At 68.8% G+C, this 54,731-nt stretch carries 55 protein-coding genes and 1 riboswitch (2 of these 56 running past the window's edge); of the genes, 23 read left to right on the forward strand and 32 right to left on the reverse strand.

Annotated features, from left to right (window positions below):
* Positions 1-341, reverse strand: the 5' end (the start) of a protein-coding gene (mutS, locus tag ACW18C_RS16330) for a DNA mismatch repair protein MutS (RefSeq protein WP_492072023.1). It extends 2,362 nt beyond the left edge of the window; only the first 341 of its 2,703 coding nucleotides appear in the window; its start codon is at positions 339-341; its stop codon lies off the left edge, out of view.
* A 64-nt stretch (positions 342-405) separates the two neighbouring features.
* A riboswitch (cobalamin riboswitch) is annotated at positions 406-599 on the forward strand.
* 151 nt (positions 600-750) lie between these two features.
* On the opposite strand from mutS, the gene ACW18C_RS16335 reads away from it, so the two are divergent.
* Entirely contained in the window at positions 751-2,577 is a 1,827-nt protein-coding gene (locus ACW18C_RS16335) for a TonB-dependent receptor plug domain-containing protein (RefSeq protein WP_492072025.1), read from the forward strand.
* On the opposite strand, the gene ACW18C_RS16340 is transcribed toward ACW18C_RS16335, so the two are convergent.
* The 3 genes from ACW18C_RS16340 to ACW18C_RS16350 form a co-directional block, all read right to left on the reverse strand.
* Positions 2,561-3,481, reverse strand: a complete 921-nt coding sequence (locus tag ACW18C_RS16340; RefSeq protein ID WP_035308685.1) for an aldo/keto reductase — start codon at positions 3,479-3,481, stop codon at positions 2,561-2,563. The genes ACW18C_RS16335 and ACW18C_RS16340 overlap by 17 nt on opposite strands.
* An 84-nt stretch (positions 3,482-3,565) precedes the next feature.
* Positions 3,566-4,201, reverse strand: a complete 636-nt coding sequence (gene maiA / locus ACW18C_RS16345; protein WP_492072027.1) for a maleylacetoacetate isomerase — start codon at positions 4,199-4,201, stop codon at positions 3,566-3,568.
* Positions 4,201-4,854, reverse strand: a complete 654-nt coding sequence (locus tag ACW18C_RS16350) for a fumarylacetoacetate hydrolase family protein (protein ID WP_447941268.1) — start codon at positions 4,852-4,854, stop codon at positions 4,201-4,203. The genes maiA and ACW18C_RS16350 overlap by 1 nt, the downstream gene beginning before the upstream one ends.
* A 137-nt stretch (positions 4,855-4,991) precedes the next feature.
* Between ACW18C_RS16350 and ACW18C_RS16355 the strand changes: the two genes are divergently transcribed.
* The 3 genes from ACW18C_RS16355 (at position 4,992) to ACW18C_RS16365 (ending at position 6,039) form a co-directional block, all read left to right on the forward strand.
* Positions 4,992-5,336 carry a glycine zipper domain-containing protein gene (locus ACW18C_RS16355; RefSeq protein WP_008260669.1) on the forward strand — a complete coding sequence of 115 codons (345 nt, stop codon included), beginning with the start codon at positions 4,992-4,994 and terminating at the stop codon, positions 5,334-5,336.
* Positions 5,336-5,749: a hypothetical protein gene (locus ACW18C_RS16360; RefSeq protein WP_008262661.1), complete on the forward strand. Its 414-nt coding sequence runs from the start codon at positions 5,336-5,338 to the stop codon at positions 5,747-5,749. Before ACW18C_RS16355 ends, ACW18C_RS16360 begins: the two co-directional genes overlap by 1 nt.
* Positions 5,750-5,859: 110 nt before the next feature.
* On the forward strand, positions 5,860-6,039 hold the full coding sequence (locus ACW18C_RS16365; protein ID WP_008262305.1) for a DUF1328 domain-containing protein: 180 nt from the start codon (positions 5,860-5,862) through the stop codon (positions 6,037-6,039).
* A 93-nt stretch (positions 6,040-6,132) separates the two neighbouring features.
* On the opposite strand, the gene ACW18C_RS16370 is transcribed toward ACW18C_RS16365, so the two are convergent.
* The 3 genes from ACW18C_RS16370 to ACW18C_RS16380 are packed head-to-tail and all read right to left on the reverse strand — an operon-like array spanning position 6,133 to position 8,342.
* Positions 6,133-6,984, reverse strand: a complete 852-nt coding sequence (locus tag ACW18C_RS16370; RefSeq protein WP_292150606.1) for a metallophosphoesterase family protein — start codon at positions 6,982-6,984, stop codon at positions 6,133-6,135.
* Entirely contained in the window at positions 6,984-7,946 is a 963-nt protein-coding gene (locus ACW18C_RS16375) for a diacylglycerol/lipid kinase family protein (RefSeq protein WP_492072030.1), read from the reverse strand. The genes ACW18C_RS16370 and ACW18C_RS16375 overlap by 1 nt, the downstream gene beginning before the upstream one ends.
* Before the next feature lie 45 nt (positions 7,947-7,991).
* Positions 7,992-8,342 (reverse strand): hypothetical protein, encoded by a 351-nt coding sequence (locus ACW18C_RS16380; protein ID WP_492072032.1) that lies wholly within the window; start codon positions 8,340-8,342, stop codon positions 7,992-7,994.
* A 139-nt stretch (positions 8,343-8,481) separates the two neighbouring features.
* Between ACW18C_RS16380 and ACW18C_RS16385 the strand changes: the two genes are divergently transcribed.
* The 3 genes from ACW18C_RS16385 to ACW18C_RS16395 all read left to right on the forward strand — a co-directional run bounded on the left by ACW18C_RS16385 (position 8,482) and on the right by ACW18C_RS16395 (position 11,660).
* Positions 8,482-8,823: a YMGG-like glycine zipper-containing protein gene (locus tag ACW18C_RS16385; protein WP_008263428.1), complete on the forward strand. Its 342-nt coding sequence runs from the start codon at positions 8,482-8,484 to the stop codon at positions 8,821-8,823.
* A gap of 124 nt (positions 8,824-8,947) precedes the next feature.
* Complete coding sequence (locus tag ACW18C_RS16390) at positions 8,948-9,394, forward strand: OmpA family protein (RefSeq protein ID WP_492072034.1); 447 nt, start codon at positions 8,948-8,950, stop codon at positions 9,392-9,394.
* 55 nt (positions 9,395-9,449) lie between these two features.
* On the forward strand, positions 9,450-11,660 hold the full coding sequence (locus ACW18C_RS16395; protein WP_492072035.1) for a protein-disulfide reductase DsbD family protein: 2,211 nt from the start codon (positions 9,450-9,452) through the stop codon (positions 11,658-11,660).
* 26 nt (positions 11,661-11,686) lie between these two features.
* On the opposite strand, the gene ACW18C_RS16400 is transcribed toward ACW18C_RS16395, so the two are convergent.
* Positions 11,687-12,163, reverse strand: coding sequence for a hypothetical protein (locus ACW18C_RS16400; protein ID WP_492072036.1), 477 nt, complete (start codon positions 12,161-12,163; stop codon positions 11,687-11,689).
* Between the two features lie 101 nt (positions 12,164-12,264).
* Between ACW18C_RS16400 and pgi the strand changes: the two genes are divergently transcribed.
* Positions 12,265-13,872: a glucose-6-phosphate isomerase gene (gene pgi / locus ACW18C_RS16405; protein ID WP_492072037.1), complete on the forward strand. Its 1,608-nt coding sequence runs from the start codon at positions 12,265-12,267 to the stop codon at positions 13,870-13,872.
* 3 nt (positions 13,873-13,875) lie between these two features.
* Here pgi and ACW18C_RS16410 read toward each other — a convergent pair whose 3' ends face one another.
* Entirely contained in the window at positions 13,876-14,445 is a 570-nt protein-coding gene (locus ACW18C_RS16410) for a DUF1826 domain-containing protein (RefSeq protein ID WP_492072038.1), read from the reverse strand.
* A gap of 96 nt (positions 14,446-14,541) precedes the next feature.
* Between ACW18C_RS16410 and zigA the strand changes: the two genes are divergently transcribed.
* A complete protein-coding gene (gene zigA / locus ACW18C_RS16415) occupies positions 14,542-15,762 on the forward strand; it encodes a zinc metallochaperone GTPase ZigA (RefSeq protein WP_492072039.1) in 1,221 nt (406 codons plus the stop codon).
* Between the two features lie 48 nt (positions 15,763-15,810).
* Here the strand turns inward: zigA and ACW18C_RS16420 are convergent, their stop codons facing one another.
* The gene (locus ACW18C_RS16420) at positions 15,811-16,245 is read right to left on the reverse strand and encodes a hypothetical protein (RefSeq protein WP_008261117.1); all 435 of its coding nucleotides are present in this window, start codon (positions 16,243-16,245) and stop codon (positions 15,811-15,813) included.
* A gap of 304 nt (positions 16,246-16,549) precedes the next feature.
* Here ACW18C_RS16420 and groES point away from each other — a divergent pair, with 304 nt between their 5' ends.
* Together groES and groL are read left to right on the forward strand one after the other, a co-directional pair.
* Positions 16,550-16,837: a co-chaperone GroES gene (groES, locus tag ACW18C_RS16425; RefSeq protein WP_008259448.1), complete on the forward strand. Its 288-nt coding sequence runs from the start codon at positions 16,550-16,552 to the stop codon at positions 16,835-16,837.
* Between the two features lie 134 nt (positions 16,838-16,971).
* Positions 16,972-18,615: a chaperonin GroEL gene (gene groL, locus ACW18C_RS16430; protein WP_492072041.1), complete on the forward strand. Its 1,644-nt coding sequence runs from the start codon at positions 16,972-16,974 to the stop codon at positions 18,613-18,615.
* 508 nt (positions 18,616-19,123) lie between these two features.
* Here the strand turns inward: groL and ACW18C_RS16435 are convergent.
* Complete coding sequence (locus ACW18C_RS16435; RefSeq protein WP_492072042.1) at positions 19,124-19,861, reverse strand: glycosyltransferase family 2 protein; 738 nt, start codon at positions 19,859-19,861, stop codon at positions 19,124-19,126.
* Between the two features lie 76 nt (positions 19,862-19,937).
* Here ACW18C_RS16435 and ACW18C_RS16440 point away from each other — a divergent pair, with 76 nt between their 5' ends.
* From ACW18C_RS16440 to ACW18C_RS16450, 3 genes are all read left to right on the forward strand, one after another.
* Positions 19,938-21,626: an ArnT family glycosyltransferase gene (locus tag ACW18C_RS16440; RefSeq protein WP_492072043.1), complete on the forward strand. Its 1,689-nt coding sequence runs from the start codon at positions 19,938-19,940 to the stop codon at positions 21,624-21,626.
* On the forward strand, positions 21,623-22,537 hold the full coding sequence (locus ACW18C_RS16445; protein WP_492072045.1) for a hydroxymethylglutaryl-CoA lyase: 915 nt from the start codon (positions 21,623-21,625) through the stop codon (positions 22,535-22,537). Before ACW18C_RS16440 ends, ACW18C_RS16445 begins: the two co-directional genes overlap by 4 nt.
* Before the next feature lie 90 nt (positions 22,538-22,627).
* The gene (locus tag ACW18C_RS16450) at positions 22,628-23,050 is read left to right on the forward strand and encodes a hypothetical protein (RefSeq protein WP_008259054.1); all 423 of its coding nucleotides are present in this window, start codon (positions 22,628-22,630) and stop codon (positions 23,048-23,050) included.
* A 224-nt stretch (positions 23,051-23,274) separates the two neighbouring features.
* On the opposite strand, the gene ACW18C_RS16455 is transcribed toward ACW18C_RS16450, so the two are convergent.
* The 3 genes from ACW18C_RS16455 to trhA form a co-directional block, all read right to left on the reverse strand.
* Positions 23,275-23,634, reverse strand: a complete 360-nt coding sequence (locus ACW18C_RS16455; protein ID WP_292147637.1) for a hypothetical protein — start codon at positions 23,632-23,634, stop codon at positions 23,275-23,277.
* On the reverse strand, positions 23,631-24,266 hold the full coding sequence (gene phaR / locus ACW18C_RS16460; RefSeq protein ID WP_492072047.1) for a polyhydroxyalkanoate synthesis repressor PhaR: 636 nt from the start codon (positions 24,264-24,266) through the stop codon (positions 23,631-23,633). The genes ACW18C_RS16455 and phaR overlap by 4 nt, the downstream gene beginning before the upstream one ends.
* A gap of 103 nt (positions 24,267-24,369) precedes the next feature.
* The gene (trhA, locus tag ACW18C_RS16465) at positions 24,370-25,083 is read right to left on the reverse strand and encodes a PAQR family membrane homeostasis protein TrhA (protein WP_492072049.1); all 714 of its coding nucleotides are present in this window, start codon (positions 25,081-25,083) and stop codon (positions 24,370-24,372) included.
* 157 nt (positions 25,084-25,240) lie between these two features.
* On the opposite strand from trhA, the gene ACW18C_RS16470 reads away from it, so the two are divergent.
* Complete coding sequence (locus tag ACW18C_RS16470) at positions 25,241-26,416, forward strand: acetyl-CoA C-acetyltransferase (RefSeq protein ID WP_492072050.1); 1,176 nt, start codon at positions 25,241-25,243, stop codon at positions 26,414-26,416.
* 51 nt (positions 26,417-26,467) lie between these two features.
* Here the strand turns inward: ACW18C_RS16470 and ACW18C_RS16475 are convergent, their stop codons facing one another.
* Both ACW18C_RS16475 and htpX read right to left on the reverse strand, forming a co-directional pair.
* On the reverse strand, positions 26,468-28,072 hold the full coding sequence (locus ACW18C_RS16475) for a M20/M25/M40 family metallo-hydrolase (RefSeq protein ID WP_492072051.1): 1,605 nt from the start codon (positions 28,070-28,072) through the stop codon (positions 26,468-26,470).
* 83 nt (positions 28,073-28,155) lie between these two features.
* A complete protein-coding gene (gene htpX, locus ACW18C_RS16480; RefSeq protein ID WP_366559047.1) occupies positions 28,156-29,127 on the reverse strand; it encodes a zinc metalloprotease HtpX in 972 nt (323 codons plus the stop codon).
* A gap of 94 nt (positions 29,128-29,221) precedes the next feature.
* Between htpX and ACW18C_RS16485 the strand changes: the two genes are divergently transcribed.
* On the forward strand, positions 29,222-29,479 hold the full coding sequence (locus tag ACW18C_RS16485; protein ID WP_008263466.1) for a DUF1674 domain-containing protein: 258 nt from the start codon (positions 29,222-29,224) through the stop codon (positions 29,477-29,479).
* Positions 29,480-29,543: 64 nt separating this feature from the next.
* On the forward strand, positions 29,544-30,455 hold the full coding sequence (locus ACW18C_RS16490; RefSeq protein ID WP_492072052.1) for a hypothetical protein: 912 nt from the start codon (positions 29,544-29,546) through the stop codon (positions 30,453-30,455).
* Here ACW18C_RS16490 and pyrF read toward each other — a convergent pair whose 3' ends face one another.
* Positions 30,456-31,187 carry an orotidine-5'-phosphate decarboxylase gene (pyrF, locus tag ACW18C_RS16495; RefSeq protein WP_050771580.1) on the reverse strand — a complete coding sequence of 244 codons (732 nt, stop codon included), beginning with the start codon at positions 31,185-31,187 and terminating at the stop codon, positions 30,456-30,458.
* An 88-nt stretch (positions 31,188-31,275) separates the two neighbouring features.
* Here pyrF and ACW18C_RS16500 point away from each other — a divergent pair, with 88 nt between their 5' ends.
* Positions 31,276-31,971: a MarC family protein gene (locus ACW18C_RS16500; RefSeq protein WP_035310495.1), complete on the forward strand. Its 696-nt coding sequence runs from the start codon at positions 31,276-31,278 to the stop codon at positions 31,969-31,971.
* Positions 31,972-31,975: 4 nt separating this feature from the next.
* On the opposite strand, the gene ACW18C_RS16505 is transcribed toward ACW18C_RS16500, so the two are convergent.
* A complete protein-coding gene (locus ACW18C_RS16505) occupies positions 31,976-32,386 on the reverse strand; it encodes a metallopeptidase family protein (RefSeq protein WP_008263498.1) in 411 nt (136 codons plus the stop codon).
* A 127-nt stretch (positions 32,387-32,513) separates the two neighbouring features.
* Here ACW18C_RS16505 and ACW18C_RS16510 point away from each other — a divergent pair, with 127 nt between their 5' ends.
* Positions 32,514-34,862 carry a sensor histidine kinase gene (locus tag ACW18C_RS16510; RefSeq protein WP_154726226.1) on the forward strand — a complete coding sequence of 783 codons (2,349 nt, stop codon included), beginning with the start codon at positions 32,514-32,516 and terminating at the stop codon, positions 34,860-34,862.
* Here ACW18C_RS16510 and ACW18C_RS16515 read toward each other — a convergent pair.
* Together ACW18C_RS16515 and ACW18C_RS16520 are read right to left on the reverse strand one after the other, a co-directional pair.
* The gene (locus tag ACW18C_RS16515; protein ID WP_492072055.1) at positions 34,859-36,508 is read right to left on the reverse strand and encodes a M28 family metallopeptidase; all 1,650 of its coding nucleotides are present in this window, start codon (positions 36,506-36,508) and stop codon (positions 34,859-34,861) included. The two genes, ACW18C_RS16510 and ACW18C_RS16515, sit on opposite strands and share 4 nt — an antisense overlap.
* Before the next feature lie 38 nt (positions 36,509-36,546).
* On the reverse strand, positions 36,547-37,761 hold the full coding sequence (locus tag ACW18C_RS16520; RefSeq protein ID WP_492072057.1) for a BaiN/RdsA family NAD(P)/FAD-dependent oxidoreductase: 1,215 nt from the start codon (positions 37,759-37,761) through the stop codon (positions 36,547-36,549).
* A 63-nt stretch (positions 37,762-37,824) separates the two neighbouring features.
* Here ACW18C_RS16520 and greA point away from each other — a divergent pair, with 63 nt between their 5' ends.
* Positions 37,825-38,304 (forward strand): transcription elongation factor GreA, encoded by a 480-nt coding sequence (greA, locus tag ACW18C_RS16525; RefSeq protein WP_492072058.1) that lies wholly within the window; start codon positions 37,825-37,827, stop codon positions 38,302-38,304.
* A 6-nt stretch (positions 38,305-38,310) separates the two neighbouring features.
* Here greA and ACW18C_RS16530 read toward each other — a convergent pair whose 3' ends face one another.
* From ACW18C_RS16530 to ACW18C_RS16585, 12 genes are all read right to left on the reverse strand, one after another.
* Complete coding sequence (locus ACW18C_RS16530) at positions 38,311-38,724, reverse strand: helix-turn-helix domain-containing protein (protein ID WP_035310355.1); 414 nt, start codon at positions 38,722-38,724, stop codon at positions 38,311-38,313.
* A gap of 20 nt (positions 38,725-38,744) precedes the next feature.
* Entirely contained in the window at positions 38,745-40,376 is a 1,632-nt protein-coding gene (gene lnt, locus ACW18C_RS16535; protein ID WP_492072060.1) for an apolipoprotein N-acyltransferase, read from the reverse strand.
* Between the two features lie 2 nt (positions 40,377-40,378).
* On the reverse strand, positions 40,379-40,843 hold the full coding sequence (gene ybeY / locus ACW18C_RS16540; protein WP_492072062.1) for an rRNA maturation RNase YbeY: 465 nt from the start codon (positions 40,841-40,843) through the stop codon (positions 40,379-40,381).
* Positions 40,840-41,826, reverse strand: coding sequence for a PhoH family protein (locus ACW18C_RS16545; protein ID WP_008264329.1), 987 nt, complete (start codon positions 41,824-41,826; stop codon positions 40,840-40,842). Before ACW18C_RS16545 ends, ybeY begins: the two co-directional genes overlap by 4 nt.
* A complete protein-coding gene (gene miaB, locus ACW18C_RS16550) occupies positions 41,826-43,211 on the reverse strand; it encodes a tRNA (N6-isopentenyl adenosine(37)-C2)-methylthiotransferase MiaB (RefSeq protein WP_492074050.1) in 1,386 nt (461 codons plus the stop codon). Before miaB ends, ACW18C_RS16545 begins: the two co-directional genes overlap by 1 nt.
* Before the next feature lie 77 nt (positions 43,212-43,288).
* On the reverse strand, positions 43,289-43,786 hold the full coding sequence (locus tag ACW18C_RS16555) for a Fur family transcriptional regulator (protein WP_008259871.1): 498 nt from the start codon (positions 43,784-43,786) through the stop codon (positions 43,289-43,291).
* A 27-nt stretch (positions 43,787-43,813) separates the two neighbouring features.
* On the reverse strand, positions 43,814-44,257 hold the full coding sequence (locus tag ACW18C_RS16560) for a GNAT family N-acetyltransferase (RefSeq protein ID WP_492072063.1): 444 nt from the start codon (positions 44,255-44,257) through the stop codon (positions 43,814-43,816).
* A complete protein-coding gene (gene tsaB, locus ACW18C_RS16565) occupies positions 44,254-44,934 on the reverse strand; it encodes a tRNA (adenosine(37)-N6)-threonylcarbamoyltransferase complex dimerization subunit type 1 TsaB (protein ID WP_492072065.1) in 681 nt (226 codons plus the stop codon). The genes ACW18C_RS16560 and tsaB overlap by 4 nt, the downstream gene beginning before the upstream one ends.
* Before the next feature lie 10 nt (positions 44,935-44,944).
* Entirely contained in the window at positions 44,945-45,352 is a 408-nt protein-coding gene (locus ACW18C_RS16570; protein ID WP_426025743.1) for a helix-turn-helix domain-containing protein, read from the reverse strand.
* Positions 45,353-45,397: 45 nt separating this feature from the next.
* Positions 45,398-45,982, reverse strand: a complete 585-nt coding sequence (locus tag ACW18C_RS16575; RefSeq protein ID WP_492072066.1) for a helix-turn-helix domain-containing protein — start codon at positions 45,980-45,982, stop codon at positions 45,398-45,400.
* 56 nt (positions 45,983-46,038) lie between these two features.
* Positions 46,039-46,596, reverse strand: a complete 558-nt coding sequence (locus tag ACW18C_RS16580) for a NifU family protein (RefSeq protein ID WP_008263738.1) — start codon at positions 46,594-46,596, stop codon at positions 46,039-46,041.
* A gap of 38 nt (positions 46,597-46,634) precedes the next feature.
* Positions 46,635-48,173, reverse strand: a complete 1,539-nt coding sequence (locus ACW18C_RS16585) for a helicase HerA-like domain-containing protein (RefSeq protein WP_492072068.1) — start codon at positions 48,171-48,173, stop codon at positions 46,635-46,637.
* Positions 48,174-48,281: 108 nt separating this feature from the next.
* Here ACW18C_RS16585 and ACW18C_RS16590 point away from each other — a divergent pair, with 108 nt between their 5' ends.
* The 3 genes from ACW18C_RS16590 to ACW18C_RS16600 form a co-directional block, all read left to right on the forward strand.
* Entirely contained in the window at positions 48,282-49,412 is a 1,131-nt protein-coding gene (locus tag ACW18C_RS16590; RefSeq protein WP_492072070.1) for an AI-2E family transporter, read from the forward strand.
* 347 nt (positions 49,413-49,759) lie between these two features.
* Entirely contained in the window at positions 49,760-54,631 is a 4,872-nt protein-coding gene (locus ACW18C_RS16595; protein ID WP_492072072.1) for an NAD-glutamate dehydrogenase, read from the forward strand.
* A 44-nt stretch (positions 54,632-54,675) separates the two neighbouring features.
* Positions 54,676-54,731: the start of a universal stress protein gene (locus tag ACW18C_RS16600; protein ID WP_008263601.1), read on the forward strand. The gene runs 412 nt beyond the window's last position; 56 of the gene's 468 nt are visible here — the first part of the coding sequence; the start codon lies at positions 54,676-54,678; the stop codon falls past the right edge of the window.

The following is a 54,731-nucleotide window of genomic DNA, read 5'->3' on the forward strand; positions in this document are numbered from 1 at the left end:
GCCTCGGCGGGATCTTCCAGCTGTTCGCAGATGGCGACCTTGTGGCCCAGGCGGATCAGTCGGGCCAGATAGCCCTCCATGGCGTGAACCGGCACCCCGGCCATGGGGATGTCCTCGCCCTGGTGCTTGCCCCGCTTGGTCAGGGTGATGCCCAGGGCGGCGGCCGCCACCTCGGCGTCCTTGAAGAACAGCTCGTAGAAATCCCCCATGCGGAAGAAGAGTATGGCGTCCGGCTGGCCGGCCTTGGCCGTCAGATACTGCGCCATGAAGGGCGTCGCCCCTTCCAGCGAGGCGGCGACTTCAGGCGAATGTTCGGGGGAGGGAAAAGCGGGCGCGTTCATGTGCCGTCAGGGTGACGGATCGCGACCGACCGCTCAAGCCCGTTAACGGCTCTTGCACAGGCTTGTCACCCCTGCGATAGGCCGTGTCAGGCGGTTAAGGGAACACGGTGAGACACCGTGGCTGTGCCCGCAACTGTAGGCGGCGAGAGCGTCGTCCGTCCGGGGTCTCGACCCCGGCGCCACTGGGTGACTGGGAAGGCGAGGACGGCGGTTTATGACCCGCAAGCCAGGAGACCTGGCCGCCTAACGTCGCTCGTCCGCTGTCCGGGACCAGACAGAGGCGCGGGGACTATTCTCGTCGCAGCGACCCGATCTTGCGCCGTCCGGACCTTTCAGGCCCGGCGGATCGGCTCGCTCATACCGGTTCCTCGCGCGCACTCGCGGAGCCGACATCGGGGATTCTCGCTCAATGAAGCGCTCCATTCTTCTCTCCACGGCGGCCCTGTCCGCCGCCTTCGCCGCGCCCGCCTTCGCCTTTGACGAGGCGACCCAGCTGGACGACGTCGTCATCACCGCCACCCGCATCCCGGCCATCGTCGCCGACACGCCCGGCGCCCGCGTCATCGACGGCAAGACCATCGAACAGCGCGGCGCGATCTTCGCCGCCGACATCCTGTCGGACGTCCCCGGCCTGTCGGTGACCCGTTCCGGCGCCTTCGGCGGCGTGGCTCAGGTCCGGATGCGTGGCGCGACGCCCGGCAAGACCCTGGTCCTGGTCGACGGCGCGCCCGTCAACGACGCGGCCGAGCCCAACGGCGCTTATGATTTCTCCAGCTTCGAGCTGGCCGACATCGAGCGCATCGAAGTGCTCAGCGGCCCGCAGTCGTCGCTGTGGGGATCGGACGCCATCGGCGGCGTGATCGCCTTCACCACCAAGGAGATCGAGGGCCTGCGCGCCGAGGCTGAGGCCGGCAGTTTCGACACCGTGCGCGGCCGCCTGGCCGCCGGCGTCGCCAATGAGACCTATGCCGTCAGCGCCTATGTCTCGCGCTTCGACACCGACGGCATTTCCGCCGCCGACGAGGCCGACGGCAATTCCGAGGCCGACGGTTTCCGCAGCACGACCCTGGGCGCCAAGGGCCGCTACGCCTTCTCGGACCTGGTCAAGGTCGACGGCTCGGTGCGCTGGAACAAGTCAAAGGCCGACCTGGACGGTTTCCCGGCGCCGAACTACGCGCTGGCCGACACCGACGATACGCAGGAAAGCGAGCAATGGTCGGGGTTTGGCCGGGTGGCCGCCAAGGCGTTCGGCCTGAACCATCAGTTCAGCGTCTCGGCGTCGGATCTGGATCGCAGCTCGGTCAGCGACGGCTTCGGCTCGACCTTCACCGGCGACCGCCAAGCCTATCGTTGGCAGGCCAATGGCGCGACACAGGATATCGACTATGCGTTCGGCGTCGAACGCAACGAGGCGTCGGCGGCCCTGTCGTCGGGCCTGTCGCGCGACCTGTCGATCACCTCGGTGTTCGGCGTGGCCCAGTATGACGTCGGCGCACTGAACCTGACCGGGGGCCTGCGTTACGACGACACCGACGATTTCGGATCCAAGACGACGGGTCGGGTTTCGGCGGCCTATGATCTGGCCGGCGGCTTCATCCTGTCGGGCGCCTATGGCACGGGCTTCAAGTCGCCGACGGTCAGCCAGGCGGTCTGCGACTTCTGCTACGCGCCCCTGCCCTGGCCGGAGCTGAAGCCGGAAACCGCCGACAGCGTCGAGATCGCCCTGGGCTGGGCCTCGGGCGATGGTCGTTTCGACGGTCGCGCGACCCTGTATCGCCTGAACGTCGAGGACCAGATCACCTATACGGCCGGTCGCTACATCAATGTGGCCAAGACCCGTTCGGACGGGTTCGAGCTGGAAGGCCGTGCGCTGTTGGGCGCCGGCTTCGACCTGACGCTGGCCTATGCCTGGACCGACGCCGAGGACCGCACGACGGGCGCCCGCCTGTTGCGTGTGCCCGAGCACGCCGGTTCGGCGACCCTGGGCTGGACGGGCGACCGGGTCTCGGGCGCGCTGACGGTGCGGGCGGAAGGCGACCAGGACGATTCCGGCGGCTTCTCGACCGTGGCCCGCGAGGGCTTCGTCACGGCCAATCTGAACGCCGCCTACGAATTGACGGACAAGGTCACGTTGACGGCCCGGATCGAGAACCTGGCCGACGAACACTATCAGCAGGTGTTCGGTTACGGAGAGCCGGGACGGTCCGGCTATGTCGGGGTCAGGCTGCGCTACTGATCCGCGCGCGGGCGTCGGCGGTGAAGGCCGCCGGCGCCTCGAGCGCCAGTTCCGGCCAGCTCAGGTCAGGGCCGGGCGCGTGGGCGGCGGCCAGGATGGCGCGCAGTTCGGCCGCCGAGGCCACGCTGGCGACCACCCGGTCCACCGCCTTCAGCGAAAAGGCGTAGGCCAGGGCCGCCTGCATCGGATCGCAGCGCCGTTCGGCCAGACGCCGGCGCGTCCGCGACAGGGCCTGGGCGTAGTTGGCCAGATGGGGCGGCAATTCATCGCCGACCGCGAACAGAAGCCCGCCGGCGAAGACCGAGGCCAGGTGCACCTCGGCGCCGCCGGCCTTGATCTCGTCCAGCACGCCCTCGGCGGCGGCCCGCTGGTCCAGCAGATTGCAGGAAATCTGAACCACGTCGGCCTCCAGCCGGCGCGCCAGCAGGGCCGGGCCGTCCTCGACCGTGGCGCAGAAGCCGATGCTGCGGAACAGGCCGCGGGTCTTCAGGGATTGCAGCCGGTCCCACAGGGCGCGGCCCTCGGCCCCGGCCAGGTCGGCGGCGTTGTTGACCAGCAGGGCCTCGCCGCGCGGCAGGCCCATGCGTTCCAGCGACCGGCGCGCCCGCGCCTCGACCCGATCCAGGCCTTCGCTCAGGGCCACGGTTTGAACCGTCACGCGGAAGGGCGAGGGGAAGGGCCAGGCCTGGCCCAGCAGCCGTTCGCCGTCGCCGCCCGGTTTGGTCGCGATCATCTTGACACCGGCGTCCGCCCCCGTCTGCAACAGGAAGCGCATGGCGTCCTCGCGCGCGCCCGACGGCGCGGCCATGAACGGATTCAGGGCGCGTCCCGGCTCTGTCACCACGGCGAGAGCTAGGCGATCTATGGGCGAAGGCGCCGAAGGGGTGGCGGGGGAATGCGTCACATTCCCATCTTGCACCTCCAAAGCTTAAAGGAGGTTGAGCGAGACGTTACGCGAGTCTTACCTGGAGATCGTCGGTATGGCGGATCAGGCGTCGGCGTCGGGCTGACGATCCGGGTGCGCCGCCCCGAAGGCGGGGTGGTCCAGCGCCCGCGTCTCCACCGCCAGAAGCCCCGGCCAGGCTTCCAGCGCCATGTTGAACCGCCGCGCGGAATAGAGCTGCGGCATCAGATAGCAGTCGACCAGGCCCGGCCGGTCGCCGAAACTCCACCCCTGGCCGTGGCGGCCCACCAGGATCTCCAGGGCGTCGAAGCCCGGCGCGATCCAGCGCGCGGCCCAGGCGTCCACGGCGGCCTGGTCCGCCGCGAAATCCTCGCGCAACGACCTGAGGACGCGCAGATTGTTCAGCGGATGAATGTCGCAGCCGATCAGGGCGGCCATGGCCCGGACACGGGCCCGGTCGGCCGATCCCTTCGGCAACAGGGCCGGCTCGGGATGAACCTCCTCCAGCCATTCCAGAATGGCCGGGCTCTGGGTGACGACCTGATCCCCGTCCTGCAGGGCCGGCACCATGCCCTGAGGGTTCAGCGCCAGATAATCGACCGCCTTCTGCTCGCCCTTGCGCAGGTCATGCGCCGCCGTCTCATAGGCCAGGCCCTTGAGGCCCAGGGCGATGCGGACCCGGTAGCTGGCGCCCGAGCGCCAATAGCCGTGCAGGATCATCAGACGATCTTGAAGCTCAGAGGCGCCAGGCCGTCGATGGTCACGACCACCGCGTCGCCGCGCGCCAGGGGTCCGACGCCCGACGGGGTGCCGGTGAAGATCAGGTCGCCCGCCTGGAGCGACCACAGTTTCCCGGCCGCCTCGACGATCTGATCGGGGTTCAGGATCATGTCGTCCAGGGTGCTGGACTGTTTCGTCTCGCCGTTGACGCTCAGGGCGATCACCCCCGCCGGGGCCGGAAGCGGCCCCAGAGTCAGGGCGCCGCAGGGGGCCGACTGGTCGAACCCCTTGGCTGCATCCCACGGCCGCCCGGCCGCCTTCGCCTCGGCCTGAAGATCGCGACGGGTCAGGTCGCAGCCGACCGCCCAGCCCACGATCCGCCCGTCCTCGCCGATGGCCGCGACCAGTTCGGCCTCGAAATGCAGATTGTCCGTCGCCGACGGATAGGCCGGGTCGGCCCCGTCCGACACCAGGGCGTCGCCGGGCTTGGAGAAGAAGAAGGGGGACTGCTTGTCCGGGTCCGACCCCATTTCGCGCGCATGGGCGGCGTAGTTCTGGCCGACGCACAGGATGCGGCGAACCGGGAACCGCCGGGCGTCGCCGGTGATCGGCAGGGTGGGGGCGGGGCGGGGGGCGAACAGCAGGTCGGTCATTTCCCCTATCTAGAACGACGAAACGCGCCTGACGAGGCCGTGGATCACGGGTGGGCGAAGGGAACCTCGCGCCGGGTGTAGCGTTCCGAAACGGGGTCCCCTATTCTATTGCCAAGCTTGAAACCGGAGCGCGCACCATGGCCACCACCAAGGCTAGAGAAGACATCAAGGCCGACCTGAAGACCCTCAAGGAGGATCTGAAGATCGGCGCCCGCGAAGAAACCCAGCGTCTGCGCGAAAAGGCCGAGGAGGCCGAGGCCAAGCTGCGGGCCAAGAGCGAGGAAGTGCGCGACCAGGCGCGCGGCTATTACGACACCGCCCGGGTGCGCGGCCGCGAATATTACGACGACGCCGCCGAACGCCTGGACGAGGCCCAGCGCTATATCGTCGAGCGGGTGCAGGAACGTCCGGTCCAGTCGACCGCCATCGCCCTCGGCGTCGGCGTGGTGCTCGGCCTGCTTCTGGCCGGCCGTCGCCGCTGATGTTCAAGGGCATCGTCAAACGCATCGTGGCGACCAGCGTGGCCGCCGCGAGCGTCTTTCTGGCCGTGGTGTTTCTCGGCGTCGCCATCTTCCACGCCATCAGCCTGGTCACGACGCCCCTGGGCGCCTCGGCCATCACCTTCGCACTGTTCGCCCTGGTCGCCCTGGTCGTCGCGCTCGTCTTCCTGAAGGGCGAAAGTCACGACGAGGAGGACGAGGAGGATGCGCCGGACGGTCTGATCGGCAAGCTGATCCACATCGTTCGCGAACGCCCGATCATCGGCGCGGTCGGCGGACTGGGCGCGGCCTTCCTGTTGCTGCGCAATCCGGCCCTGGCCGCGATCGTCGCCAGCATGGTGGCCGAGCGGAAGATGGATCAGGGCGGCTACGCCAAAAGGCGCCGTCGGCGCTGAGGATTCTGCGAAGGCCACGGAACACCCTGCGTCCGTGACCGTTGATCTTCCGACGGGACGAACGGCTGCAAGGCCGCCGTCGGAAACATCAACTCAGGAGAGCTAAACCCATGATTCGCTGGGCAATTATCTTCCTGGTCGTGGCCTTGATCGCAGCCGTTCTCGGCTTCGGCGGCATCGCGAACTTCTCGTTCGAGATCGCCAAATTCATCGCCGTGATCGCCATCATCCTGTTCGTCATCGCCCTCGTGGCCGGCGGACTCCGCGGACGCGGCGCCCCTCGATTATAGGGCTGCCGCTCCGGCGAAATGCAGAAGGGCCGGAACGCGAGTTCCGGCCCTTTTTCTATTTGCGGCGTCACCCGGGAATAGAGACGCGACGGCTCAGACCGCCGCCTTCTCCAGTTCGCCCGGCCTGTTCGGGCTGGGCGCCGTCGCGGCCTTGCGGGTGTCCTGACGACGCGGCAGCCGCCAGACCTGATGCGGGCTGTAGTCCCGCCCGTCCCAGGCCAGGGCCGTGACCGTGATGGTCCTGGCGTCCCAGTCGACCTGGTTGAAGCCCGGCGGCGAGCCCCGCTCGCGGTGCGACAGGGTCCCGCACCCCACGGCGTAGGAGCAGCGGTCCGCCAGATCGATGGGCAGGGCGAAGGGCACATGGACATGGCCCGTCATGATCAGATCCACCCCGGCCTCGGCGAATATCAGGGCCGCCTCGTCGCCGCGCTTGACGTCGCCGGTCATCGGCGTGCCGATCATCTCGACCAGGGGATGATGACAGGCCAGGATGCGCAGCGCCCCGATGGGCGCCTGACGCAGGGCCTCGGCCGCGCGCCGGGTCTGGTCCAGGTCGATGACCCCCTTGGACCAGTTGGGCCGCGCCTGCCAGCCGCGCGCCGTGACGACGCCCCGCACCATCACCGTGTCGTTGCAGAACTGTCCGTCGTGAGCCGGAAAACCCGTCGCCGTCTCGAAGGCGCGCCACGGATGGAACAGGCGGGCGACCGGGCTCCAGTAGGGGACGTCGTGATTGCCGACGATGACGAAGCGCGGCTCCGGCATGGCCCGCATCCATTCCCCCGCCGCCCGGAACTCGACCGGATAGCCCTTCTGGGTGATGTCGCCGGTGATCAGAACCAGATCATTGGGCGTGGCGTGGGCGTACTCCAGCGCCGCCGCCACCGCCCCCTTGTGCTCGCATCCGAAATGAACGTCCGAAAACTGGAGAACCCGCCCCATCAAAGACTGTCCTCGGCCGCGGGGGGCCGGGGCGCAAGGGCGCGGAACGCCTTGGGAATGAATCGCACGGTGGCCTCGGATTTCAACAGGACGGGCTCTCCGTCTATCACGGCGGGAATCTTGGAGCGCGCCCGGACGTCGATCCGCTTGGCCGGGCGGGTCGAGACGGCGGGATCATGGCGCCAGTCGCTGAACAGGGCGTTGGCGGCCAGGCGGAAGGCCTGGCTGGCGTCGGACGGGTCCATCGCCGCGGCTTCCAGCCCGTCCGGCTCTTCCATGGCCTTGGAGATCATCGGGCTGATCAGCACTAGGGCCTCGGCCCGACGCCGGGGGCCGCCGTCCAGACTGAACCTCAACCGACCGGTGAAGGCCCGCTTCAACGCCCGCCGCGCATAGGCCCAGGCCAGTCTCACCTTGCCGGTCCGCATCGCCTCGCGCGCCGGCGCCCACAGGGCCGGCGAGCCCAGGATGGCGGCGCAGTAGAAATATTCCCCCGACACCTCGCCGCCGGACACCGATTGGGGCTCGCCCTCCTCCAGGGTGCGGCGCAGGGCCAGCTTCCAGTCGGCCGTGCCGTACAGGGCCCGCGGCAGCATGTTCATCGTGCCGCCCGGCAGGGGGGCGATCATCGGACCATTCGGCCTGGCCTTCGCCGCCACCGACCGCGCCGTGCCGTCGCCGGCCAGGACGAAGATCACGTCCGGCGCGGCGGCGAAGGCGTCGGCGATGGCCTGATCGAAATTGCCGGCTTCCAGCACCACGACCTGGGTTTGCAGGTCATAGTCCGCCAGGATCGCCTCGGCCTCGGCCTCGGCGCGCGGGCCGACGCTGCCGGACAAGGGATTGACCAGCATCACCGCCCGGCCCAGCGACGCATGGGGCGTGAGACGACGCGCGGCCTCGTCGCGCGGCTCGCCGGCGTCGGCGTCGGCGTCGGGTTCTGAACTCAGGGTGTCGGTCATGGCCGCCGAACGTTCAGGCGGCCCGCCCGTTCCCGACAAGCGTGACTATTGCTTCAGTTCGTCGCGGGCGGTCGAGGCGCCGGCCTTCAGGGCGTCGCCGGTCCTTTCGGTCGCCTGCCCCGCCTTGTCGGCCGCGACCCCCGCCGCTTCCGGGGCGCGTCCCGCCAGTCTCTGCGCCCCGGTCCAGCCGGTCATGATCCAGCCGTCCATCATCCGGCCCGCCGCCTGGACCGATCCTTCCTTGATGGACAAGACCAGGGTCAGGGCGCCGATCAGGGCCAGCAGGGTCACCAGCAGATTGACCAGCGGCGCGGCCGAGGCCTTGCGCTTCTTGCTGCGCGCCCAGATCGGGCCTTCAGCGCCGGCCGTGGCGCGCGTCACATCAGAAAACCGCATCATTTCCCCCAAGGACTGCGCAGGCTGACCCACGCCGGTTAAGCATAGTCGTTTCGGTAGAACGACGATAGACAGGGGAACCGGAGCCGTACTCCAGCGTTATCGCCTTCGGGGCGAACCCAGGATAGAGGATTTCATCATGAACAAGGCCATCATCGCGATCGCCGGCGCCGGTCTTTTGGCTTCGGCCTGCGCGAGCGACCCTTACGGCAACTCGAACCAGACCGTGCGCCAGGGCGCCATCGGCGCCGGCCTCGGCGCGGTCGCCGGCGCCGTCATCGGCAACAATGTCGGCGGCGGCAACGCAGCCACCGGCGCCCTGATCGGCGGCGCCCTGGGCGGCGCAGCCGGCGCGATCCGCGGTTCGAGCCAAGACCGCAACAACCAGCAGCGCTACCGCGACAGCCAAGGCCGCACCTACTACTGCTACGACAACCGCCAGGACGAGTGCTACTGGGATAACGGCCAACGCCGTTATTGAGCCGTGACCTTCGAACCGGACCCAGGTCTGGTTCGAGACCGGTTTGAGTTTCGGGAAGGGCGGTTCGTCGTGGACGGGCCGCCTTTTTCGTGTGCAGGATGATGGTGGGACACAGGGGATAGTCATGAAAAATATAACAATTCTGGCCTTGGCCGGCGGGATGCTGGCGCTGGGGGCCTGTGCGACGCCGATGCGGCGGGATCAGATCGTGACCAGCGGTTCCCTGTGCATGCCGGTGCGGTTCGACATCTATTTCCGCGAGAACGAGGCGCGGCTGACCGATGCGGCCGATCAGGCCATCAATGCGGCGGCGGGCGTACTGCGGACCTGCGACGTGCGCAGCATCCAGGTGGTGGGTCTGGCGGACGCGACCGGAGCGAGCGAGGCCAATCTGAGCCTGTCGCAGCGCCGCGCGCGGACCGTGGCCCAGGCCCTGAACGCGGCGGGCCTGCCGTCGCCGGTGTTTGACGTGGGCGCCGCAGGGGACGCGGGCGCGACCACGGCGGGCGGGGCGGCCGAGCCCCTGCGTCGCCGCACCGAAGTGGTCGTGGACGCCCACCCGCGCCGCTGAAACTCGGCTGATCGGACACGCTGACAGAGCGGTTCGCAGGGCCTAGAAGCAGGTCATGCGCCCGACCGCCTTCCTGTACGCCCTGCTGTTTTGCCTCGGCCTGTCCGTCCTGCCGGGCGTTCCGTCCGTCGCTGAAGCCCAGCCGGTCAGCCGTCCGGCCGAGGCGGCGGCGGTCGTGCCGCCCGGTCCGCGACGGGCCGACAATATCGAGGCGGAACTGGTTCCCCTGTCGCGCTGGGCCGCGCCGGGGTCGACCGTCGTGGTGGCGGTGCATCAGACCATCGCGCCCGGCTGGCACACCTATTGGCGCAATCCCGGCGATTCCGGAGGGCCGACCACCCTGGACTGGCGTCTGCCGGCCGGGGTCGAGGCCGGCGAGATCGTCTGGCCCCTGCCCACACGCCAGCGGCTGATGAGCCTGGTCAACTACGGCTATTCCGGCGAGGTCTATCTGCCCGTCCCGATCGAGGTTCCGGCCTCGGCCCGGCCGGGAACCACCCTGCCCCTGACCGTCGACGCCCTGTTCCTGGTGTGCAGCGACCAGATGTGCGTGCCGGTGCAGATGAGTCTGCGTCTGGACCTGCCGATCCGCGAGGGCGCCCCGCCGCTGGATCCCGACCATGGCGCCGCCATCCAGGCCGTGCTGGAGGCCGCGCCGCGACCGGCGGGTCTGGACGCCCGCGCCACCCTGCAGAACGGCGTCCTGACCCTGTCGGCGACGGCCCCCCCCCTAGCGGACCTGACGGCCGGCGCGGGCCTGAGCCAGGCCTATTTCTATCCGTTCGAGGGCGGGATCATCGACCACGCCGCCGCCCAGTCGGGCCACAGCGGCCCGAACGGGCTGAGCCTGACCCTGACCCCCGGCGGCGACCTGACGGCCAAGGGTCTGACCGGTCCGATCTCGGGCGTCCTGGCCACCGACGCCGGCGCCTGGGAGATCACGGCCCAGCCCGGCGCGGTCCTGGCCGGAACCACCGGCGGCAAGGCCCTGTCCGGCGAGGTCGAGACCCCCAGCGCCGGAACCCGGCTCAACCTGGGCCTGATCCTGCAATCGGCCCTGTTCGCCCTGATCGGCGGCCTGATCCTGAACCTGATGCCCTGCGTCTTTCCCATTCTGGCCATGAAGGCCGCCGCCCTGGCCGCCTCGGCCCATCAGCCGCGCGAGGCGCGGCGCGACGGCCTGTTGTTCCTGGCCGGGGTTCTGGCGACCTTCCTGGTCCTGGCCGGCGTCCTGCTGGCCCTGCGCGCCGGGGGCGAGGCCGTCGGCTGGGGCTTCCAGCTTCAGTCGCCGGCGGTGATCGCAAGCCTGGCCCTGCTGATGCTGGCGGTGGGGCTGAACCTGTCGGGCGTCTTCCATGTCGGCGCAGGGCTCCAGGGCGCGGGCGCCGGTCCCCTGTCGCGCCTGCCGGGCGGCGCGGGCGCCTTCTTCACCGGGGTTCTGGCCGTGGTCGTCGCCGCCCCCTGCACCGCCCCCTTCATGGCGGCGGCCCTGGGCGCGGCCCTTCTCATGCCCTGGCCGGCGGCGTTGCTGATCTTCCTGATGCTGGGTCTGGGCCTGGGCCTGCCCTATCTGGCCGTCAGCCTGTCGCCCGGCCTGCTGCGGCGCCTGCCCCGGCCCGGCCCGTGGATGGATCGGCTGAAGGGCCTGCTGGCCTTCCCGATGTACGGCGCGGCCCTGTGGCTGGTCTGGGTCTTCTCGCGTCAGACCGGCGCCGAGGGCCTGGCCCTACTGATGGCCGCCGCCCTGACCACCGCCTTCGCCCTGTGGCTGTTCGGCCTGACCCAGGCCCAGCGCGCCCTGGGCCGATCCGCCCGCCTGTCCGGCGCATCCAGCCTGATCGCGCTCGGGGCCGCCCTGGTCCTGGCCGTGATCGCCGGTCGCGCGCCGGTTCTGGGGGCGGCCTCGGTCGCCGAGTCCGGCCCCCTGGCCTCCGCGCCCTGGTCGGCCGAATCCGTCCGCGCCGCCCAGGCCGAAGGCCGTCCGGTCCTGGTCAATTTCACGGCTGACTGGTGCGTGACCTGCAAGATCAACGAGCGCGCCGCCCTGTCCTCGCCCCGCGTCGCCGAGGCCCTGAAGGCGACGAACGCCGTCTATCTGGTCGGCGACTGGACCCGCCGTGACGACGCCATCACCCGCGAACTGGAGCGTCACGGCCGTTCGGGCGTGCCGCTGTATCTGCTCTATCCGGCGAACGGCGGCGAGCCCCGCATCCTGCCGCAACTGTTGACCGAAGGCGTGGTCATCGAGGCTCTGAAGGGGGCGTGACGGCCTTCGCCGGGTGACGAGGAAGCCTAGACCTCCGGCTGCGGCGGGGCGGTGATGACCTCGACATTGTCGTTCAGCAGATAGGACAGTTCCGACAGGGCGACGGCGCGGTCGGCGGGCGTGCCCGCCGCCTGAACCGCCTGGACCTTTTTCGGCATGTCCTCGGAAATGCCGCGCAGGATGCATTTCAGATCGCCGTCCGTGCCGCGTTCCTTCAGGATCAGGTGGCCCTGCATGTCGAGCGCGGCCAGTTGTTCGGCCTGGGCCTTGAAGCCGGTGAAGGCCTGGCTGGTGAAGAAGTCCGCCTGATCCGCCGCCTTGGCCGCCGCCCAGCCGTCGACCAGAGCCTTCAGCGCGCCGGACCGGGCGACGATGTCGGCGAACAGGGGCTCGGTCGCCACCGACACCGGCGCCCCGACCGCCGCAGGGGGCTGTTCGGCCGCCAGGGCCACGGCGGGATTGGACAGGGCCAGGGCGATCGTGAGAGCAAGGCCGCAGGACATGAGGGTGACTTCCTGTTTCAGCGTCGGCTAGGACGTTGAACCGACATACGCCCGACCCGTAAACGAGTGTTTACCTTCTTCTCTCTCCCAGAGGACGACCGATGACCCGTGACGACGCCTGGACGACCTTCGACCGCACGGCCGCCGAGGCCGGCGCGACCCGTATCGACCAGCAGTTCGCCGCCGATCCCGACCGGCTGGCGCGGATGTCGGTCGAGGCGGCGGGGCTCTATCTGGACCTGTCGAAACAGAGCTGGACCAAGGCCGGCTTCGAGGCCTGTCTGGATCTGGCCCGCGCCAGCGACGTCGAGGGCCGTCGCGCCGCCCTGTTCGCCGGCGAGGCCGTCAATCTGACCGAGGGCCGGGCCGTGCTGCACCCGGCCCTGCGCGCCCCGGCCGGCGCCGACTTCAAGGCCCTGGGCGAGCCGGTCTCGGCCGAGGTGGACGCCGTGCGCGCCGACATGAAGACCTATGCCGACGCCGTGCGCTCGGGCGCTGAGGCGGGGGCTACAGGCAAAAAGTTCGAGGCCATCGTCCACGTCGGCATCGGCGGCTCGGACCTGGGGCCCCGCGTGGTCTGGGACGCCCTGCGGCCGCTGGACCCGGCCATCGACCTGCGCTTCGTCGCCAATATCGACCCGCGCGACATGGCCGAGGCCCTGACCGGCCTGGATCCCGAGACCACCCTGGTCGTGGTCGTGTCCAAGACCTTCACCACCCAGGAAACCCTGGCCAACGCCGAGGCCGCCAAGGCCTGGCTGGCCGCGTCCCTGCCGGCCGAGGGCATGACCAAACATTTCATCGGCGTGACGGCGGCGCCGGACAAGGCGGCGGCCTTCGGTTGCGGCCGCACCTTCGCCTTCCGGGACTGGGTCGGCGGTCGCTATTCGCTGTGGTCGGCGGTCAGCCTGTCGTGCGGCATCGCCCTGGGCTGGGATGTGTTCGAGGCCATGCTGGCCGGGGCCGCGGCCATGGACGATCATTTCGTCTCGGCCCCGCTGGAGCAGAATGCGCCGATCCTGCTGGCCCTGGCCCAGGTGTTCAACGTCGACGGTCTGAACCGGCCAGCCCGCACCGTCGCCCCTTACGCCCACGCCCTGCGCCGCCTGCCGTCCTTCCTGCAACAGCTGGAGATGGAGTCGAACGGCAAGCGGGTGCATCGCGACGGAACCCCCGTCACGCGCCAGACCTGCCCGGTGGTGTTCGGCGAGCCCGGCACCAACGGCCAGCACGCCTTCTTCCAGCAGATCCACCAGGGGCCGCAAATCGTCCCGGCCGAGTTCGTGATCGTCGCCAAAACCCATGCCGACGCGCCGGAATCGCCGCTCTGGTCCAACGCCCTGGCCCAGGGGCAGGCCCTGATGCTGGGCAAGACGACCGAGGCGGCCAAGGCCGAAGGCCTGGCCCAGGGCCTGTCGGAGGACGAGGCGGCCCGTCTGGCGCCCCACCGCACCTTCACCGGCAACCGCCCCTCGACCGCCATTCTGATGAACCGTCTGACGCCCGAGACCCTGGGCGCCCTGCTGGCCCTCTATGAGCACAAGACCTTCGTCGAGGGCGTGATCTGGGACATCAACAGCTTCGACCAGTGGGGCGTCGAACTGGGCAAGGTCCTGGCCAGGGCGATCCTGAAGGACGTGGACGCCGGCGGCCCTTCCGCCGATCTAGATCCGTCGACCGCCGGTCTGATGACGCGGCTGATGGGCTGAGGCTCACATCGGCGCGGCGTCGATCGTCAAGACGCGCCGGGGGGCTCGTCGCCCGGCCGGCGGCGAGCGGTGCAGAACCATCGGAAATTCCGGCCAGGCCTCCCAGCCCGGCGCCGTGCCCTTGATGATGGCGATGTCGCCGGGATGAAGGGTGCGGATCCGACGGCGCGTGCCGATGTAGCGCCCGTCCAGATCTTCGCCGATCTCGCCGGCGAAGGCCCATTCCGGCCCCGGCCCCTCATAGGCGACGATCAGGCGCAACGGGACGGCGTCCTGATGGAAGCGCGGGCAGGTGCGCCGGGTCACGGTCTCGCACCGCGCGCGCCAGGTCTCGCATCCGCTGATCGCCGCCACGATCTCCCCCAGTCCCTGAATATCCTGCAGCAACCACTCGGGCGCTGGACCCGATGGGGCGATCCAGCGCCCGTCGCATTCGGCGGTGAAGTCGGCCGGGGGCGGGGCGTCGGGCGGCATGGGGCTGGGCCGCGACCAGATCGCCATCCGCACCTGCGGCTCGAACAGGGTGGTGAAGACCGTGGGCGCCTGCCCCTGGACGACTGCGCCGACCGCCATGGAAAACCTTGCTGACTACGTGTGTTATACTATAACGTAACTCTCATAGTCGCCCGGCTGTGGTCAAGCTCGGCGTAGCAGCCGTGGAGCGCCTTCGTGTCCGAGTTCAAGAAATTGCCCGTCACCGTCCTGTCCGGCTTCCTGGGGGCCGGCAAGACGACCCTGCTCAACCACATCCTGTCGAACCGCGACGGGCTGCGGGTCGCGGTGATCGTCAATGACATGAGCGAGGTGAACATCGACGCCGCCCTGGTGCGCGACGGCGGCGGCGCGGACCTGTCGCGGACCGAGGAGCGGCTGGTGGAGATGTCCAACGGCTGTATCTGCTGCACCCTGCGCGAGGATCTGCTGATCGAGGTCGGCAAGCTGGCGCGCGAGGGGCGGTTCGACTGTCTGCTGATCGAATCCACCGGGATTTCCGAACCCATGCCGGTCGCCGCCACCTTCGACTTTCGCGACGAGGACGGTTTCAGCCTGTCGGACCTGGCCCGGATCGACACCATGGTCACGGTGGTGGACGCCTTCAACTTCCACCGCGACTATCCCTCCACCGACAGCCTGAAGGCGCGCGGTGAACACCTGGGCGAGGATGACGAACGCACGGTCGCCAATCTGCTGATCGACCAGATCGAGTTCGCCGACGTCATCGTGCTGAACAAGTGCGACCTGCTGGAGGCGACCCAGTTGGGAACGCTGAGGGCGATGATGACCCAGTTCAATCCCCGCGCCCGGATCCTCGAGGCGGTGCGCGGCGTCGTGCCTCTGGATCAGGTCATCGGCACGGGCCTGTTCGACATGGAGCGGGCGGAACAGGCCGCCGGCTGGTCCCAGGCCCTGCGCGGCGAGGTGACGCCCGAGACCGAGGAATACGGCGTCTCCACCTTCGTCTACAAGGCGCGGAGACCCTTCCACCCCCGACGCTTCTACGACCTGCTCAACCGCGAATGGCCCGGCGTCTGGCGCTCCAAGGGCTTCTTCTGGCTGGCCAGCCGGATGGACTATGTCGGATCCTGGAGCCAGGCCGGGGCGGTGACGGAACACGAATGGGGCGGGCTGTGGTGGGCCTCGGCCCCGCGCGAGCGCTGGCCCGACGACAATCCCGAATGGCTGAAGGCGATCGAGGCGGTCTGGCGCCAGCCCTACGGCGACCGCCGTCAGGAAATCGTCCTGATCGGCAAGGACATGAACCGCGACCTGCTGACCTCGATGTTCGACGCCGCCCTGCTGACCCGGTTCGAGATGGAGCGAGGGGCCAAGGGCTGGACCAGGCTGGAGGATCCCTTCCCGCACTGGGGCGCGCGGCAGGACGCGGCTTAACAAAAAAGGGCGCCCCTCAGGACGCCCCTTCTTCATCCCATCCGTCGCCTACCAGCGGCGGTCGTAGCGGTAGTCGCGACGGTCATCCCGGCGGTCATAACGCTGGTCCCGACGATAGTCGCGATAGTCGCGGCGCTGCTCCCAGCGCGGATCCCGGCTGTTGATGCCGTGTTCCCGCTCCCAGTGGCCCTGGTTCCGGTAGCACTGGCCGCCGCGATAATATTCGCAGCCCGAACCCCGGTTCGAGGAGGAGGCCACGGCGCCGATGGCCGCGCCGCCCAAGGCGCCGCCGGCGATATAACGACCGTCGCCGTTGCCGTAGATGGCGCCGGCCAGGCCCCCGACGGCCGCACCGATCAGGGCGTTGCGGGCGGTGTCGTCGCGGTCGCGATCACGGGATTGCGCCGAGGCCGGGGCGGCCATCAGGCCCATGGCGACGACAGGAGCGGCGACGGCGGCGGTGATCTTCAACATCTTGGACATGGTCGTCTCCTTTTATTTTCGGGCCGGGTCCGCGTTTCCGAGGAAGGAAATGCATCCAGCGTCGAGACGGTTCTGCCAGCCCCCGCTTGAACGTCCTCGGAGCCCGCCATTCATTTTCGGTTCACTTGTCGCGGAAGTTTCGCAGACCGCCCCCGGCCGCCCCGCTTGACGCTGGCCCCTGCTCTGACTAACTCCCGATCGCGTTAGCACTCTCACCGGTCGGCTGCCAAAACAGCGATCGAAAGGGAGGCTGGCCCACCGTTTTCAAGTCGCCCCCGTCCGGGGGAACACAAGGAGAGAACCGATGGCGTTTCGTCCGCTCGGCGACCGCGTGCTGGTCAAGCGCGTTGAAGAAGAATCCAAGACCAAGGGCGGGATCATCATCCCCGACACCGCCAAGGAAAAGCCGCAGGAAGGCGAAGTCGTCTCCGTCGGCCCCGGCGTTCGTGACGAATCCGGCAAGGTCAACGCCTTGGAGCTGAAGGCCGGCGACCGCATCCTGTTCGGCAAGTGGTCGGGCACGGAAGTGAAGATCGACGGCGACGACCTGATCATCATGAAAGAGTCGGACGTCCTCGGCGTCCTGAGCTGACGCTCAGAACGCCAGTGGCGAGTGACGAGTGGCGAGTGACGAGAGGAGCCGATACCGGCTCATTGTCCCGCGACTCTGCACTTCACTCGCCACTCGCCACTCGTCACTAACCACTCATTCAAGGAGCTGCCCGCATGGCCGCTAAAATCGTACAGTTCAACACCGACGCGCGCGACAAGATGCTGCGCGGCGTCAACGTGCTCGCCAACGCCGTCAAGGTGACGCTCGGTCCCAAGGGCCGCAACGTCGTGATCCAGAAGTCCTTCGGCGCCCCGCGCTCGACCAAGGACGGCGTGTCGGTCGCCAAAGAGATCGAGCTGGAAGACGCCTTCGAGAACATGGGCGCCCAGATGATCCGCGAAGTCGCTTCGAAGACGAACGACAAGGCGGGCGACGGCACCACCACTGCAACCGTCCTGGCGCAATCGATCGTGCAGGAAGGCCTCAAGGCCGTCGCCGCCGGCATGAACCCGATGGATCTGAAGCGCGGCATCGACAAGGCCGTCACCGCCGTCCTCGCCGACATCAAGGCCTCGGCCAAGAAGGTCGAGAACAACTCCGAGATCGCCCAGGTCGGCACCATCTCGGCCAACGGCGACGCTGAAGTCGGCGAAATGATCGCCAAGGCCATGGCCAAGGTCGGCAACGAAGGCGTCATCACGGTTGAAGAGGCCAAGACCGCCGAGACCGAGCTGGACGTCGTCGAAGGCATGCAGTTCGACCGCGGCTACCTGAGCCCTTACTTCATCACCAACGCCGACAAGATGGAGGTTCAACTCGAAGAGCCCCTGATCCTGCTGTTCGAGAAGAAGCTGTCGTCGCTGCAGGCCATGCTGCCGATCCTGGAAGCCGTCGTGCAATCGGGCCGTCCGCTGGTGATCATCGCCGAGGACATCGAAGGCGAGGCCCTGGCCACCCTGGTGGTCAACAAGCTGCGGGGCGGCCTGCGCGTCGCCGCCGTCAAGGCTCCGGGCTTCGGTGATCGCCGCAAGGCCATGCTGGAAGACATCGCCATCCTGACGGGCGGCCAGGTCATCTCGGAAGACCTGGGCATCAAGCTTGAGAACGTCACGATCGACATGCTCGGCAAGGCCAAGAAAGTCACGATCACCAAGGACGACACCACCATCGTGGACGGCGTTGGCGGCAAGGAAGAGATCGAGGCCCGCATCGGCCAGATCAAGCGCCAGATCGAGGACACCACCTCGGACTACGACAAGGAAAAGCTGCAGGAACGTCTGGCCAAGCTGGCCGGCGGCGTCGCCGTCATCCGCGTCGGCGGCTCGACCGAAGTCGAAGTGAAGGAAAAGAAGGACCGCGTCGACGACGCCCTGAACGCCACGCGTGCAGCCGTTGAAGAAGGCATCGTCCCCGGCGGCGGCATCGCCCTGCTGAAGGCGACCAAGGCGCTGGAAGGCCTGACCGGCGACAACGCCGACCAGACCGCCGGCATCGCCATCATCCGTCGCGCCATCCAGGCCCCGATCCGCCAGATCGTGGAAAACGCCGGCGTCGAAGGCTCGATCGTCGTGGGCAAGGTGCTGGAAAACAGCTCCGCCACCTACGGCTTCAACGCCCAGACGGAAGAATACGGCGACCTGGTCGCCATGGGCGTGATCGACCCGGCCAAGGTGGTTCGCACCGCCCTGACCGACGCCGCCTCGGTGGCCTCGATCCTGATCACGACCGAAGCGGCCGTCGCCGACGCCCCCAAGAAGGGCGGCTCCTCGGCCCCCGACATGGGTGGAATGGGCGGCATGGGCGGCATGGACTTCTAAGTCCAAGCCAACCCGGCTGAGAATGCAGAAGGGCGGGACCGCAGGGTCCCGCCCTTTTTGTTTGACGTCGGCGAGCGGTGACGCGCCCCGACTTCCCCGCCAGGGTTTCCCCACCCCCTATAATCCGCCTCGGTCTCGTCGCTTGGAGGGCTCGTAAGGCCTGCGACCTTGCGGCGGCGGGAGCGGATGGAACGGGAGCGGGAGTGCAACTCCTCCGCGCCGACGGCGACACATGGTGCGCCGTCGGAGGGTCGAGGGGGATACTCGGCCGCACTCGGGACGGTTCTTCGCAGGGACCGCCGACCCGTCGCAGGCTTATGGGGTTAGGCGATAAGACCGCCACCGCTCGGCGCCCCGAGCTTGCAGGCCAACCATTCGCGCGGGGCGTCAAACCTTCGTCGAAACGGTATTTCTAGATCAAACTCCGGGCGAAGGCCCGGCGCCCCGCCCAGCCCTCCGATTCCAAAGGGCCTCCAACTCCGCCGAAGGGACGGAGCGTTTCGCCGTGTCAGAATTCCGAGATCGCGCCCGGACGGCGCGAGCGGGTCTTCAGCCACATGACGCCCAGCAGGTCCGAGAAGGACGCCCGCAGCCGGCCCCAGTTGGTGTATTTCGACTGTCCCGTCTCGCGGTGGCGGTGGTCGACGTCGAGATACTGGTTGCGGAACCCCTCGCGGATCATCAGGGCCGGCAGATAGCGATGGATGTGATCGAAATAGGGAAGGCGCAGGAAGACGTCGCGGCGGAAGGCCTTCAGGCCGCAGCCGGTGTCGTCGGCGTCGTCGCCCAGCAGGCGGCGGCGGATGCGGTTGGCCCAGATCGAGGCCTGGCGCTTGGCCTGGCTGTCCTGGCGCTTGGCGCGACGGCCGCCGACCAGGCCCACATCGGCCGGCGCGGCCAGCAGGGCGTCGACCAGGCGCGGGGCGTCGGCCGGGGGGTTCTGGCCGTCGCCGTCCATGGTGACGACCACGGGGGCGCGGGCCGCCAGCACCCCGGTGCGGACCGCCCGGCTCTGGCCCGCATTGGTCCAGTGGGCCAGGACCCGCAGGGCCGGCAGTTCGGCCATGGCGGCCCTCAGCTCCGACAGGGTCGCGTCCCTGGAGGCGTCGTCGACGAAGATCATCTCATAGGATCGCCCGGCGAAGGCCGCCGCGATCTCGCGGGCCAGGGGGACGGCGGCGCCCGCCTCGTCATGGACGGGCACGACGACGGAGATCAGAGGCGCAGGATTGTGTTCGGCGGTCATGGCCGCTCCATAGACGAGATCGACGGCTTAGGGGAGACGGCTGACGACGGGCCGGTCGCCGTGTAAGGAGTCTCTCATGAAGACTTTCGATCTGGATCGCCGCATCGCCGGCTGGAAGGGTCCGCTCCTAGCGGCCCTGCTGACGCTGATCGCCGGCCTGCCCGGCCTGCTGCTGCTGCCGCCGCTGGACCGGGACGAGAGCCGCTTCGCCCAGGCCACGGCCCAGATGCTGGAGAGCGGCGACTATGTCGACATCCGCTTCCAGGACGAACCGCGCTGGAAGAAGCCGGTCGGCATCTACTGGATGCAGGCCGCCGCCGTCGCCCTGACCTCGGACGTCGAGGATCGCGACATCGCCCCTTATCGAATCCCGTCGCTGCTGGGGGCCATGCTGGCCGCCTGGGCCGTGGCCTGGGCCGGGTCGGCCCTGTTGGGCGCCCGCGTCGGCTTCTTCGGCGGCGCGATCATGGGGGCCACCTTCCTGCTGTCGACCGAGGCGGGCATCGCCAAGACCGACGCCATGCTGTGCGGCGCCACCACCCTGGCCATGGCGGCCCTGGCGCGGATCTATATGGCGACACGGGCCGGAGAACGGCCGATCCGGCCGCACAAGCTGCTGTTCTGGATCGGGGTCGGCCTGTCGATCCTGATCAAGGGACCGATCGGGCTTCTGGTCATCGCCCTGGCCGTCATCGCCCTGTCGATCTGGGACCGGAACATCAAATGGCTGGCGCGCCTCGGCTGGGGCTGGGGCCTGCCCCTGGTCGCCCTGATGGTCGGGCCCTGGGCCATCGCCATCACCATCGCCACCGACGGCGGCTTCTGGCGCGAAGCCATCGGCGGCGACCTGGCGCCCAAGATCGCCGGCGCCCACGAAAGCCATTCGGGCTTCCCCGGCCTGTATCTGCTGCTGGCCCCCCTGCTCTTCTTCCCCTCGACCCTGCTGCTGCCGGCGGCCGTCTCGACCGGCTGGAGCCGGCGGGCCGAGCCGACGATCCGGTTCCTGGTCTGCTGGCTGGTTCCCGGCTGGCTGATGTTCGAACTGGCCCCGACCAAGCTGTGGCACTACACCCTGCCGACCTTCGGGGCCCTGGCCCTGCTGGCCGCCGCCGCCCTGGCGCGGCCCATCGGCAAGGTGTCGCGCATCACCGGCGCCGCCCTGGCCCTGTTCGCCGCCCTGCTGATCATCGGCGTCACCGTCTATGGGCTGACGGTCTACGGCACCTCGACGGCCCAGACCTGGGCCGCCCTGACCGTGGTCACCACCCTGGCCGCAGCCGCCGTGGGCGCCTTCCTGCTGCTGAACCGGGCCCCGGTCGCGGCCCTGGTCGCGTCCCTGGCCTTCGGCATCGTGGCCCATGGCGCCCTGGCCGGGACCATCCGCCAGCTGCGGCCCCTGGCCATCGCCCCCCAGCTGGAGAAGACGCTTGAGGCCGCCGACCTGCATCCGCGCCAGGGCCGCACGCCCGGCCCCGTCGCCATCACCACCTATCATGAGCCCAGCTTCGTCTTCCTGACCGGCCGGGATACGGACCTGACCGACGCCGAGGGCGCCGCCCGCGCCCTGGCCGAAGGGCGGCCGGCCATCGTCGAGGCGCGCGACGCCGACGCCTTCCGCGACGCCGCCGGCCGATTGGGCGTTTCGGGCCGCGCCGTCGGGGTGGTGCGGGGCTACAACTATTCGGGCGGGGACGAGATGACCCTGACCGTCTATGCGCCGCCGCCCCGGCCCGGAACAGGCGATGACGCAGGCGAAGCCCCATGAGCCGGTTCATCCAGATCGTCGAAGTGGGGCCCCGCGACGGGCTGCAGAACGAGAAAATCGTGCTGGACCCCGCCGTCCGCGTCGATCTGGTGCGGCGGCTGGAGGCGGCCGGCGCGCGCCGGATCGAGGCCGTCTCCTTCGTCCATCCCAAATATGTGCCGCAGATGGCCGGCGCCGAAGCCGTCATGGCCGCCCTGCCGCACGCGACGGGCCGCAGCCGCATCGGCCTGGTCCTGAACGGCAAGGGCTATGACCGGGCGCTGGCGACGGGGGTCGACGAGGTCAATGTCTCGGTCGCGGCCACCGACGGCTTCGGCCTGAAGAACCAGGGCCTGTCGGTCAAGGACCAGCTGGCCATGCTGGGCGAGATCGTCGCCCGCCGACACAATGCGGCGGCGTCGGACGGCGCCCCGTCCCTGTCGGCCATGATCTCGTGCGTCTGGGGCTGTCCGTTCGAGGGCGAGGTCTCGGTGGATCAGGTGACGGACATGGTCGGGGCCCTGGCGGACCTGGGCGTCGCAGAGATCGGCCTGGCCGACACCATCGGCGCCGGCGATCCCTGGGCCGTGACGCGCAAGGTCGAGGCCGCCCGCAAGGCCGCGCCCGACGCTGTGCTGCGCCTGCATTTCCACGACACCCGCAACACCGGCCTGGCCAACGCCTACGCCGGGGTCGCGGCCGGGATCGATATTCTGGACGCCTCGGTCGGCGGTATCGGCGGCTGTCCCTTCGCCCCGGGCGCCACCGGCAATATCGCCACCGAGGACCTGGTCTATATGCTGGCGCGCGGCGGATTCGAGACCGGCTACGATCTGGACGCCCTGATCGCCACGGCCCGCTGGATCGGCGAGGCCCTCGGCCGCCCGGCCCCGTCCGCCCTCGGCCGCGCAGGCGGCTTTCCCCGACCCTGAGGGCGCCGTCACACCTCCGGCGTGGCGAAACCGGTCAAATAGAGTTAATCAAGCTTAACAAGCGCAGCCGTTGCGCCGGGGAGGACCGCCATGCTGATCGCCATACCCCTGCTGCTGATCCCGGTGATCCTGTACAATATCGTCGTGCTGTTCGGCGCGCCGGGCGACATGGGCATGGCCCAGGCCGACGCCATTCTGCGCGATCCGATGTTCTCGATCCCGATGGCGTCCGGCGCCCAGTGGAATATCGGCTCGGGCGACCTGATCCTGTTCCTGGGCCTGATCCTGCTGTTCTTCGAGCTGATCAAGTCGACCTCCAGCCAGAAGGTCGCCATCGTCAATCACGCCCTGTCCATGGTCCTGTTCATCGTCGTTCTGGTCGAATTCCTGCTGATCCGCGGCTTCGCCACCTCGACCTTCTTCCTGATCGTGGTGATGATCCTGCTGGACGTCCTGGCCGGCTTCATCGTCACCATCATCTCGTCCCGCAAGGACTTCGATCTCGGGAACTGACGGCTTGATCAGGCCTCAGGCCGCCCGACAGAGGGATGGACCCCGTGCGGCCTCAAGCAGCCCAACAGGGCGATAGGCCCCTAGGAAAAAGCCGTGAAGATCAGGGCGACGACGGCGACGTCGAAAACCTTGGCGGCGAGATGAAGGGCGGGCATGGGCTGGTCCGAAAAGAGGCGTTCTGGCCCCGCCCCAGCAAACCCCGTGCCGCTCAGCCCCGGCGGCGTTCAGATGTCGGTCTTGGCCGCCCGGCCCAAGGGAGGACGCCGCTCCGCCTCGCCTGAATATTCGGCGCCCATATAGGCGGCGCGGGCCGCGCCCAGCACGGGGGGGCCGCCGCGCAGACCGCGCTTCTGGCCGCGCTGCCCCATCTGCTGGGCGACAAAGGCCGCCGCGCCGGGGTCGGCCGCCACATGGACGGCAGGTCTTGCCGGGGCGGTTTCGGGCTTGAACTCGGGTTCGGCGGGTTCGACCGGAACCAGGGCGCGAGACCTCTCCTGATCGGCCCGGCGCTCGCGTTCCCGGCGCTCGCCTTCGCGGCGATCGATCCGCTCAGGCCCGCCGACCGCTCCTATGCGCTCGGTCATTTCGCCTTCGACCCGCCCACCAGACGATCGATCTGGGCGCGCATCTCGTCCATCTGGCGACGCATCTCGTCCAGGGCGTCGGGCGCCGCCGGAGCCCCGTCTCCGGTTTCCGTCGGCGCCGCCTGAGACGCCGTTTGGGACTCGGTCCGGGAATAGCCGAAGGCGGGGAACATCTGCATGGCCCGTTCGAACATGGCCATGTTCGCCTTGGCCGCCTCCTCCATCAGGGTCGCGCCCGATCCCGTGCCGAAGGCCCGGCTCATCTGACTGGCGAACTGTTCCTGCTGGCGGCCGAAATTGGCCAGCGACATCTCCAGGTAGGAGGGCAGAACCCCCTGCATGGAGCCGCCGTAAAATCCGATCAGCTGGCGCAGGAACTGCACCGGCAACAGGGCTTCGCCCCGGCTTTCTTCCTCGAAGATGATCTGGGTCAGGATCTGACGGGTCAGGTCGTCGTTCGTCTTGGCGTCATAGACGACGAACTCGGTCCCTTCGCGCACCATGGCGGCCAGGTCCTCCAGCGTCACATAGGCGCTGGTCCGCGTATTGTAGAGCCTGCGGTTCGCATACTTCTTGATGACGACCTGGGCGCCGTCGCCGTGTTTTCCACCCTTGATCTTTTCGTCAGCCACGCTTGTTCTCGCGATGTTGCAACGCGTCACTATCCTCCGTTGCGACGCGATGCGCCAGAGGGGGGATTCGGCGACCTGAACACGCAGGGATCGGACGGATATCCTAGTGGCTCATCGCGGGGGCCAGGACGACGCCCACCAGAACCGCCGTCCAGTGGACGGTCGCGCCGGTGACGACGAAACCGTGCCAGATGGCCCGGCGGAAACGCACCTTGGGGCTGATGAAGACCAGGACCCCGGCGGTGTAGATCAGACCGCCGATCACCAGCAGAGCCAGGGCGACCGGATGGACCGTCTCGACCATGGGCTTGAGGGCGGCCACGGCCAGCCAGCCGAACACCACATAGACGCCGCTCCAGAACTTGTCGGAAATGCGCGGCGCGAACAGTTTCACCCCGGCGCCCACGAAGGCCAGGGTCCAGATCATGGCGGTGAAGCCGACCGACCACAGTCCTTCGAATCTCTGGGTGGTGAAGGGCGTATAACTGCCGGCGATCATCAGGAAGATGGCGGCCTCGTCGAGCCGTCGCAGCACAGGTCGCGCGGCGCAGGGCTTGGTCCAGTTGTAAATGGTCGAGGCGGTCAGCATGCCGACCAGACACAGGGCGTAGATGGCCGTGGCCATGACCCCGCCGATTCCGGCGTAGACTCCCGCCAGACCGGCCAGGATGACGCCCCCGACCGCCGCCAGCATCAGACCGACGACATGGACCCAGAGGTCCGCCAGTCTTTCGGCGCGCGTCTGGTAGTGCTCGATCATGTCCAGCTCGTCCGGCGTGCAGACGTGGGCGGCGAAGCGTTTCAGCGTGCGGAGCATGGCCAATCAAATCCGGGATCGTCCGTATCGTTCCTCCAGAATGCGCCGACAGGGTGACGAATGACTGAATCTGCGGCGGTCTGTTTCGGCCACAGGTGACGAAGCCGCCGGGATGCGGCAAAACGGCAACTCATTATTCCGCATCGAGTGAAATCCCATGACCGAGGTCGTCATCGTCTCCGCCGCCCGCACGCCCGTCGGGTCCTTCCTGGGGGCCCTGTCCGCGCTGCCGGCGTCGAAACTGGGCGAGGTCGCCATTCGGGCGGCGCTGGAACGGGCGGGCGTGTCGGGCGAAGAGGTCGATGAGGTGATCCTGGGCCATGTGCTGCAAGCCGCCGCCGGCCAGGGCCCGGCCCGTCAGGCCGCCGTCGGCGCCGGGGTGCGCCAGGCGGCGCCGGCCTGGAGCCTGAACCAGATCTGCGGCTCGGGCCTGCGCGCCGTCGCCATCGCCGCCCAGCAGATCGCGCTGGGCGATGCGAAGATCGTCGTCGCCGGCGGCCAGGAGAGCATGAGCCAGGCGCCGCACGCCCAGCAGCTTCGGGCCGGCCACAAGATGGGCGACGTCGCCCTGATCGACACCATGATCAAGGACGGGCTGTGGGACGCCTTCAACGGCTATCACATGGGCCAGACGGCCGAGAACATCGCCGACAAATGGGCCATCACGCGTGAGGCCCAGGACGAATTCGCCCTCGCCAGCCAGAACAAGGCCGAGGCGGCGCAAAACGCAGGTCGGTTCGACGCCGAGATCGTTCCGGTCGTCATTCCCGGCAAGAAGGGCGACGTCGTCGTCGACAAGGACGAATACATCCGCCACGGCGCGACCATCGAGCTGATGCAGAAACTGCGGCCGGCTTTCGCCAAGGCGGGCAGCGTCACCGCCGCCAACGCCTCGGGCCTGAACGACGGCGCCGCCGCCCTGGTGCTGATGAGCGCCGATGAGGCGAAGGCCCGCGGCCTGGAGCCCCTGGCCCGCATCGTCTCGTCCGCCACGGCCGGGGTCGATCCGGCGATCATGGGCACGGGGCCGATCCCCGCCTCGAAGAAGGCGCTGGAAAAGGCGGGCTGGACCGTCGCCGACCTGGACCTGGTGGAATCCAACGAGGCCTTCGCCGCCCAGAGCCTGTGCGTGGTCAAGGAGCTGGGTCTCGACCCGGCCAAGGTCAACGTCAACGGCGGCGCCATCGCCATCGGCCATCCCATCGGCGCCTCGGGCGCCCGCATCCTGACCACCCTGCTGTTCGAGATGAAGCGGTCGGGCGCGAAAAAGGGCCTGGCGACCCTGTGCATCGGCGGCGGCATGGGCGTGGCCATGTGCGTGGAGCGCGCCTGACCCCGTAAAAAAGGGGCGGCGTTCCCGCCGCCCCTTCCTCAGGTGTCGATCTCAGTCCGCCGGATACTCGAACGGATCGCTGGGCGTCGGCTGGGTCGGCAGCGGCATGCGCGGCAGGGGCTCGTCGCGGTTGGCGGCGTTCAGCAGGAAGCTGGCCAGGATGACCGCCGCCTGGCGCATATCCTCGGCCTTCAGGTGATCATAGCTGTCGATGCTGGTGTGGTGGATGCGCGCGGAGTAGTCGAGCGGGTCCTGGATGAACTGGTAGCCCGGAATGCCCACCGTCTGCATATAGACGTGATCGGTGCCGCCGGACGGCCGCAGGGACACCGTCGTGGCGCCCATGCTCGCGAAGGGCGCCAGCCATTCCTGGAAGATCGGAGCGGCGGCGACATTGCCTTCGGCGTTGACGCCCCGGATCTTGCCCGAGCCGTTGTCGATGTTGAAATAGGCGACCAGATCGCCATAGCCGGCGCGCGGCTCGACGGGCCAGCGGTTGCGCCAGGTGCGATTGTTGGGCAGGGCCGCCAGGGCCGGATCCGTGGCGGGAGCCCGGGTCGCCAGGTGACGATCCACATAGGCCAGCGAGCCCAGTATGCCCTGCTCCTCGCCGTTCCACAGGGCGAAGCGGATGGTGCGCTTGGGCCGGACGCCCAGCTGTTTCAGGATGCGGGCCGCCTCCATGACCACGGCGCTGCCCGCCGCATTGTCCTGCGCCCCGTCCGAGGCGACCCAGGAGTCCAGATGGGCGCCGGCCATCACATATTCGCGGCCGCCGCTGCTGCCCGGGATATCGGCCAGGATATTGTAGGCGTTGACGTCTTCGTCGTGGAAGCGAACTTCGCTGGTCAGCTCCAACGTCGGCGGCGCATCGGTCAGGGCCAGGCGCGCCAGACGGCGATAATCCTCGGCCGCCAGCTCCATGCCCGCCAGTTTCGGGGTGGCGCCGACCTGGTAGGTGTAGCCGGTGCCGTGCAGCAGCCCGCCGTCCCTTTGGGACATCCGGATCCAGGCCAGGGCGCCCTGTTCGACCAGGAAGGCGTCCAGCTTGGCCGCGAAATCAGCGGTCTTCAGCTGGCGTTCGATCGCCACTGGGGAATATTGGGGTTGGACGTAGGTGTTGCGGTCGCGGAGTTCGGCATCGGTCCAGCGACGAAACGCCGGTTCCGTCGGTTCCGAGCCGGTATCCGGGCGGCTGAGCATGACGATCCGGCCCGCCAGCTTGCCGCGCCACTTGTCGAAGTCCTCGACCTTGGAGATCGGGGCGACGATCACGCCGCCGCTGATGGTCCCATTGGTCGACGGGGTCCAGGCGACCGGGATAGCGCGCAGATCCAGCGGACGCGGGGCGGTCATACGGGCGCTGGAGCGGACGATCGACCAGCCCCGGCCGAACTCGAAGCCTTCGGCCCGGACATTGGACAGGCCCCAGTCGCGGAACTGTTGCTGCGACCAGCGTTCGGCCTCGCGCATCTGGGGCGAATTGGTCATCCGCCCGCCGATCCGATCGGTCAGATAGGCGGCGGTCTGCATCACCTGGCTGTGGTTCAGTCCCTGGTCGATGATGCCGTTGACCGCGACCCGATCCACAGACTGGGCGGCGACGGGCGTGGCGAGCAGAGCGGCGACGGAAACAAAGGCGAGCAGACGCGACATGGAACCCCCTGATTGGTCAGGCGCCCATCTGAATTGATCCGCACGCCGAGCGCAAACGGCAAAAACGGGGTCAAGGGCGGCGATCAGCCCCAGGGGCCGCGCGGTTCGCCAGGGGTGGCGGGCACGCCGGTGGTCGCGCGACGTGGCGTGACAGGAACCGCCGAGACGGGCGGCGTCGCAGCCGCACGAGGACGCACCCCCATCTTGGCGCCCAGCTCCGCCAGGGCGCGCACCCGGTTGACCGTGGCCGGATGGGTCGAGAATAGGTTGTCGGCGCCGCGTCCGGCCAGGGGATTGATGATGAACATCTGGCCCGAGGCCGGATTGCGTTCGGCGGTCGGATTGTGGATCCGCTTGGCGTAGGCGTCGATCTTCTGCAGGGCCGAGGCCAGGGCCTGGGGGTCGCCGGCGATCTCGGCGCCGATACGGTCGGCCTCGTATTCGCGGCCGCGGCTGATCGCCATCTGCACCAGGCCGGCGGCCATGGGCGCCAGGATCATCAGGGCCAGGGTTCCGATGACGCCGCCCGGTCGCTCGCGGTCCTCGCCGCCGCCGAAAAACAGCGCGAAATTGGCCAGGGCGGCGATCGCGCCGGCGATGGTGGCCGTCACCGTCATGATCAGGGTGTCGCGGTTCTTCACATGGGCCAGTTCGTGCGCCATCACCCCGCGCACCTCCTCGCGCGTCAGCATGTCCAGCAGGCCGGTGGTGGCGCAGACGGCGGCCCGTTCCGGATTGCGGCCGGTGGCGAAGGCGTTGGGCTGGTCGCTGGGGATGATGGCGACCTGGGGCTGGGGCAGACCGGCGTCGCGGGCCATCTGGCGCACGTCGGCGACATAGTTGCGCACCACGGCATTCGGATGTTGCTCGTCGACCGGCTGGGCCCGGTACATCTTCAGCACGATCTTGTCGGCGTTCCAGTAGCTGAACAGGTTCATGCCGCCGGCGAACACCAGGGCCACGGCCATGCCCGTCGCGCCGCCGATCAGATAACCCACACCTCCGAACAGGGCGGTCAAGGCGGCCAGAAGGATGAAGGTCTTCAGATGGTTCATCGTCGTTCCATCCGCGATCATCCGGTTTTTCTGGCGTCGCGGCTTCAATCGACTATTTGAGGCCATGAGACGCCGCCCTCAAGGGAGCCGACCTGTGACCGAACATCCCACCCCCGAGGGGGCCGCCCCCTCGCCCGACAATGAAAACGCGCCTGTTTTCAACGCCGAAATCCCCCATGCGACGCCGGAGAAGCCGCTGAGCGACGTCGCGCGCCGCGCCCTGCTGGAAGCGGCTGATCGTCGCGCGGCCGAACAGGTCGCCCAGACCGACCCGGAACACGGCGGGCCGAGCGGTCCCGAACCCACCCGTTACGGCGATTGGGAGAAGAAGGGCCTGGCCATCGACTTCTGACGCGGTGCAAATCCGCGGGGCGCGGGACTTGCCTGAACGGGGACAATTCAGAGGAGTCTGTCCCGTGACGATACAGTCCACGATCGCGGCCGCGTCGGCGGCCCTTCTGCTTTCCGCCGCTCCCGCCCTCGCCGGTGGGCCGTCTGGCGGCCATGGCGGCGGCTGTGGAAGCTGCGGCGGCGGACACGGGGGCGGGGGTCATTACGGCGGCGGCCACAACAGCAACGTCAATGTGAACGTGAATGCCGGGGCCAACGCCTCGGCCCATGCCGGCGCCGCTTCCTATTCCGCCGTCAACGCCCGCGCCTATTCCCATTCGTCCAGCTTCAGCCGCGGCGGCAGCGGCGGCGTGACCTATGTCGGCGGGGGCGGTTACGCCGACGGCGGATATTTAGGCGGCTATATTCCCGGCCCGCCCGTGAACTTCGTCGGCCCGGCCCCGGTCAGCGCCCCGGTCGGCTATCCCGCCTATGGCTTCGGGCGCGACTATATCGGCTGGCGCCCCTATCAGCCGCAACGCCCGGTCGATTGCGACTGCCGCCCCGCCCCGCGCCCGGCCTATCGCGAAGACCGGTACGAAGGCCGTTATCAGGAGCGGTACGAACACTATGAGCAGCGCGGTTACGAACAAGGCGGCTATTACGAGCAGCAGCGCGCCTATGTGCAGGCTCCGATCCAGGTTCAGGGTCCGCCCGTCTATGTCGCGCCGCAGCGGATCTATGTCGCCCCCTCTCAGGTGAACATCGCGCCGCCCGAGATCGTGACCGGACCGCCGGTCTATATCGAACAGCCGCCCGTCTATGTGCAGGCGCCGCCGGTCGAAATCGCCCCGGCCCAGATCCATGTCGCGCCGCCCGAAGTCCACGCGCCGCCGCCCGTCCAGGACTATTACGGCGACCTCCCGCCCCCCGGCTATGTCGCGCCGCAAGCCCCGCCGCGCCAGCATTACGCCCAGGAGCCGGGCGAGCGCGGCTGATCAGATCAGGGCGATGCTTTCGGCGACCGCCAGGGCGGCGGCCCGGGGATCGGCCGCCGCCGTGATCGGGCGGCCGATCACCAGATGGGTCGCCCCGGCCTGGAGCGCCGCTTCGGGCGTCGCGGCCCGGGCCTGATCGTCCAGGGCCGAGCCTGCGGGCCGGACCCCTGGGGTCACGATCAAAAAGTCCGGACGGCCGGCCTCGACCGCGATCTCGCGCACCCGCGCCGCCTCATGGGGGCTGGAGACGACGCCGTCGATCCCCGCTTCCAGCGCCTGTCGGACCCGGCGCTCGACCAGGTCGGCCGGCGACAGGCTGTGATCGTCGGCGGCCAGATCCTCGGCCGTCAGACTGGTCAGGACCGTGACCCCCAGCACCTTCAAGCCCGACCCCGCCACGCCGCGCGCCGCCGCCGCCATCACCTGGGGCCGGGCGTGAACGGTCAGCAGGTCGCAGCCGGCGTCCGCCAGATTGGCCGCCGCCTTCTCGACCGTGGCGCCGATGTCGTGCAGCTTCCAGTCCAGAAAGACCTTGCGTCCCTCGGTCTTCAGGTCACGCGCCAGGTCCATGCCGCCCGCCGCGAACAGCTGCAGCCCGATCTTGTAAAAGCCCACCGCGTCCTGGACCCGCGCGACCAGGGCGGCCGCCTCGGCGATGGTCGGGACGTCCAGGGCGCAGATGATCCGTTCGTCTGGACCGCGATTGGGGGCCAAGGTTTCGGTCTGGGTCATCGACGGACTCGCGCTGAGCGGCTATGCGGGAACGCAAGGGGTGCGTCGGCGCGGCCGGCGTGTTGAATTTCAAGAGCGAGGCGAGGCGATGAACGCGGTCGATCTGGGTGTCAACCTGTTCGTGACCCTGTTCGCCCTGCTGGATCCCATCGGCAATCTGCCGATCTTCGCCGCCGCCACGGCCGGGGCGACGCTGCGCCAGCGGATTTCGGTCTCGGCCCTGATCTGCACCTTCGCCGCCGTCTTCCTGGCCTTCTTCCTGTTCACCGGCCTGGGCCTGCTGCAGTTCTTCGGCATTTCGCTGGCGGCCTTCCGGATCGCGGGGGGCATATTGCTGCTGCTCCTCGGCCTGGACATGGCGCGCGGCGACTTCCTGGCCCTGTTCGCGGACAAGGACGCCATCGCCGACAGCCAGGATGTGCGCGGCTACGCCCGTCGCCGGTTCCAGCGACTGGTCGTGCCCTTCGCCATACCGTTGATGATCGGCCCCGGCGCCATTTCGGCGGTCATCATCCAGGCGGGCGAGGCGGCCAAGCTGGGTTATGCCGGAACCATGGGGTCGCTGGTCGCCATCGCGGCCGCCTGCGCCGTCTCCTTCGTCTGTTTCGCCATGACCGGATCGCTCAGCCGCCTGTTGGGCGAGGTGGGCATGGCCATCATCGTGCGCGTCCTGGGCCTGATCCTGTGCGCCCTGGCGATCCAGTTCATCCTGCTGGGTCTGGGCGAGGCCATCCCCGGCATGATCTCGGGGGCGGTGACGACCCCCTACCCGGCCACAAAATAAGGCTTCAGTCGGCGTCGTCCTCGATGGCGTGGATGTCGTCGTCGGACAGGCCGAAATGGTGGCCGATCTCGTGGATCAGGACGTGGGCGATCAGTTCGGCCAGGCCGACGTCGCCGCGCTCGCACCATTCGTCCAGGATCGGACGGCGGTACAGGAAGACCCGCGACGGCTCCGCCGCCGGTCCCAGGCTGTCGCGTCGGCCGATGTCCACGCCATGATACAGGCCGGTCAGTTCGAACGGATCCTCGATCTCCAGATCCGCCAGGGTCTGTTCGTCGGCGAAATCGTCGATGCGGAACACCACCTCGCCCGCCGCCGCCCGGAACTCGGCCGGCAGGGCGTCGAACGCCTCGCGCGCCAGTCGGGCGAAATCGTCGAGAGAGGGGGCGAAGAGATCGGCGGTCGCGTCGGTCATGCCTCCGCTATCGCCGTCTGGGGCCCGCCATGCAACGGGGCGCGATGACGCGACGAAGACTGACTTTTTCTGGCCGGGTTTGCGGTATGGTGAACGCCGAATCAGGTCGCGGGACCCAGGGACAAGAATGGCCGAGGCCGACATCGCCTATGTCGCCACTGCGGGCGCAGCCGGGCTAGCCCTGGCGGTCAGCGCCTGGGCTCTGCGTCTGCGCGCCAGGCTGAACGCCGCCACGACCCTGGCTGAGGGCGAGCGGGCGGCGGCCGTCGCCGATCTCAGCCGCCACGACAGCATGTTGCGCGCCTTCGACGACGTCAGCCTGGCCCTGACCCCCGAAGGCGAAGCCAGCGGCGCCCCCATCGGCCCGCCCGAACTGATCGATCGCCTGACCGAGGCCAGCGGCGATACGGCGGGACACGCCCTGCTGACCCGGCTGAAGACCTCCTATGTGGTGCTGATCGACGGTCTGGTGACGGCCGGCAAGGCGTTCGAAGGTCTGATCGAACTGGGCGACGTCGAACCCTGGCGGATCGAGGGACGGGTGGCCGGCGGCGGCGCCTGGCTGAGACTGTCACCAGCGTCGCGCGTCATGCTGACCGGCGCCGACGCGACCGAGAGCGGCCTGGCCCTGCTGGGCGACGCCTCGCCGATCCCGACCTGGGTGGTGGACGGCGCCGGCAAACTGGCCTGGGCCAACCGGGTCTGGCTGCACGAGATCGGCGCCGACAGCGTCGAGACGGCGCGGAACAAGGGCCTGTCGTTCGACCGGGGCGCCGACGCCCTGGTCGCAGAAGCCGGGCGGCTGGGCGTGCGCCAGGAGGGCTTCCGCTGGACCACCGGCGGCGGCCATCGCCGCGCCTGGCGCATCATCGCCGAACCGGCCGGCGGCGGCGCCGTCACCGCCTTCGCCATCGAGGTGACCGAGGCGGAGGAGACACGCGACACCCTGCGTCGCCACGTCGACGCCCATGACGAGACGCTGAACCATCTAGCTGACGCCGTGGCCATCTTCGGCCCGTCCAAGCGGCTGGCCTTCCATAACACCGCCTTCCAGACCCTGTTCGACATCGACCCCGCCTGGCTGGATGAACGCCCGACCCACGCCGAACTGCTGGACCGGCTGCGTCAGCGCCGCCGCCTGCCCGAGGTCATGGACTATGCGGGCTGGAAGGCGCGCGAACTGGAATTCTATGGCGCGTCCCAGGCCTCGCCCGACGACAGCTGGTCGCTTCCGGACGGCCGCACCCTGCGGGTCGTGCGCCAGCCCCATCCGCTGGGCGGCATATTGCTGATCTTCTCGGACATCACCGACGAACTGAACCTGAGAAGCCGGTTCAACGCCCAGATTCAGGTCCAGACGGCGACCCTGGACAAGCTGAACGACGCCGTCGCGGTGTTCGGTTCGGACGGACGGCTGCGGTTGCACAACGAGGCGTTCGAGACCTTCTGGAAACTGTCGGCGGAACAGATCGCCGGCTCGACCGACTTCGACGCCCTGGCCGAACTGTGCAAGGCCGTCCTGCCCGATCCTGCCCTGTGGCTGGGGTTGAAGGCCCGCGTCGCCGATCCCGATCCCGAAAGCCGGGTCGCCATATCGGGCGAAGGCCGCACCATCGACGGCCGGATCGCGGCCTGGCAGACGCGCCCCCTCCCCGACGGCGCCACCCTGGTCGCCTTCTCGGACATCACGGCCCGGCGCGGTCTGGAACAGGCCCTGGTTCAGCGGGAACAGGCTCTGGCCGAGAGCCAGGCGTTGAAACGCGAGTTCGTCGGCAGCGTCTCCTATGAGCTGCGCACCCCGCTGACGACCATCGTCGGCTATTCCGAGCTGCTGGAGACCATGGGCGACCTGCCGGAACGCGGCCGCCAGCACGCCGGCGCCATCCGCGTCGCCGCCAGCCAGTTGGCCCGATCCATCGACGACGTCCTGGACATGGCCCAGATCGACGCCGGCGAGATGGAGCTGTCGCTGGGCGACGTGCGCGTTCAGGATCTGCTGGAGCAGGCCGCCGAACGGGTGCGCGCCAAGGTCGAGGGCCGGGGCGCGACCCTGACCGTGACCTGCCCGCCTGGTCTGAAGCCGATCCGCGCGGACGACCACCGTATCGGCCAGGCCCTGAACCACCTGCTGGAGAACGCCGCCCGCGCCGTGTCCGAAGGCGGCGCCGTGACCCTGTCGGCCGAGATGGGCCCGTCGGAAATGCGGGTGACCGTGTCGGATTCGGGACGCGGCATCCCCTATCACCTGCAGGCCCACGTCTTCGACCGGTTCGTGCGGCGCGAACGCGGCGGCCCCGGCGTCGGCCTGGCCCTGGTCAAGGCCCTGGTCGAGCTGCACGGCGGCTGGGCCGAGGTCGAGAGCGAGCCGGGCAAGGGCGCCGCCTTCATCCTGCACCTGCCGCTGGGCGCCGCGACCAGCGCCGCCGCGCCCGAGCTGCAGCTCGTCGTGCCCTCCTTCCAGACGGCGGCCTCTTAGGGCCGCAGAGCCCTGGATTGATCCCGCGCAGGGCCGAACTCGGCGCCGGGGTTCCATTCGGGCCAGACGTCGGACTCGGCCAGGTCGCGGCCGACGGCGTAGATCAGGGCCACGTCCGCAGCGGCGGCGTCCATGCGCCAGGTCGCATCCCATGCGTCCGACGGCTGGTGATAGCGGTTCTGGACATAGTCGCGGCTGGCGGCGCTGGCGCCGGTGAAACCGGCGGCCGGGAACAGGGCCGGCACGCCCTTCAGGGCCAGGGGGAAGTGGTCCGAGCGATAGAAGGCGCCGGCCTGGGGCGCGGGATCGGCGATCAGCGTGCGGCCGGTCGCGGTCGCATGGCGGGCCAGAACCTCGTCCAGCTGGTTCTTGCCCTTGCCGATGACGACGACATTGGGGTCGATCTCGGTTCCCGGCAGCAGACTGTCGACATTGATGTTGGCCACGGTCGTCTCCAGCGGCCAGACCGGATTGGCGGCGTAATAGGTCGAACCCAGCAAGCCCGCCTCCTCGCCCGACCAGGCGGCGAAGACCACCGAACGTTTCGGACGCGGCGCGTCCGCGAAGGCGTGGGCCAGCTCCAGCAGGGCCGCCACCCCGGTCGCATTGTCCACGGCCGCATTATAGATCGTGTCGCCCGAGGCGTCGGGCGTGCCCACGCCGTAACCGTCCCAGTGGGCGCCGTACATGACGGTCTCGTTGGGTCGTTCGGAGCCGGGTATGCGGGCGATGACGTTCCTGGTCTCCACCCGGTCGGCGATCTGTCCGAAATCGACGCTCATCGTCATCCCCGGCAGGACGACAGGTTTGAAGTCCGCGCTGCGGGCGCCCGCCTTCAAGGCTTCGAAGTCCAGGCCCGCGGCGGTGAACAATTCCTCGGCCCTGGCCCGCTGGATCCAGCCCTGGAAGGGGGCGCGCTCGGCGTTCGGGTCGGCGCGGACGATGTCGAACTTGGGCGCGGCCGATGAATTCTGCAGCACCGACCAGCCATAGCCGGCGCCGGCCGTCTCATGCACCACCAGCACGCCCGCCGCGCCGCGACGGCCGGCCTCGAGGAATTTATAGGTCCAGCGGCCGTAGAAGGTCATGGCCTTGTCGTCGAACTTGCCGGCCACCGGATCCCCCGCCGGGGCTTCGAAATCCGGATCATTGACCAGGACGATGATGACCTTGCCGCGCACGTCCACGTCCTTGAAATCATCCCACTGGCGCTCGGGCGCAGTGGCGCCATAGCCGACGAAGACGACGGGGGCGTCGGTCACGGCGATATGGTCGGTGGGACGGTCGCTGGAGACCAGGACGTCCGGCCCCCGCTCCAGTGCGATCGTGCGGCCGCCGACCTGGGCGGCGATAGTCGCGGGGCCGTCCTGGCGCGTGCGCGACAGATGGGCGACCTGGACGAAGGACCCGTCCGGACCGCCGCCCTCGGCGCCAGCGGCGCGGAATTGTTCGACCAGCCAGGCGACGGTCTTCTCCTCACCCGGCGACGCGGGGGCGCGACCTTCGAATTCGTCCGAGGCCAGCACCCGCACCGCCTCGTTCATCCGGGCGGCGTCGATGTCGGGCGCGGCGGCGTCACCGGCCTGGGCCGAAGAACAGGCCATCATCAGGGCGAGGGCGGAAACGGCGGGCAGGGCGTGGCGCATCGGGAACTCCTAACGGCGAGCCCTCGACCCTGCCCCTCTCAGCCCCGCCTGTCGAGCCAGGCCATAAGGCCGCGCGCCGCCTGGACGCCCGAGGCGAAGCTGGCCTGGAGCAGATAGCCGCCGGTCGGGGCCTCCCAGTCCAGCATCTCGCCGGCGACGAAAACGCCCGGCCGGGCGGTCAGCATCAGCCGTTCGTCCACCCCGTCCAGCGCCACCCCGCCGGCGGAAGAGATCGCGCGCTCCAAACCCTGTACGCCGGTCAAGGTCAGGGGCATGGCCTTGATCCGTTCGGCCAGGGCTCGGGGGGAAACAGGCAGGGGACCGGCTTCATACAGCAGGGCGACGGCGACCGGCTCCAGCCCCACAACCTTGCGCAGATGGTTGGACAGGCTGGCCTTGCCCCGGGGTTTCGACAGCCGGTCGGTCAGCTTGCCGACCGCGACATCAGGCTTCAGATCGATCTGGACATCAGCCCGCCCGTCCGCCTCTACCGACGCCCGCAGCACGGCCGACAGGGCGTAGACGGCGCCCCCTTCGAGGCCGTAGCGGGCGATCATGGCCTCGCCGCGCGCTGTCCTGCTCCCATGCGTCACAGCGACGCCCTTCAGCGGCTGACCGGCGAACCGGTCGCGGAACAGGGAGGACCAGGCGAAATCGAAGCCGACATTGGCGGGGCGGAAGGGCGCGACGGCGACCCCGGCGGACTCAAGCCAGGGCTTCCAGGCGCCGTCCGAACCCAGGCGCGGCCAGCTGGCTCCGCCCAGGGCCAGGACCACGGCGTCCGACCGTTCCAGCCGCTCTCCGTCCGGAGTCTCGAACACCAGAGCCCCGTCGCGCCAGCCGACCCAACGCGACCGGGTGCGGATCTCGACGCCCAGACCCTCCAGCCGCGCCAACCAGGCCCGCAGAAGGGGCGAGGCCTTCATTGCGCGGGGAAACACCCGCCCGCTGGACCCGACGAAGGTCGGCTGGCCCAAGCCCTCGACCCAGGCGGTGAGGTCGGCGGGCGTGAAGGCGTCGATCCAGCGCGCGACCGGCGCCTGGGCCGAGCCATAGCGGGTCAGGAACCGATCCAGCGGCTCCGAATGGGTCAGATTCAGTCCGCCGCGACCGGCCATCAAGAATTTGCGCGCGCCGGACGGCATCCGCTCGTGAACCACGACGCTCAGACCCGCCTGGGCGAGGCGTTCAGCCGCCATCAGACCGGCGGGGCCGGCGCCGATGACATGGACTTGAGGTTTGGATTGGGTCATCCCCCGCTTTGCCCGCTCGCGGCGACGCTGGCTATAGGGACGCGGGTCGCTATGTTCCGAACCATGAGCGTTGCATTCACCCGAGAAGAAGATCTGGAAGCCACCGCCGCCGACCTGGCGGACCGGCCGATCTCACCCCACCCCAATCTGGTCACGCCCGAAGGCCTGGCCCTGATCGAAGCCGAACTGGCCGCCGCCCGCGCCGCCTATACCGCCGCCCAGGTGAAGGGCTCGATCGAAAGCGACCGCACCGCCATGGCGCGCGCGACGCGGGACCTGCGCTACTGGTCCGCCCGCCGCGCCTCCGCCCAACTGCAGGAGCCCACCGCAGACGACGGCGGAGTGCGCTTCGGCGGTTCAGTCTCCATCGAACGCGAGGACGGCCGGACCCAGACCTGGCGGATCGTCGGCGAGGACGAGGCGGATCCGGCCAAGGGCTCGGTCAGCCATGTCTCGCCGCTGGCCCGCGCCCTGCTGGGCAAGCGGGTCGGGGACGAAGCCGTGGTGGCGGGACAGTCGGTGGAGATCACCGCCGTCGGCTGATCGGGCTCAGCCCGGCTTGTCGGCGCCCTCGCCCAGCATTTCGCGCATCATGTCCAGGATCAGCTTCTGGTTCCGGGCCGGCAGGCGCGGGGCCAGGCGGGCGATCTCGACACTGTGTTTCGTCGGCTTGTGCTCGTGGTCGAAGCCGGGCGCCTCTTCTTCACCCACGCCCGGCTGGGCGTCGTGGAAACCCTGGAAGAAGAAGGGGATGTCCACCTTCATGAACTCGGCCATCTCGAACAGCTTCGAGGCCGAGACGCGGTTGGCGCCCTTCTCGTACTTCTGGACCTGCTGGAAGCTGACGCCGACCGCGCGGGCCAGAGCGGTCTGGGTCAGTCCCAGATCCAGGCGTTTTTCCTGAACGCGGCGGCCGACGTGGCGATCAACGGGATGCGGCTCCTCGAGCTTCTCACGCGCCATGCCGTCCCCGCCCACTCAAATCACTGACCGATTCGAGGAACCCTAGTTCTTAGAATCAGCGGCCACAAGCCGGCGAGCGCGGCGGCCAGCAGGGCCGCCAGAAAAGGCCGGTCGCCCAGTCGCCCATAGGGGGTGACGCCGGTCGGGCGCGGCAGGAGGGCGTCGATCACCCCCATGACGCCGGGGTCCAGACGCTGCCCCTCCACGATCCGGCCCCAGGGGTCGATCATGGCCGAAATTCCCGTCGGCGTAGCCCGGGCGATGGGCAGTCCGGTTTCGATGGCGCGATAGCTGGCCAGGTTCAGATGCTGGCGGGGACCCGAGGTCGCCCCGAACCAGGCGTCGTTGGAGGCGTTGACGATCCAGTCCGGCCGACCCGCCGCGCCGGGGGTGAAGCCGGGATAGAGGCTTTCGTAGCAGATCAGGATTTGAGCGGGCGGCGCGCCTGGAATCTGGATCGGCGCCGGGGTCGGCCCGGCGGTGAAATCACTGGGCATATGCACCAGGCTGCGCAGGCCGATGGCGGTCATGACCGAACCCAGCGGCAGATATTCGCCGAACGGGACCAGCCGGTGCTTGTCATAGACGGCGGCGATCCGAAGACCGGGCCCGCCTTCATCGGCCAGGGCGAACAGACTGTTGTAGTAGCGGCCGCCTCCCGGCGCCGTCAGATCCGCCTCGCCGCGCGCCAGCCCCATCAACAGGGTCTGACCCGGCCGCAGGGCGTCGGCGATGGCCGTCGCATCCGTCGAGGCGAAAACCTCGTTGGCCGAAGCCGGCAGGGCGCCCTCGGGCCAGACCACCACATCCGGAACCCGGGCGCCGGGCTGGCCGGTCAGGGCCACATAGCGATCCACGATGGAGCGATAGGCCTCGGGCGACCATTTCGTCTCCTGTTTCACATCGGCCTGGACCAGGCGGACCAGGGTGTCGGTGAACTGCAGATCGGCCTGCGCCAGCCGCACGACGCCGAAGACGCCCACCGAAACCAGGGCCAGGACGCCCAGTCCTGCCGAGATCAGACGGCTGCGCGCCGCGCCGGGGCCGACCAGAGGGGCCAGAGCGGCGGTGGCCGCAACCGTAACGAGGCTCAGTCCATAGACGCCGACGACCGAGGCGAATTGCGACATGCCGCCTCCCGCCCGCCAGGTCGCGCCCGCCGGGTTCCAGGGAAAGCCGGTCAGGACATGGCCGCGCAGCCATTCGGCGGCGCAGAACAGGGCGGCGAACAGCAGGACCCGGACCACCCCGATGGGGGCGAACCGGCGATAAAGGGCGCAGGCGGCCCCCCAGAACAGGCCGATCCCGGCGGGCAGCAGGCTGGCGGCGAAGGGCGCCATCCAGGCCTGTTCCGGATTGACGAAAAAGGCCTCGGCCACCCACCAGCAGCCGATGAAGAAATAGGCGAAGCCCGCCAGCCAGCCCATCCAGAAGGCGCCGCGCGTCGTGTCCGACCGCTCGGACAGGATCATCAGCAGCGGATAGCCCAACAGGCCGAACAGCAGGCCGAACGGCGGATGGGCCAGGGCTGTTCCCGCCCCGGCCACCAGGGCCAGGCCGATGCGGATCAACCGCCAGGTCAGGGCGCGCCGCCGCTCGGGCAGGGCGCGGATACGGGCGGCGAACCGGTCCAGGGCGGCGTCGGGAAACATGATCAAACGTCCTGCCCAAGGTCAGCGGATTCGGCGGCATAGGGATCGGCGACGCCCAGTTCGGCCAGGATCTCGCGCTCCTCGGCCTCCATTTCCTCGGCCTCCGCATCGTCCTCGTGGTCACGCCCCAGAAGATGCAGGACGCCGTGGACGACCAGATGGCTCAGATGGTCCGACAGGGTCTTGCCCTGGGCCTGGGCTTCGGATGCACAGACGCCGTAGGCCAGGACGATGTCGCCCAGGTGCGGGGCGGCGCTTTCGGGCGCAGGAAAAGACAGGACATTGGTCGGCCGGTCCTTGTCACGGAACCGGGCGTTCAGTTCCCGCACCGCCTCGTCATCGGTCAGAAGTACGACCACATCGCCCGCGACGGCGCCAAGCGCGGCCTCGGCCGCCTTCGTCACCACCGCCCCGGCTTCCGGCAGGGCGCCGGTCCAGGCCTCGGCCTCGACTTCGATCTCGATCATGCGGGGTCTTCAAGGTCCGGAGTCGGGCGACCTTTTGCGGCGTCGGCGTCATAGGCGCGCACGATCCGCTCGACCATGGCGTGACGCACCACGTCCGAGGCCTCGAACTTCAGGATGCCGACGCCCTTGACCCCGTCCAGTATGCGCAGGGCGTGGGCCAGGCCGGAATCGCGGGGATTCAGCAGGTCGATCTGCGACGGATCGCCCGTCACCACCATCCGCGCCCCCTCGCCCAGGCGGGTCAGGACCATCTTCATCTGCAGGCGCGAGGTGTTCTGCGCCTCATCGACGATGACGAAGGCGTGGCTGAGGGTGCGGCCGCGCATGAAGGCGATGGGGGCGGCCTCGATCTCGCCCTTGTCGCGGCGGCGCTGCACGTCTTCGGCGCCGAGGATGTCGTTCAGGGCTTCCCAGATCGGGGCCAGATAGGGATCGACCTTCTCGTTGAGGTCGCCGGGCAGGAAGCCCAGTTTCTCGCCCGCCTCGACCGCCGGCCGAGTGATGACCAGACGGTCCACCTGGCCGCGCCGCAACAGGGAGGCGCCATAGGCGGCGGCCAGGAAGGTCTTGCCGGTGCCGGCCGGGCCGACGCCGAAACTGAGTTCGCACCGGCCCAGCATGTCCAGATAGGCGGCCTGGGCCTTGGTCTTGGGCACGATGGCGCCGCGCTTGCCGCCCGGAAGCGACACCCCCGCCGCCGCCATGCCCGGCGTGCCCTTGCCGCCCCGCGCCTGGCCCAGGGCCGCGCGCACATCGGCCTCCGTCACCTCGGCGCCCAGGGCCGCGCGCTTGGCCAAGTCCTCGATCACCTGGCGGGCGTCGGACCGGTCGCGCGTGCCGCCGTTGACCGAGACCCCGCCGCCCGGCGCCTCGACCAGCACCTTGAAGGCGTCCTCGATCAGGGCGACGTGACGACTGTTCGGCCCGATGACGGCGCGCAGTTCGGCGTCGTTCAGGGGGACGAACTCGGATTCTCGCGCCATCAAGCGGCCTTTTCTGCTGGGGCCGCCGCTTCCGGGGCGACAAGCCGACCGGTCAGGCTGTTGTGCTGGCCGGCGATGATTTCGACCGGAACGATCCGGCCGATCAGATGATCCGCGTCATCGACGTGAACCGACTGAAGATATGGGGATCGTCCGACCGCTTGACGACGGCTGCCGTGACGGCCCTTGCGATCAAACAGCACATTCAGGGTCCGGCCCGCCTGCGCGGCGTTGAAGGCGATCTGCTGTTCGGTGAGCAGTTCGATCAGACGGTGCAGCCGATCCTTGGCGACCTCCGGCTCGACCTGTTTGCCCATGCCGGCGGCCGGTGTGCCGGGGCGGGGTGAATACATGAAGGCGAAGGCCGAGGCGTAGTTCACCCGCCGCACCAGATCGAGCGTGTCCTCGAACTCGCGGTCCGTCTCGCCGGGGAAGCCGACGATGAAGTCTCCGGCCATGGCGATGTCGGGTCGCGCGGCGCGGATGCGGTCGATCAGGTCGAAATAGGTCTGACGCCCGTGTTTCCGGTTCATCAGCCGCAGGATCCGGTCGGAGCCCGCCTGCACCGGCAGGTGCAGATAGGGCATCAGGGCGTCCAGATCGCCGTGAGCCGCGATCAGGTCGTCCGACATGTCGTTGGGATGGCTGGTCGTATAGCGTATACGGTCCAGGCCGGGGATTTCGGCCAGGGCGTAGGCCAGCTCGACCAGGCTCGACTTTCGGCCATCGGGCCGTTCGCCGTCATAGGCGTTGACGTTCTGACCCAGCAGGGTGACTTCGCGCACGCCGCGGCCGGCCAGGGCCCGCGCCTCCTCCAGCACCGAGACCATGGGCCGCGACCATTCGGCGCCGCGCGTATAGGGCACGACGCAGAAGGTGCAGAACTTGTCGCAGCCCTCCTGCACCGTCAGGAAGGCGGTCGGGCCTTCGGTCAGACGCGCGGCCGGCAGGGCGTCGAACTTGTCGTCGGGGGCGAAGTCGGCGCCGATCCGCTCGCCCCGCGCCCGCGCCGTGCGGGTCAGAAGTTCGGGCAGCTGGTGATAGGCCTGGGGGCCGACGACGATGTCGACCGCCGGCTGGCGCTTCATGATCTCTTCGCCCTCGGCCTGGGCGACGCAGCCGGCGACCGCGATGGTCAGGTCGCCGCCGGTCTCGCGCTTGATGTCGCGAAGTTCGCGCAGCTTTCCCAGCTCGGAATAGATCTTCTCCGCCGCCTTCTCGCGGATGTGGCAGGTGTTCAGGATGACGAAATCGGCGGCCCGGACATCGTCGGTGGCGGCATAGCCCAGAGGGCGCAGGACGTCGGCCATGCGCTCTGAATCATAGACGTTCATCTGACAGCCGTAGGTCTTGATGAACAGGCGCTTTGACGGCGCCTCCAGCATCGCTTCGGCTTCTTGAACCCGGATTTCGGTCATGCCGGGCTTATGATCGCCCGGACAGGCGACGACAAGACCGAGGCTCAGCCCGCATCCACGTCTGCGGGCAGATCGGCGGGGTTTACGCGGGCTGCATGGCGCTTGAAGATCAGCCCCTCGCGCTTGGACGGTTCAGCGCCCTCGATCGGCACGCCGTACAGTTCCAGCTTGTGACCGATCAGTTCGAAGCCCAGCCGGTCGGCGATCTCGGTCTTCAGCTTCTCGATCTCGGCGTCGAAGAACTCGATCACCTCGCCCGTCTTGGTGTCGATCAAGTGATCATGGTGATCGTCGCCCGCCTCCTCATAGCGGCTGCGTCCGTCCCCAAAGTCGTGCTTCTCGACCACGCCCGCCTCTTCGAACAGGCGCACGGTGCGATAGACGGTGGCGATCGAGATGTGCGGATCGATGGAGGAGGCGCGGCGATACAGCTCCTCCACATCCGGGTGATCTTCCGCCGAGGACAGCACCCGGGCGATCACCCGACGCTGTTCGGTCATACGCATGCCGCGGTCGGCGCAGAGTTTTTCGATCCGGTCCATAACCCTAGAATAGGACGTCGGACCGTTTCAGGGAAGCGCCGGCTTTTCAGGATCTGCCGCGAGGTCCAGACTCAGGACCAGGGCGTCGGTCCGTCCCCCGTCCGGCGCGGCGTAATAGGCCTTGCGACGGCCGAGGGGCCTAAAGCCGGCTCGGTCGTACAGGGCGCGGGCGGCGACATTGTCTTCGGCCACCTCCAGAAACAGACGCGAGGCTCCGGCCTGGGCGGCGGCCACCGCCCCCCGCCCCGTCAAACGCCCGCCCAGACCGGCCCGGCGCGCCTCGGGCCGGACCGCCAGGGTCAGGATTTCGGCCTCGTCCAGCACGACCCGAACCAGGATGAAACCGTCGGGTTCGACCACGGCGAAGACCCCGGCCTGGCCCAGAAGGTCCGCAAACTCGGCCTCGCTCCACGGCGCGGCGAAGGCATGGGCATGCAGTCGCGCCAGCAGGGCCGGGTCGGCGGGCGTCATGGGACCGACTGGCGCGGCTGGCCCGGCAGACGGGTGGGCGGCGTGGCGTCCGGCGCGCGAAGATACAAGGGGCGGGGCGGATGGTCGGCGGGATCGGCCGCGGCGACCAGTCGCCCCAGGGCCTGGGCCGACGGCGCGACGCGGGGGTCCATGGACGCCATGCTCAAGTCAGGAAAGGCCTCGACCAGGACGGCGGCGCCGGAGCCGACCAGTCGAACCTCTTTCCCCAGGGCGGTGATTCGTCGCGTCGCCTGGTCCAGCGACAAGGCCTCGTCCGAACCGACGGCCGCGCCGTCGATGAACAGCTTGGCGTAGACCTGGCCTCGCCGGGCGTCGATCAGGGCCGCGACCGGCGGTCCGGCCAAATCCACAGACGCGGCCAGTCCATCCAGGGCCGACACCCCGACCACCGGCCGATCCAGGGCCGCGCCCAGCCCCTGGGCGAAGGCCAGACCGACCCGCAAGCCGGTGAAGGAGCCGGGTCCGACAGTAACCCCGATCCGATCCAGGGCATCGAACCCCCCGCCGGCCTCGGCCATGACGTCGCGCACCAGACCGCCCAGGCGTTCCTGATGGCCCTTGGCCATGGGTTCGAAACGAACGGCCAAGGGTCGCTCGTCCTGGAACACCGCCGCCGTGCAGGCGCCGAGCGCCGTATCGATCACCAGAAGTCTCATGGCGCGCCTTCTAGGCCGCGCGAGACAGAACCTCCACCAGTCGCGTCAGGGCCTGACGCACCGCGCGGTCTTCGATGCGGGAAAAGCCGACGGCCATCGCCCGGCCTTCCGGTGTCGCAGCCATGGTCCGCATCATCGACAGTTCGGGGATTTCGGCCTCGTCCGCCGGCTCGGGAAAGAAGGCTCCGACGGGCAGTCCAAGGGCCAGGGCCAGATTGTGCAGCCGCGAGGCCGAGATCCGGTTCTGACCGCCTTCGTACTTCTGAACCTGTTGGCAGCTGACCCCGATCAGGGCGCCCAGTGCGGTCTGCGACAGACCCAGGGCCGTGCGTCGTGATGCGATCCGGGCGCCGACGACGGCGTCCAAGGGTTCCGGCGCGCGGGCCGTCTGGCGAGCAGTAGGGGGCGTCCTGTCCATGCCGGAACGATCTCACAACCTTTCCGCGCATGCAACCTTTTCGTTTCATGATTCGCGGCGGGCGATCACGGCCGAGATGCGGGCCACGGACTGGCGGTCGATCACCTCCGCCCGGTCCAGCGCGCCCGCCCCCCGGACATGGAGGCGGTCGTCCTCGGACCGGTCAAAGAGGCGCGGGCGTAGATCGCCGTCCTTCATCTCGATGACGCAGCCCTGGCCGTCCCTGGGCCACAGGTCCGGTTGGTATTCGAGAATGACGCCCGGTTCGGCCCAGGGGGAGAGGGCGTCATCGCGAACCTTCAGGTGTTTCACGACGACAGGCGGCGGGCCGTCGAAGCTGCGTCCCCGGCTTTCCAGGCCTGTCGCGGCCGGATCGACGTGCGGCGTCTGGGCGCCCGAAACGAGCAAGGCCAGGGCTTCGGGCGTGGCGTCCAGCGCCCCGGTCAGGCGACGCTGGACATCGGGCCGGAACAGGCCGGGCCGGCGACCGGATTCATAGAGGCCCCAGCCCTGGCTGGTCATGTCCAGACGCGCTCCGGCCTCGGCCTGGGACAGGCCACGCCGACGGCGCAGGACGGCCAGGGCCTCGCCCAGACGAAGGACTTCAGGATCAGGAACGAAACGCGGCATGGAGGACGAGGATGGCGCCCCGCCGCACGTCTGGCGAGAACGAAAACGTCAGTCGGTCAGAGGGTCTGCTCGACCCGCGTCACCTCGGGCACATAGTGGCGCATCATCTGTTCAACCCCGGCCTTCAGCGTCGCCGAAGAGGAAGGGCAGCCGGAACAGGCGCCGCGCATCCGCAGGCTCAGCACCCCGGTCGCCTCATCGAAGGCGTCGAACAGGATGTCGCCGCCGTCCTGGGCCACGGCGGGTCGGATGCGGCTGTCCAGCAGGGCCTTGATCTCGGCCACGATCTCGCTGTCGTCCTCGGCATGGGTCTCGGTTTCAGACCCCGCGACGGTCAATGGCCGGCCCGAGACGAAATGATCCATGATGACGCCCAGGATCGGGGCCTTCATCTCCGACCAGTCCGGCCCGCGCTCCTGTCGGGTCACCGACACATAGTCGGCGCCGAAGAAGACGCCGTCGACGCCCTCGAGTTCGAACAGGGCCTCGGCCAGGGGCGAGGCGGTCGCCGCGTCGATGGTGCGGTAGTCCAGCACGGCGAGCGGAGAAACCTCGCGGCCCGGCAGGAACTTCAGCACATTGGGATTGGGCGTGGGTTCGGTCTGGATGAACATGGGCGGGAGATGCGCTCGCCCCCGCCCTGTTGCAAGACCTAGCGCCGCTTCAGCCCGCCCAGCAATCCCCGCAACAGTTCGCGGGTGAGGGTGGACCCGGCCGTGCGCAACACCGACTTGGTCAGGGCCTCCATCGGGGTCTGACGACTGGAGGTTCTGGCGCGCGGCGTCGTCCGGGCCCGTTCCCTGACGTCCGCCCTGACCGCCTTCTCGTTCGATTTCGCCTGAGCTTCGGCGGCCTTGGCGGCGTCGGACTGCGCCCTGGCCTGAGTCTCGGCCCGATCGGTGGCGGCATGGCGGGCCGCGAGGATTTCCTCGGCGGATTCGCGGTTCAGCGTCTGGTCGTAGAGGCCGCGCACCGGGCTGGCGGCCATGACGGCGGCGCGCTCGGCCTCGGTCGCCGGGCCCAGGCGCGAGGCCGGCGGGCGGATCTTCGTACGGGCCACGACGGTCGGGGCGCCTTTCTCGTCCAGGACCGAGACCAGGGCCTCGCCCACGCCCAGGCCCTGGATGGCCTCGGCCGTGTCGAAGGCGGGATTGGCGCGAAAACTCTGCGAGGCGGCCTTCAACCCCTTCTGTTCCGACGGCGTATAGGCCCGGAGCGCGTGCTGGATACGATTGCCGAGTTGGGCCAGGACGCTGTCGGGAATGTCGGCTGGATTCTGGGTGACGAAATAGACGCCCACCCCCTTGGACCGGATCAACCGCACCACCTGTTCGACCTTGTCCAGCAGGGCGCGCGGGGCGTCGTCGAACAGCAGATGGGCCTCGTCGAAGAAGAAGACCAGGCGCGGCCGGTCGGGATCGCCCACCTCCGGCAGCTGTTCGAACAGCTCCGACAACAGCCACAGCAGGAAGGCCCCATACAGGCGCGGGCTGTTCATCAGCCGCGTGGAGTCCAGCACATTGACCTGACCGCGCCCGTCGAGGCCCACGCGGATCATGTCCTCCAGCTTCAGAGCCGGTTCACCGAAGAAGGCGTCGCCGCCCTGTTGCTCAAGCTGCAGCAGGGCGCGCTGGATGGCGGCGATGGAGGCGGGGGCGACATTGCCGACCTCGCGGCCGATCCGCTCGGCGTTCTCGCCCACATAGACCAGCAGACTGCGCAGATCGCCCAGGTCCAGCAGCAGCAGGCCCTCCTTGTCGGCGATATGGAAGACGACGGTCATCACGCCTTCCTGCACCTCGTTGAGGCCCAGCATCCGGGACATCAGCACCGGACCGATCTCTGACACGGTCGTGCGGATCGGGTGGCCCTTCTGTCCGTACAGGTCCCAGAAGACGGTCGGAGCCGCTCGCGGCGTCAGGGTCAGACCCATTTCGGTCGCCCGGGCGATCAGCTTCTCGTTCGGCGTTCCAACCTGGGAAATGCCCGAAAGGTCCCCCTTCACATCGGCGCAGAAGACCGGCACCCCGGCGTCAGAGAAGCCCTGGGCCATGATCTGAAGGGTGACCGTCTTGCCGGTGCCCGTGGCGCCGGCGACCACGCCGTGTCGGTTGGCGCGGTGAAACAGCAGGGCTTCCGGCTGGGCGGCGTCGGACTGGCCGAGAAATAGGCCGGCAGGGGCGTCGGACATGAAAAGTCTCCAGAGAACCGGCTAGGTCTAGCGCAGAGCCCCGCGCGTCGGAACCGCCGCTGTTCATGCGTGTTGACGCCGCTCGGCCCGCCGCCGACAAGGATCGCCATGAAGAACCCCCTCACCATGCAGTCTTCGGCCGTATCGCGGAACGCCGCCGCCCTGATCGCGACCGTCGCTGCGGGCGCGGCCGTCTACTGGCTTCGGGACATACTGACGCCTCTGGCCATGGCCCTGTTCCTGCTGATCATGATCGACGGGGTGAAGCGGACCGTGGCGGCCCGGACCCCGCTGAACGACCGCTGGGCCGGTGTCGCCGCCCTCGTATTGGTGGTCCTGGCCTTCTTCGCCTCCATCGGCATCATCGTGAACGGTGCGGCGGGCTTCTTCGGCGAAGCCTCGGGCGTTTCGCAGAATATCGGGCCGCGCATCGATCAGATCATCCGCGACGTCTACGGCATGGCGCGCCTGAACAATCCGCCGACGGCCCAGGAGCTGATCAACGGCGTCGATATTCGCGGCTATGTCGCCTCCATCGCCATACAGGCCCAGGGCATCGCCTCCGGGGCCTTCTTCGTCATGGTCTACCTGGGCTTTCTCCTGGCCTCGCAGATCGGCTTCCGACGCAAGATCGTCGCCATGTTCCCGCAAAAGCGCCAGCGCGACGAAGCGGTTGCAGTGTTCGAACGGGTCCGCGGCGGGGTCGAGGGCTATATCTGGGTCCAGACCGTCACCGGCGCCATGATCTGCGTCGTGGCCTGGATCCTGATGCGCGCCGTGGGGCTTCAGAACGCCGAGTTCTGGACCTTCGTCATCTTCATCGTCGGCTTCATTCCCGTGCTGGGCGGGGCCGTGGCGGGACTGGCGCCCCCCCTGTTCGCCCTGGTGCAATTCCCCAGCTACTGGCCGGCCCTGATCCTGCTGGTCGGGCTTCAGACCATATTGTTCATCGTCGGCAATATGATCCAGCCGCGGATGCAGGGCGACAACCAGAACATCGACCCCGTCGTGGTCCTGCTGTCCCTGGCCTTCTGGGGCAAGCTGTGGGGCGTTGTGGGCATGTTCCTGTCCACCCCTCTGGCGGTGATGGCCATGGCGATCCTGGCTGAATTCCAGGGATCACGCTGGATGGCCATCCTGCTGTCGGGCGACGGCGAACCCTATGCCGACGAGGGCAAGTCGAACCGGAAGAAGGCGGGCGAGACCGAGACGGAAACAGAGGGCAGGGCCGGAGCCTGAACCTGCGGCGCCGCGCCACATCGAAAGCCGTGTTTTCGTCTCTTGAACCTCAAACAAGGCTTCCCATCTGATCCTTACCGCTGCGGGACATTCCCCTCCGAACCGCAGCGAAGCGACCGACGCACACTCCCCTCCCCGAGCGTCGTTCGCGCAGGCCGCCGAGTTCCCCCGCTCGGCGGCCTTCTCGTTTGTGGCGCCGCACAATTCTTCCAACCTGAACGCTGTTCATGAGAATCTTCGATCATCGGGGGCTTCCCGCGCGACCGGACCTGGCCTAGTCAACGCTGTGGCGCCTCGTCGCGCCGTGCCCCTTGCGGCCAAGGCCGCGTCGCCCGAGACTGTAGTCCATGACCGCCCTCGATCCGCGCCCCGTCCCGGTTCAGCCGATCTCCTCGGCCGCCCTGGAAACCTCATTCGCGCGGATTCTCGGCACCAGCCCCGGCAAGCCGGAGCAATCCTTCCTCGCCCAGGCGCATGAGGACTACGCCGCAGACGAGACCCCCGAGCTGGACGGCGAGGATCTGGCCGCGCTCCTGGCCGCCTCGTGGCGGGCGGCCAAGGACTATCCGGCCGGTTCCGCTCCCCTGATCACCGTCGGCCCCCTGGCCGGCGCCGACGGCCAGGCCCTGGACTATGACCTGGTCCGCATCGTCCAGACGGACGCCCCCTTCCTGGTCGACAGCGTCATGGGCGCCCTGGCCGAGGCCGGGGTCTCGGTGCGCGCCCTGTTCCACCCGGTGGTCGAGCTGGGTGATCGCCGTCTGTCGGTGATCATGCTGGTGATCGACGGCGCTCCGCAGGAGCGGCGTGACGCCCTGGGCGAGGGCCTGGCCGAGTGCCTGACCGACGTCCACGCCGCCGTGGCCGACCACGAGGCCATGACCGGCCTGATGCGTCAGGCCATGCAAAGGCTGGAGACGACGCCGCCAAGCGTCGATCCGGCGGTTCTGGCCGAAAACATCGCCTTCCTCAAATGGCTGAAGAGCGATCATTTCGTCTTCCTGGGCGCTCGCGACTATAATTACCCCCTGAAGGCCGACGGCGACTACGAGGCCGAGGCTCCGTTGAGCCAGTCGAGCGCCGGTCTGGGCATCCTGGCCGACCCCGACCGCACCGTTCTGCGTCGCGCGTCGGAACCCGCCGTCCTGACCCGTCAGATGCGCCGGCAGCTGGATCTGAGCGACCCGGTCACGGTGGCCAAGGCCAACGCCCGGTCCCGCGTTCACCGGCGCGCCTACATGGATTATGTCGGGGTCAAGCGCTACGGCGCGGACGGCAAGGCGACGGGCGAGACGCGGTTCGTCGGCCTGTTCACCTCCGACGCCTATGACCAGCTGGCGATTGAAACGCCGCTGATCCGCCGCAAGGTGGCCAATGTGCTGAGCCGTGCCGACAAGGCGCCTGGCAGCCACAACGAGAAGCGGCTGCGCAATATTCTCGAGAATTATCCGCGCGACGAGCTGTTCCAGATCGGTGAGGACGAGCTTCTTTCCATCGCCCTGGGCATACTTCACCTCTACGACCGGCCGCGCATCCGCCTGTTCACCCGCCAGGATCCGTTCGACCGGTTCGTCTCGGTCCTGTGCTTCGTCCCGCGCGAAAAATTCGATTCCTCGGTGCGCGAGCGGATCGGCCAGATCGTCGCCCGCGCCTGGGGCGGCCGGATCTCGGCCTGGTATCCGCAACTGTCGGACGCCCCCCTTGTGCGGGTCCATTTCATCATCGGCGTGACGCCGGGCGACCATCCGGTCCCCGACGCCGCCCAGCTTGAACATGATGTGGCCGAGGCCGGGCGCGGCTGGGTCGAGCGGTTCGAAGCCGCCTTGCGCCGCGCCGACGTGGCCGATGTCGAGGTCGGGCCGCTGAGCACCCGCTGGGCCCGCGCCTTCGGCGCCGCCTATCGCGACCGCTATGACGCCGACGAGGCCGCGATCGATCTGGGCGAGATGGACCGGCTGAACGCGACGGGACAGGTCGGAGCCGGAGAATCGGTGGCGGTCCGCGCCTTCCGCAACGCCGACGACAGCCGTCTGCAGTTCCGCTTCAAGCTCTATCGCCGCGGCCCGTCGGTGCCCCTGTCGGACGTCCTGCCGATCATGGCCGACATGGGTCTGAAGACCCTGGAGGAGTACGGCTATCCGATCCGGCCGCTGGGCGAGGAAGAGATCCACGTCCACGAATTCCTGATGGAGGATCCCCGCGGCGAGGCCCTGGTCTTCGCCGATGTGAAAGGCCCGTTCGAACGGGCCTTCGCCGCCGTGTGGAACGGCCGCACCGAGAGCGACGGTTTCAACCGTCTGGTGGTCGAACTGGGCATGGAATGGCGTGAAGCCGCCCTGATCCGCACCCTGGCCCGTTATCGCCAACAGACGGGCCTCGATCCGTCCCAGTCGGTGCAGGAAGAGGCCCTGCGCGAATATCCCGACCTGTCGCGAGCCCTGCTGTCGCTGTTCAAGGCCCGGTTCGACCCTGCGGACGGCGCCGTTGAGGCCCGCGAAGGCGCGGTAGCCGAACTGAACGCCAAGATCACGACCCTGTTGCAGGACGTGAAGAGCCTGGACCACGACAAGGCCCTGCGCCGGATGGCCGCCCTGATCGGAGCGATCAAGCGAACCAACTATTTCCAGCTGGGTTCCGACGGCCTGGCCAAGCCGCACATCTCGATCAAGATCGCCTCGAGCGAGCTGGAAGATCTGCCGCTGCCCAAGCCCTATCGCGAGATCTTCGTCTGGGCGCCGCACGTCGAGGGGGTGCATCTGCGCTTCGGACCGGTGGCGCGGGGCGGTTTGCGCTGGTCAGACCGGCGCGACGACTTCCGCACTGAGGTGCTGGGCCTGGTCAAGGCGCAGCAGGTCAAGAACGCCGTCATCGTTCCGGTCGGCTCCAAGGGCGGCTTCTATCCCAAGCAGCTTCCACGCACGACCGATCGCGAGGCCATTCAGGGCGAGGCCATCCGCGCCTATCGCACCTTCCTGTCGGGCCTGCTGGACATCACCGACAACATCGCCGCCGACGGTTCTGTGGCCCGCCCCGCCCATGTCGTGGCCTGGGAAGGCGACGACCCCTATCTGGTCGTCGCGGCGGACAAGGGCACGGCGACCTTCTCGGACATCGCCAACGGGGTCTCGGCCGCCTACGGCTTCTGGCTGGGCGACGCCTTCGCCAGCGGCGGGTCGATCGGCTATGACCACAAGGCCATGGGCATCACCGCGCGCGGCGCCTGGGAGGCGGTCAAACGCCACTTCCGCGAGATCGGTCCGCGCGCCAAGGTCTGGGACATCCAGACCGAGCCCTTCACCATGGTGGGCGTCGGCGACATGTCGGGCGACGTCTTCGGCAATGGCGCGCTTCTGTCCAAGGCCACCAAGCTGATCGCCGCCTTCGATCACCGCGACATCTTCATCGATCCCACGCCCGACCCCGCCGCCAGCTGGACCGAACGCAAACGGCTGTTCGACCTGCCGCGTTCGTCCTGGCAGGACTATGACAAGGGTCTGATTTCCCAGGGCGGCGGCGTCTTCTCGCGGTCCGCCAAGTCGATCCAGCTGACGCCTGAAATCAAGGCGGCGCTGGACATCACGGAAGACGAACTGGATCCGGTCAGCCTGATCCGGGCCATCCTGAAGGCGCCGGCGGACCTGCTGTATCTGGGCGGCATCGGCACCTATGTGAAGTCGGCGGCCGAGACCGACGCCCAGGTCGGCGACAAGGGCACCGACGCCCTGCGGATCAACGCCGACGAGCTGCGGGTCAAGGTGGTGGGCGAGGGCGCGAACCTGGGCTTCACCCAGGCGGGCCGCATCGTCTTCGGCCAGGGCGGCGGCCGGATGAACACCGACGCCATCGACAACTCGGCCGGGGTCGACACCTCGGACCACGAGGTCAACATCAAGATCCTGGTCGGGTCGGCCGTGACCAACGGGGTCCTGCCGGCCGAGGACCGCGCCCCGCTGCTGGCCTCGATGACCGAGGAGGTGGGCCTGAAGGTGCTGGCCCATAACTATGACCAGACCCTGGCCCTGACGTTGCAACAGGCCGAAGGCGCGACCGCCCTGGACGCCCAGCAACGCTTCATGCAGGCCCTGTCGGCGCGCGGCAAGCTGGACCGCAAGGTCGAAGGCCTGCCGAACGACGCCCGCATCAAGGAGATGATGGCGGCCGGGGTTCCTCTGGCCCGGCCGGAACTGGCGGTGCTGACCGCCTACGCCAAGCTGGAGCTGTCGGAAGAGATCGTCGCTTCAAGGGCGCCGGAAGACCCCTTCTTCGAGCAGATCCTGGTCCGCTATTTCCCGCAGGCCCTGGCCCGGTTCGAGCCGGAGATGAAGAGCCACCGTCTGCGGCGCGAGATCATCGCCACAGTCATGGCCAACGAAGTCGTCAACATGTGCGGTCCGACCTTCCCGGACCGGCTGCGCGGCTCCGCCGAGTGCGACACCACCGCCCTGATCATCGCCTTCGAGGCGGCGCGGCGCGTGTTCCGCCTGGACGAGGCCTGGGACGCAGTCTCGGCCCTGGACCTGAAGATCTCGGCCGAGGCCCAGACCGCCCTCTATCGCGAGATCGCCGTGGTGCTGCGTCGCCAGACCTTCTGGCTGGCCCGTCGCGCCAAGGCCGGGGCTTCGGTCCAGGGCCTGATCGACCGCTATCGTCCGACCGCCGACGCGCTTCAGGCCGAGGGCGCGCCGGTTCTGTCGCGGTTCGAACAGGGCCGTCTGGATGATCGTGTCGCCATCTTCGCCCATCATGGAGCGCCGCAGGATCTGACCCGCCGCATCGCCATCATGCGCCCCCTGGTGGCCGCCGCCGATATCGGCGATCTGGCCCAGGAGAGCGGCTGGCCGGTCGCAGCCATGGCGCGGCTGTATCACCAGGTGGGCGCCGCCTTCGACTTCGACCGGTTGCGCGCCGCCGCCGGTTCGATCCCGTCGATCGATCATTTCGACCGGCTGGCCGTGCGTCGCATGATCGAGGACCTGATGAACGAACAGTCGACCCTGACCCGCGCCGTGGCCCGGGTCTCGGACGCCGCGGTCGGGGTCAGCGAGGATGCGGCCGAGGGCGCCGTGGACGCCTGGATCGGTTCGAAACTGGCCGTGGTCGAAGGCGTGCGCGCCTCGGTGGACGAGATCGAACAGTCCGGATCGGGCTGGACTTTCGCCAAGCTGACCATCGCCAATGCAGCGATCCGCGATCTGGCGTCCGCAGCGGTGAGTTCTTGAAGACGTCTTCGGCGCTGGGCCGATAGGCGGGCAGGGGAGCCGGCATGCCGAGAAAATTCCTGGTCGTCGTCGATGACAGTCCCGAGTTCGAGGCGGCGCT

Source organism: Brevundimonas sp. FV1ye7S (genome assembly GCF_058680995.1).

Bases quoted from the DNA above. Each gene is read 5' to 3' on its own strand.
- ACW18C_RS16335 (WP_492072025.1), top strand. From the start codon at position 751: ATGAAGCGCTCCATTCTTCTCTCCACGGCGGCCCTGTCCGCCGCCTTC.
- maiA (WP_492072027.1), bottom strand. From the start codon at position 4,201: ATGATCCTGCACGGCTATTGGCGCTCGGGCGCCAGCTACCGGGTCCGC.
- ACW18C_RS16350 (WP_447941268.1), bottom strand. From the start codon at position 4,854: ATGACCGACCTGCTGTTCGCCCCCCGCCCCGCCCCCACCCTGCCGATC.
- ACW18C_RS16355 (WP_008260669.1), top strand. From the start codon at position 4,992: ATGGCCACCACCAAGGCTAGAGAAGACATCAAGGCCGACCTGAAGACC.
- ACW18C_RS16360 (WP_008262661.1), top strand. From the start codon at position 5,336: ATGTTCAAGGGCATCGTCAAACGCATCGTGGCGACCAGCGTGGCCGCC.
- ACW18C_RS16365 (WP_008262305.1), top strand. From the start codon at position 5,860: ATGATTCGCTGGGCAATTATCTTCCTGGTCGTGGCCTTGATCGCAGCC.
- ACW18C_RS16370 (WP_292150606.1), bottom strand. From the start codon at position 6,984: ATGGGGCGGGTTCTCCAGTTTTCGGACGTTCATTTCGGATGCGAGCAC.
- ACW18C_RS16375 (WP_492072030.1), bottom strand. From the start codon at position 7,946: ATGACCGACACCCTGAGTTCAGAACCCGACGCCGACGCCGACGCCGGC.
- ACW18C_RS16380 (WP_492072032.1), bottom strand. From the start codon at position 8,342: ATGCGGTTTTCTGATGTGACGCGCGCCACGGCCGGCGCTGAAGGCCCG.
- ACW18C_RS16385 (WP_008263428.1), top strand. From the start codon at position 8,482: ATGAACAAGGCCATCATCGCGATCGCCGGCGCCGGTCTTTTGGCTTCG.
- ACW18C_RS16390 (WP_492072034.1), top strand. From the start codon at position 8,948: ATGAAAAATATAACAATTCTGGCCTTGGCCGGCGGGATGCTGGCGCTG.
- ACW18C_RS16395 (WP_492072035.1), top strand. From the start codon at position 9,450: ATGCGCCCGACCGCCTTCCTGTACGCCCTGCTGTTTTGCCTCGGCCTG.
- ACW18C_RS16400 (WP_492072036.1), bottom strand. From the start codon at position 12,163: ATGTCCTGCGGCCTTGCTCTCACGATCGCCCTGGCCCTGTCCAATCCC.
- pgi (WP_492072037.1), top strand. From the start codon at position 12,265: ATGACCCGTGACGACGCCTGGACGACCTTCGACCGCACGGCCGCCGAG.
- ACW18C_RS16410 (WP_492072038.1), bottom strand. From the start codon at position 14,445: ATGGCGGTCGGCGCAGTCGTCCAGGGGCAGGCGCCCACGGTCTTCACC.
- ACW18C_RS16420 (WP_008261117.1), bottom strand. From the start codon at position 16,245: ATGTCCAAGATGTTGAAGATCACCGCCGCCGTCGCCGCTCCTGTCGTC.
- groES (WP_008259448.1), top strand. From the start codon at position 16,550: ATGGCGTTTCGTCCGCTCGGCGACCGCGTGCTGGTCAAGCGCGTTGAA.
- groL (WP_492072041.1), top strand. From the start codon at position 16,972: ATGGCCGCTAAAATCGTACAGTTCAACACCGACGCGCGCGACAAGATG.
- ACW18C_RS16435 (WP_492072042.1), bottom strand. From the start codon at position 19,861: ATGACCGCCGAACACAATCCTGCGCCTCTGATCTCCGTCGTCGTGCCC.
- ACW18C_RS16440 (WP_492072043.1), top strand. From the start codon at position 19,938: ATGAAGACTTTCGATCTGGATCGCCGCATCGCCGGCTGGAAGGGTCCG.
- ACW18C_RS16445 (WP_492072045.1), top strand. From the start codon at position 21,623: ATGAGCCGGTTCATCCAGATCGTCGAAGTGGGGCCCCGCGACGGGCTG.
- ACW18C_RS16450 (WP_008259054.1), top strand. From the start codon at position 22,628: ATGCTGATCGCCATACCCCTGCTGCTGATCCCGGTGATCCTGTACAAT.
- ACW18C_RS16455 (WP_292147637.1), bottom strand. From the start codon at position 23,634: ATGACCGAGCGCATAGGAGCGGTCGGCGGGCCTGAGCGGATCGATCGC.
- trhA (WP_492072049.1), bottom strand. From the start codon at position 25,083: ATGCTCCGCACGCTGAAACGCTTCGCCGCCCACGTCTGCACGCCGGAC.
- ACW18C_RS16470 (WP_492072050.1), top strand. From the start codon at position 25,241: ATGACCGAGGTCGTCATCGTCTCCGCCGCCCGCACGCCCGTCGGGTCC.
- ACW18C_RS16475 (WP_492072051.1), bottom strand. From the start codon at position 28,072: ATGTCGCGTCTGCTCGCCTTTGTTTCCGTCGCCGCTCTGCTCGCCACG.
- htpX (WP_366559047.1), bottom strand. From the start codon at position 29,127: ATGAACCATCTGAAGACCTTCATCCTTCTGGCCGCCTTGACCGCCCTG.
- pyrF (WP_050771580.1), bottom strand. From the start codon at position 31,187: ATGACCCAGACCGAAACCTTGGCCCCCAATCGCGGTCCAGACGAACGG.
- ACW18C_RS16500 (WP_035310495.1), top strand. From the start codon at position 31,276: ATGAACGCGGTCGATCTGGGTGTCAACCTGTTCGTGACCCTGTTCGCC.
- ACW18C_RS16505 (WP_008263498.1), bottom strand. From the start codon at position 32,386: ATGACCGACGCGACCGCCGATCTCTTCGCCCCCTCTCTCGACGATTTC.
- ACW18C_RS16510 (WP_154726226.1), top strand. From the start codon at position 32,514: ATGGCCGAGGCCGACATCGCCTATGTCGCCACTGCGGGCGCAGCCGGG.
- ACW18C_RS16515 (WP_492072055.1), bottom strand. From the start codon at position 36,508: ATGCGCCACGCCCTGCCCGCCGTTTCCGCCCTCGCCCTGATGATGGCC.
- ACW18C_RS16520 (WP_492072057.1), bottom strand. From the start codon at position 37,761: ATGACCCAATCCAAACCTCAAGTCCATGTCATCGGCGCCGGCCCCGCC.
- greA (WP_492072058.1), top strand. From the start codon at position 37,825: ATGAGCGTTGCATTCACCCGAGAAGAAGATCTGGAAGCCACCGCCGCC.
- ACW18C_RS16530 (WP_035310355.1), bottom strand. From the start codon at position 38,724: ATGGCGCGTGAGAAGCTCGAGGAGCCGCATCCCGTTGATCGCCACGTC.
- lnt (WP_492072060.1), bottom strand. From the start codon at position 40,376: ATGTTTCCCGACGCCGCCCTGGACCGGTTCGCCGCCCGTATCCGCGCC.
- ybeY (WP_492072062.1), bottom strand. From the start codon at position 40,843: ATGATCGAGATCGAAGTCGAGGCCGAGGCCTGGACCGGCGCCCTGCCG.
- ACW18C_RS16545 (WP_008264329.1), bottom strand. From the start codon at position 41,826: ATGGCGCGAGAATCCGAGTTCGTCCCCCTGAACGACGCCGAACTGCGC.
- miaB (WP_492074050.1), bottom strand. From the start codon at position 43,211: ATGCTGGAGGCGCCGTCAAAGCGCCTGTTCATCAAGACCTACGGCTGT.
- ACW18C_RS16555 (WP_008259871.1), bottom strand. From the start codon at position 43,786: ATGGACCGGATCGAAAAACTCTGCGCCGACCGCGGCATGCGTATGACC.
- ACW18C_RS16560 (WP_492072063.1), bottom strand. From the start codon at position 44,257: ATGACGCCCGCCGACCCGGCCCTGCTGGCGCGACTGCATGCCCATGCC.
- tsaB (WP_492072065.1), bottom strand. From the start codon at position 44,934: ATGAGACTTCTGGTGATCGATACGGCGCTCGGCGCCTGCACGGCGGCG.
- ACW18C_RS16570 (WP_426025743.1), bottom strand. From the start codon at position 45,352: ATGGACAGGACGCCCCCTACTGCTCGCCAGACGGCCCGCGCGCCGGAA.
- ACW18C_RS16575 (WP_492072066.1), bottom strand. From the start codon at position 45,982: ATGCCGCGTTTCGTTCCTGATCCTGAAGTCCTTCGTCTGGGCGAGGCC.
- ACW18C_RS16580 (WP_008263738.1), bottom strand. From the start codon at position 46,596: ATGTTCATCCAGACCGAACCCACGCCCAATCCCAATGTGCTGAAGTTC.
- ACW18C_RS16585 (WP_492072068.1), bottom strand. From the start codon at position 48,173: ATGTCCGACGCCCCTGCCGGCCTATTTCTCGGCCAGTCCGACGCCGCC.
- ACW18C_RS16590 (WP_492072070.1), top strand. From the start codon at position 48,282: ATGAAGAACCCCCTCACCATGCAGTCTTCGGCCGTATCGCGGAACGCC.
- ACW18C_RS16595 (WP_492072072.1), top strand. From the start codon at position 49,760: ATGACCGCCCTCGATCCGCGCCCCGTCCCGGTTCAGCCGATCTCCTCG.